This is a genomic window from Clostridium sp. MSTE9 (assembly GCF_000277625.1).
GTDB classification, from domain to species: Bacteria; Bacillota; Clostridia; order Oscillospirales; family Acutalibacteraceae; genus Faecalispora; species Faecalispora jeddahensis.
This window is the reverse complement of the sequence record NZ_AKFU01000042.1, coordinates 1-57,003: the sequence shown is the minus strand read 5'-3', so window position 1 is coordinate 57,003 and position 57,003 is coordinate 1. Positions and strand designations below refer to the sequence as shown.

Here is a 57,003-nt window from a genome sequence, read left to right as displayed (position 1 = left end):
TGTGCTCGGCATTTCGGTAGGTCGGGTTCTTCTGAAGCGCCTCAAAGAACAGCCGCACCTGCTCCTGCGCGATGGAATCGACGCGGTCGTCATCATTGCCGTAGGCCGGGTACTCCCCAACGGTTTCAAACTCCCTGATCAGCCCGCTCTCGTCGCGGATACATCTGACCTTCGCGTGCTTGATAGCGGAAAGCGAGTCTGTCAAAACGGAAAGCCCGGCGATCCCGAACGCCATAAAGCGGTGTACATTGGTGTCGTGCAATGCCATCTGCGTTTTTTCATAGGCGTATTTGTCGTGCATGTAATGGATGATATTCATCGCGCTGACATAGGTTTTCGCCAGCCAGTCGCGGTAAAAGGCCATGCTCTGCACAACCGTTTCGTAATCAAGGTATTCCCCTTCATACGGTGCTCTGGCCGGTGCGATTTGATTCCCGCTCTTCTCGTCGCGTCCTCCGTTCAGGCTCATAAGCAGCAGCTTTGCCAGATTTGCCCGCGCGCCGAAGAACTGCATGTCCTTCCCCAGCCGCATTGCCGATACACAGCAGGCAATGCCATAGTCGTCGCCAAACTTCGGGCGCATAATGTCGTCGTTCTCATATTGGATAGCATCTGTTTCGCAGGAAACCTTTGCGGCAAAGCGCTTGAACGCTTCCGGCAGACGGTCGGACCACAAAACGGTCAGGTTCGGTTCGGCCGACGAGCCGAGATTATACAGCGTGTGGAGGATGCGGAACGAGCTTTTGGTCACCAGCGTGCGGCCGTCCTCCCCCATGCCGCCGACCGACTCCGTGATCCACATTGGGTCGCCCGCAAACAGCTCGTTGTAATCCGGTGTACGCAGATGGCGCGCCATGCGCAGCTTCATCACAAAATCATCAAAGATTTCCTGCACCTGCTGCTCCGTGAGAAGGCCATTTGCGAGGTCGCGTTCAAAATAAATATCGAGAAACGTGCTGACGCGCCCAAGGCTCATCGCCGCACCATTCTGCTCTTTGATAGAGCCGAGATAACCGAAATACAGCCACTGAACCGCTTCTCTGGCGTTTTCGGCTGGCCTTGAAAGATCGAAGCCGTACAGGGCCGCCATGTCTTTTAAGTACCCCAGGAACGTGATCTGCTGGTACAGCTCCTCGAGCTGGCGGATATGGTCGGCGTCCATCACACCCTCGCCGATTTTGGCTTTGTCCTTTTTCTTCTCCTCGATGAGCCGATCGACACCGTAGAGCGCGACTCTGCGGTAATCGCCGATGATGCGCCCTCTTCCATACGCGTCGGGCAAGCCGGTAATGATGCCGCAGTGCCGGGCCGCGCGAATCTCATCGGTGTAGGCGCGAAAAACGCCCTCGTTATGAGTGGTTCTGTACTGAAATTCCTTTTCCACCTCCGGAGAAAGCTGGTACCCGTAGGCCTCGCACGCCTTGCGCGTCATGTTCAGGCCGCCGAAGGGATTGACGCCCCGCCGCAGCGGGCGGTCGGTTTGCAGACCCACGATGATCTCCTGCTCCTTGTCCAGATAGCCGGGCTTGTAGCTGGTGAGCGAGGTAACGGTTCGCGTATCGATGTCGAGAACGCCGCCGAATTCCCGCTCCATCTCCAGCAGGTGATCCAGCTTTTTCATCAGTGCGTTTGTGCGGTCTGTGGCCGGAGCCAGGAATTCCGCTCCGCCCTCATAAGGCGTATAGTTCGTTTGAATAAAGTTCCGGACATCGATCTCCCTTTCCCAGTTTCCGCCGTGAAACCCCTGCCATGCCTGTTTCTTCATAAGCTCTCCTTTTGTTTCAAGGCATCCCGGCTTTTCCCCCGCCATTTTCAAAACAAAAAAGGGCGGCATTTGGTAAAAACCAAAATGCTGCCCAGACGGTCGGCTGAAGATACAGCTTTTATTCCCCTGTGGTGTCATCTCCACATTACCCGTCAGTCATAAAAGCCTGTTCAATTGTGATTTTATTATAAAAGACTCAGACTGCATCTGTCAACAGAAAGAAAATATTTTGCGGGATGCACAAAGGATTTCAAAAAAGCACTCTCTGCTTTTTCTGTTTTTTACAGGGGAATGAAATTGAGAAGACGGACAAAAGGCAGAATCGACCTCGCTTTTGGCCGCCCATAAATCTTACCTATAGGATTACCCTATATCTACAAATAAATTAAATGAGTTACCCTATGTACGCTTTTTGATGGTACTATAATAACAACACAAAAGAAAGGCGTGTAATCATATATGAAAACATCGGTTATTGGTTACCCCAGGGTCGGAACTTTAAGGGAACTCAAATTTGCAACCGAAAAATACTTTAAGCAGGCAATAGCGGCAGAAGATTTATTTGCGGCAGCGGCAGAGCTGCGCAAAGCACATTGGCAAAAGCAATTCGAAAACGCGATAGATTATATTTCCAGCAATGACTTTTCATTTTATGACACGATGCTGGATACGGCTGTGCTCCTGAATGCCGTTCCCGAGCGCTACCGTGCCCTAGGGCTTTCGCCCCTCGACGAGTATTTCGCAATGGCCAGAGGCTACCAGGGGAAAAACGGGGACGTGAAAGCGCTCGCGATGAAAAAATGGTTCAACACAAACTATCATTATCTGGTTCCGGAAATAGACGAGGATACCGAGATCAAGCTCGCCGGAACAAAACCGTTCGACGAGTATGCCGAGGCCAAAAAAGCAGGGGTAGAAACGAAGCCCGCCATCATCGGGGCGTTCACTTTCCTGAAACTCGCGCGCTGCACAGGCACAAAGAAGCCCGAGGATTACCTTGACAGCATTGCGGGCGCTTACGGCAAAATACTGAACCGTTTCAACTCACTTGGAACCGCCTGGGTACAATTTGACGAGCCGTATCTGGTGACGGACCTGTCCGCCGAGGATCGGGCGCTGTTCCTCTCGCTGTACCGCAGAATCCTCTCCGCCAAGGGCCAAGTCAAGGTGCTTTTGCAGACTTATTTCGGCGATATCAGAGACTGCTACGGTGACGCTGCCTCTCTTGCATTTGACGGAATCGGTCTGGATTTGATCGAAGGAAAAAAGTCTTTGGAGCTGGTGGAGACAAACGGGTTCCCGAAAGACAAAATCCTCTTTGCCGGCATTGTCAACGGCAAGAACATCTGGAAAAACAACTATGCGCAAACGTACGAGATCATCGGCAAACTGCAAAAACACTGCGGGGAAATCGTGCTGTCCACCTCCTGCTCTTTGCTGCATGTTCCCTATACGCTGCGGAATGAAACGAAGCTGTCGGAAGAGCATCGAAATTACTTTGCATTTGCGGAAGAAAAGCTGGCCGAACTGCGCGGGCTGAAAGCGATCCTTTCCGATAAGGCTCCCGAAACCCACGCCGAATACCTGGAAAACAAAAGCCTGTTTGCTGGGGACAGGACGGCCGCCAACCCGACCGTTCAGAATAAAGTTCACGCACTGTCCGAACAGGATTTTATCAGAGAGCCTTCTTTTTACGAGCGTGAAAAAATCCAAAAAAAAGAATTTGGACTCCCGCTGCTCCCGACGACCACCATTGGCTCTTTTCCGCAGACGGCGGAAGTAAAGGCCAACCGAACCAACCTGAAAAGCGGTAAAATTTCGCTGGAGCAGTACCGGACCTTCAACCGGGAGAAAATCGCCGAATGCGTCGCCCTGCAGGAGAAAATCGGGCTGGATGTTCTGGTTCACGGCGAATTTGAGCGCAACGATATGGTTGAGTATTTCGGCGAATGCCTGGACGGCTTTCTCTTCACAGAAAAGGCTTGGGTACAATCTTACGGCACACGGTGCGTCAAGCCGCCGATCATCTGGGGGGATGTTTCCCGCGGAAAGCCGATCACGGTGGAATGGTCGGTCTATGCTCAGTCACTGACCGCAAAGCCGATGAAGGGCATGCTGACAGGCCCCGTAACCATTTTGAACTGGTCGTTCCCGCGCGAGGATATCTCACTCAAGGAATGCGCCTATCAGATTGGCCTCGCGATCCGCGAAGAGGTGCTTGATCTGGAAGCAAACCACATCCGTGTAATTCAGGTAGACGAAGCGGCGCTGCGCGAGAAGCTGCCCTTGCGGAAATCCGACTGGCGGGCGGATTATCTCGACTGGGCGATCCCCGCATTCCGGCTTGTCCACAGCGGCGTAAAGCCGGAAACTCAAATCCACACGCACATGTGCTACAGCGAATTTGCGGATATCATTCGAGACATTGATGCCATGGACGCCGACGCAATCACCTTTGAGGCCTCGCGTTCCGACCTGACCATCCTGAACGTTCTGAAAGAAAACGGCTTTCGCACGGAAGTCGGCCCCGGCGTGTACGATATCCATTCTCCGAGAGTTCCGTCCGTGGACGAAATCAAGGCCGCTCTCCGCAAAATGCTTGGCAGCATCCCCAAAGAGAAGCTGTGGGTAAACCCCGACTGCGGGCTGAAAACGAGAAGCAATACCGAAACCATACCGAGTCTTGAGCATCTGGTTCAGGCAGCAAAGGAAGTACGCGATGAGAACAGCTGATTTATTTAAAAAGAAGCAGGTGTTGTCTTTGGAGGTGTTCCCCCCAAAGCGCACCTCTTCCGAAGATACGATATTCAATACGCTGGAAGAGCTGAAATGGCTGCACCCGGACTTTATCAGCGTCACCTACGGCGCGGGCGGAAGCGCTAACAACAGCAAAACACTTGAGATCGCTTCTTTCATCAAGACGAATTATGCTGTCGAAAGCGTCGCCCACCTGCCGTGCATCAATTTTTCAAAAGAAGAGCTCTTGCTTCTGCTGGATCTCCTGAAAGAACAGGGAATCGAGAATATTCTGGCACTCCGGGGCGACATCAGCCCGGAGCATCCGCCCTGCACGGATTTTTCCCACGCGGACGATCTGATCGCCTTTATCAAGGAACACGCGGATTTTAATATTATCGGCGCCTGCTACCCCGAAGGGCATGTAGAGAGCAAAAGCACGCTGGAGGATATCCATTATTTGAAGCGCAAGGTCGACGCGGGCACCGATCATTTGATCACGCAGCTTTTTCTGGACAACGATTATTTCTATGCGTTCCGTGAACGCACCGCGCTCGCGGGGATCAATGTTCCGATCGAAGCCGGGATCATGCCCGTTGTGAACAAAAAGCAGATTGAGCGAATGGTATCTTTGTGCGGCGTTCAACTGCCGAAAAAATTCGTAAAGATGATGGAACGCTATGAGCATGACCCAATCGCCATGCGGGACGCCGGGATCGCCTACGCGATCAACCAGATTGTGGATTTGCTCGCACAAGGCGTGGACGGCATTCACCTGTACACCATGAACAATCCGTATATTGCGCGTAAAATCTACGAAGCGGTTTTCCGCCTGCTCGCTGCATAAACAAAAAGCTGCACCACAACTGTTGTGGTGCAGCTTTTATTGTACAAGAAAGAAAAGCCACAAACCGGCATCTGCGCTGGATTTGTGGCTTTGTTTATTTTATTCCCACTCTACCCCGTGGGCGTTTATGCTCTGTTTTTCTCCTGTTTTTGGCCGTTTTCATAGGGTTTTCTACCCTGTGTGAGCGGTCAATTTTGTTTTTCCGGATTTTTTAGAATCATTGTAGAATCACCGGGCAGCTCTATCCCCTGCAGCTTGGCAACAACTTCATTCTGCTTGTGCGGCCACAAGTGGGAATAAGTGTTCAGGGTCGTTTCCACCTTCTCATGACCGAGCCGCTCCGCGATCAGCAAGGGAGAGAAGCCCAGTTCAATCAGCAGCGAAGCGTGAGAATGCCGCAGATCATGCAGCCGGATCCGCTTCACACCCGCTACCTTGCAGCCGCGCTTCATTTCATGCTCCAAGAAATACTTGGTGAAGGGAAATATTCTGTTGCCCTCTTGAAGGTCGTACAGCTGCGCCAGATAGGCCCGCAGCTCGTCACAAAGGAAATCCGGTATAGCAATGATCCGGTTGCTTTTCGGCGTCTTGGGCGGCGTTATAATGTCCTCCCCATTCAGTCGGTTATAGGACTTGCTGACCGTCATGGTTCCAGCATCAAGGTCTATATCGGCCTTTGTGAGCGCCATCAGCTCCCCTATTCTCATGCCGGTATAGTAGAGCAGCTGGAACGCCATATAGGAGCGGGGCTTGTCCTTCACGGCTTCACGAAACTGCTTGTATTCTTCCGTTGTCCAGAACTGCATTTCCTCCGCGTTCTTCTTCCCCATGCTGCCGGCCTTATGGCAAGGGTTCTCCCGTAGCCCGTAGTATTTCACCGCGTAATTGAAAAGGGCTGTCAGCTGATTGTTGACCGTCTTTAGGTAGGTAGGAGAATACTTCTTCCCCTCCTGGTGTTCGGCTGACATTAGTTCATTCTGCCATTTGCGCACATCAGGCGGCGTGATCGCATTCATGGGCTTCTCGCCCAGGTACGGCTTTATTTTCAGATTGTAAATGAAGCGCTTGTTGTCGAGCGTAGAAGCCCGGAGCCGGTGGCCCATGTCCTCAAGGTACAAATCCACAAAGGTCGAAAGCTTCATGCTCATGTCGGCCCGCTGGTGCTTGAGAAAATCCCGCTCCCATTCCAAGGCATCCCGCTTCATGGCGAAGCCGCGCTTGTACTTTTTCTTCCGTTCCCCTGTCCAGTCGGTATAGTAGAACTGGCACACCCATTGCCCGGGGGTCTTGGGGTCTTTATTTGCTGGCATGGCTGCACCATCCTTTTTTGGCATCGCAACTTCCTGCAACGGTAAAAATCGCAGTTTCTTGCGAAAATGGATATCTGATTTATTTAAAATTTTCCCAACTTGTTAGGAAAGGCATTGTACCCACTTGTGGGTACGGATGATCGCAAAATATGGGTTTTGCCACTTGTGGCAAAGGTGGGGACAATTGCATTTTTTCGGCAGAATCATCTACAAAGGATTTTGGCCTGCTAACCGAAGATTCTTCGCTTAGCGTTTTTGTGTATTGGTTCACCGCCCCTTTTTTAGTTTCCGGGTACAGCACTTCGTAAATCTCCTTTTTTCTCAAAAGCTGCTCGCCCTCGTCAATGTGGTTCAAGCTGTGGCGGACTAACTTTATTTTGTTCAATAAATGCGAGCAAGTCATATTTGCTTATCCGCCAGAGCTTGCCAACTTTAAAGGCGGGGATCTTCCCTCTTTGAGCCCACTTTTTGAGGCACTCAACGCTTACACCCAACAATACGGCAACATAAGGCAAGTCAATAATAACCGGTACATCTTCCCACCGATATACATATTTTGTTCTCACCATGAGTACCTCCTTAATTTATCTCACATTCCTAACCCATTTCGATACCAAGCATAAAACCTTACGGTAGGTATTTTGTAAGCCTTGTTTACGGCCCCCATCTTATGCCATGTCATGCCGAACGACACGGAATCGTTATCCAAGTAAGCGCGTAGGCCCTCGGGAGAAATTTTCATAAATCTCGCAACTTCTGGCAAAGGAATGATATCCGGGTATCGCTCCGCGAGGCTATTCAGTTCAATAATTTTTTGTCTTAAGCTTTCCGGAATTGGAATTTTCATAGTATAGCCTCCTCAATTTTGAGGATACCCCTCCCTTCCTCTACTCGCTCTCTGGCGGGGTTTTGTCCTTTTGGTAGTCTGGTATCTTGGCTAAGTCTTGAACTTGCTGGATAGCCCTATCCTTGCCCTCAATATTCAGCTTATCGTATGAATCAAGAAGAACTGCTTTCATAGCTTCCTCAAGTTCGCTTAGTTTGGTTTTATGCTCTTTTAATGAAGTGAGCATTTCATTGGCCATCTGCCCAAGCTTATCAACCGCAGCGGTTCCTGTCATTAACCAGTACGGTTCAACCCCTAAAGCCAAACCTATTCTTTCTAACGTTTCATATTTTGGGGTAACTGTTCCTGATTCATATTTTCTAATCGCGGAATCTGCCATGCCGCATCTTTCTGCAATCTCTTTTTGTGTCAGGCCTTTTTGGGTTCGGGTTTCTCGAATTCTCTGTCCTATCTCGTTGCCCATGCACATCACCTCATAATTATTTTACCACAGAGGTATATAAAATAACAGACCAAAATAAATCTTTTTTCACTATTGACAGACCATTTTATATCTGATATTATAGTGATAGACCAATATTGGTCTCGAAAGGAAGTGAACTACTTTGAAAGCAAGCAAGTTGAAACTTGAGCTGGCTATGGCACGAGCATGTATGAATTCAGACGATCTGACCAAAGCTGCGAACCTGCCTCGACCTACTCTGAATAATGTCATAACCGGGCGCAACATTCGACCCGCAACCATTGGCAAGGTTGCCCGCGCCCTTGGTGTAGATGTAGCCGATCTGATTGAAAGCGAGGTGTGAATATGAAACAGTATTATATTGGCGCTCCAGAAGCCGCACGCATCCTTGAGCTATCCGAGGGCAAAACATACGAAATCTTCCGGGAGTTGAACCAAGAGCTGAAAGCACAGGGCTACATAACCGTTTCTGGACGTGTTCCCCGGGCGTTTTTTAACAAGAAGTTCTTTGGCGGTTTGGAAGAAGTGGCGGGGTGACGCCGTGGCAGAGAAAAAGAGTTTTGTTCTTTATACTGATAGCCGCCCACAATGGGAAAAACTGACCGATGAACAGGCTGGCAGGGTAATAAAAGCAGCCTTTACCTATTCTGATATTGGGGAAGCACCTAATTTTGAGGCCTTCCCCATGGAAGATTTAATGTTCTCTGTATTGAAAGCTCAACTAGATCGAGATGCCACAAAGTGGGAGGTTTCCAAAAAAGCCAGATCAGAGGCCGGGAAGAAAGGTGCCGAAGCCCGGTGGAACAAAGACGAATAAATAGCAATGCCATCTTCTGCTATGGCTTAGTATAGCAATGCCATGTTTTGTTATATGGCAGCATGGCAAAAATGGCTGTAAGTGTAAGTGTAAGTGTTAATGTCAGTGTTAGTGTAAATGTTTTTTAAAAGGTAATAAGGGAGTGCGCTTCCAGCGCCCCCTGCTCGTGTCATTGACAGTCAAGGACTTGTCTTTTTCAGCTTGAAAGGAGGTGAAACCTATGCAGTTTAATTTCGATGTATTCAGCGCCTTAGCTACCAAGGCATATCAGGCAGCAGACAGCCCTTCCTATTCTCTGGGGGAAGTTATTTCCGTATTTGAATATTATTTCAGGAAGTATGAAGAAACATTCGGAAAACCCCACCCCCATATCCGACAAGAGCAGATTCAGCGCATGATTGAGGATATGCCCTTTGTTACTGGCGAATATGGAAACCCCATAGACATTGAGCCGGAGGACTACTTCCCCATGATTGACCGGCACTTTCAAACGCAGTACCGCTGTGACTACAATATCAATCACTTTTTCAGCGGAGATATTCGGTTATATCGGTATTATGAAATGATGTAAGGAGGGTTATATGAATCAGTTGGTTTTTGTTCAATCCCAAAGCATGAAAGAAATGCCTTTCACCACCAGCGAAACGATAGCAGAGTATGCAGGAATCAAACATCACGCCATCCAGCAGATGATCGCGAAACATGAAGCAAGTCTGAAATCTTTCGGACTGGTCGCATTTGAAATGCGCGCAGTGAAAAAGAGCCGAGGCGTAAAGTATGAAAAACTTTACCACCTCAACGAACAGCAAGCCACTCTGCTTATTACATTTTTGCAGAACACCGAGCAGGTGATCCGGTTCAAAACCGAATTGGTTCGGCAGTTCTACCAGATGCGTACCCAGCTTCAGGAACGACAAATTGCCAAGGCAGACCGCAAAGCGCCCCACCGCAGCCTGACGGACGCAATTCAAAGCCTCCCCCAGCACAGCAAATGGGACTATAAGATGTATATGGATTTGGTTTATAAGACGGTGCTCGGCAAAACCGCAGCACAGATCCGCAAAGAGCGCGGAGCAGAAAAGAAAACGCCCGCCTCCGATTACATGACAGCGGAGGAAACCCAAGCAATTGCCCGGCTGGAGGATCAAGTAGCGGCGTTGATCGATCTGGGTATGGACTACCAGCAGATCAAAGCCTTGCTGCTCAGCCGGCAGGCGATGAAGAATACTGCTTAACACAAAGGAGGAAAAATCATGTCAAAAGGCAAAAAAAAGAGCGCCCCAACGGCGGCAACCGTTCAGAGCGCAAACCTTATTCAACAGAATCAGAATAACACAACCGAAGAAGAAGCGCAAGAGGTAAAATGTGTCCAGGATAAAATTTGGAATTGTTTTAATGATATTGTTCCAAATATCTACATGGCGGAAAGGCTTCTACAATCTTTTAGAGAACAGTATTTTAGCATGAGTGTAGAAGCTTTTGAAGAAAACGAAACCACTAAAAGAAATTTTGTTTGGTCTTTTGAATACATGCAAGCTCAACTTTGGTCTTTGGGAAATATTCTGTTCGACATACGGCTAAAATGCGAGTTTGTTGACGGAAATAAAGACGAGCGAATAATAGCCGCACACATCCGAAACGAAGATGAAATGCGCAGTTGGCTGCAGCAGAGTTGATAGCACAGCAAAACATTAAAATTCTGGAGGTATTTTATTATGTTGAAATTCGATCAGGTTCTTTCACTCACCTTTGACCCGGACACAGGCAAAACGATTGCTACACACTATGACATCGTGACTGTACGACTTTCTTCTGAAACCTATGATCGATCACCAAATGGATATAATTTGTATGAAATAGATATGAATTCGGTAGACTGCGAACTAGATAAAGAAATTTACGAGATTACAATCGCTGCCGGAAACGCTGGTGATTGGGTGCAGATTCAGAAAGGCCTTAATCCTGAGGCTTCACACGAAACGGAGCCAGGAATCTTCGAATGTGAAATGGAGGACGCACTAATTGAGGGTAACCTCTTAATCGTTACCGACATAAAAAAAGCGGTGAATGTATGAAATTACACATTTCCTATTCACCAAATGAAGAAGAAAGGGCAACAGCCTTATTCCAAGCCGCACAGCAGATTCTACCCCGTGCAAGAGTACACAAAACCGACAACAAGCCCCCATATTTTCATCTGTATTTGACTACTAAAAATCCTGAAAACCCGCATTGTACTGGGCAAATCGATTGACATACTCCCCCTGTATATGGTATAATTATATTATAAATAAGGCACAGAGTACCGCCAATAGGCAGCCATTCAAAGGCATGGGAAAACAGCTTAACCGCTGGTATCCTGTGCCTTTTTCTATTTAGCCCACCCGGGCGTTAAACGGAGGTATTAGTAGTATGACAGAAGAAAATAAACCCATGAACACCGAAGCACAGGCCCAGCAGCAGCCCGACGCGACACCGGCGGCAACAGGTGAACAGGCAGCACAGGGCAAGACATTTTCTCAAGAGGAAGTAAACCGCATTGTATCCGACCGGCTGGCCCGCGAAAGAGCCAAGGCAGAAGCCCCGGCAGCTGATGAACGCGAGGCCGATCTGACCGCCAGAGAGAACAAGTTGAAATGTCAGGAGTTGCTCTCCGCAGACGAGAACTACCCGAAAGAGTTTCTAACTGTTCTGGATACAAGCGACTTTGATAAATTCAAACAGATGGCAGACAAGCTGCTAGAAGCTTTCCCGTCTATCTCCCCCAAGGCTCCGCGCTTCGCCCCGATCTTTTCGGCGCCGATGGGAGGCAAGCCTCTTATTTCCTCTGATGATTCAATTGCAAAGGTGTTCGGATTGAAACGATGAAAGGAACATCTTAAATTATGGCAACAGTAAATTTAGTAACCAAGTTCGCCCCCTATGTTGATGAAATGTTCTCGACCGAGAGTAAGCTTTCCATGCTCACCAACAAAGATTTTGACTGGACAGGCGCACACACAGTGAAAATCTATAAGGTGAACACATCTGGCATGAACGACTACGACCGCCCCGGCACAGGCCCCAATGCAAGCCGCTTCGGCCCCGTTGCTGGACTGGACGCAGTCACCGAGGAAATGCCCCTCAAGAAAGACCGTTCGTTCACCTTTGCCATTGACAAGCTGGATACGGACGAAACAGCCCAGCAGCTGCAAGCCGCTACTGCTCTGGCCCGTCAGCAGCGTGAAGTAGTTGTCCCCGAGGTTGACAGCTATGTATATGGCATCATGAGTGCCAACGCCGGGACAAAGCCCGCAGCTGTAGCTCTGACCGCCGAGAATATCTATACCGAGATTCTCAAAGCTTCTCAGGCTCTGGATGATGCAGAGGCCCCCGAAACCGGGCGCGTGCTGGTTGTGGCTCCCGCCGTGTACGTCCTCATGAAGAAGTGCAAGGATATTGTTATGGAAACCGACATTGGCAATGATCTGCGCCTCAAGGGTGTTCTTGCCACGCTGGACGGTGCGAACGTCGTAAAGGTTCCCGCTGTTCGGCTGCCGGAGGCTTTCGGCTTCTTGCTGGCTCACCCTGTGGCTACCGTGGCCCCTGTCAAGCTGGAAGATTACCGAATCCACCAAGACCCGCCCGGCATTTCCGGTGCGCTGGTGGAAGGCCGTATCTGCTATGATGCCTTTGTATTGGACAACAAGAAGGAAGCCCTGTACTATCAGGCCGTAACGGCTTAATGATGATGCAGCGGTGGGGCGTGTGGGCTTCGGTTCATGCGCCCTTTTCGTTCAAAGGAGGGCAAGCTTATGGCAGATAAGAAACGGTTCAAGATGGGAACACCTGCTGATGTTAAGCGAACCCTGAACCGTGTTTCGAATATGGTATTGAACGGGGAAATGGAATCCAAGGACGCAAACGCAATTATATATGCCTGTAATGTAACGCTGGGCGTTATCCGTGTGGACGAACAGGAAAAACGGCTGTCCGAGCTGGAACAGCTTGTAAATGAAAGGGTGCAACATGAGTAATTACAAAACCCGAATAGTAAAAATTCTGGAACAGCTTCAATCCGTCCCCGGGCAGTTCTACTGGATTTTGGAAGATGGGACCCGCATTCCCGCAACGGGAGCCAATGACCCTATGTCCTTTACGGTATACCCGTTCCCGTGGCATGATGGAGCGCCCACTGTCTGCCCTGTCACCTGGGGATATGACGGCTCCGAAGTTGACCTTGACCCCATTTCTGCATCTCTCTTTGAGGAGGCGCTCAAGATGTCAGGCTTCATAAAGCGGATTGAATCCATGAAGAAAAAGTTAAATTCGCTGGTGTCCGGTGCAACAATCACCTATGCAGACGGGAGCCGTAAAACCTTGCCAGTTGATTCCATGATTCAGGAATTTCTCTGGCACTCTGCAGAGATTGAACGGATTGAATGCGACGAACCCGGCAGCGGCCTGCTGGCTGAATTGCTGCAAGGCCTGAAAGACCAGGCAAGCACTGAACCGCTGGAATTCCCCGAAGAAGAACCGGTCATAGCGACCCCGCCACCTGCACCGGCTGAAACCTATGAGGATAGGCGGGCATACAAAGAAGAAAGGCTTCGAGAGCTGACAGCCCCGAAGCCAAATCCGCCCAGCGATAACCATCACTGCATTTAAGTTAAAGGGGGCCTTTGCATGGAAACAAATGAGGAACTTGCCCTGCGCATCAAGGCGGGCGATAACGAAGCCGTAGTAGCTCTGTGGGAGCAGACGAAGAAGCTTGCCTATCAGTTTGCCAATCGCTTCTATAGCCGCAGCATGGCTTCCTGCGCATCTGCTGGCGTTACGCTGGAAGATGTGACGCAGGAGTGCTTCCTTGTGGTACTGGACGCCGCGAGAGCCTTTGACGAAGCGAAAGGATTCAAGTTTACTTCCTATATCTCTTTCCATGCAAAGAACCGCTTCAATGCGCTTATCGGTATCCGAGGCGGCGCCGGCAAGAAACTGCTGAATTGTGCTGATAGCCTGGACGAGCTGATCCCAGGGGCCGAAGATGTAACCATAGCTGATAGCATACCGGACGAGAGCGCCTCCCAAGCCTTTGAAGATGCAGAACAGGAAATGTACCGGCGGCAGCTTCATGGCGTGATGGAACAGGCACTAGGTACGCTGGACGAGCAGCAGGAAGAAACCATTCGGAGCCGGTACTATCAGGGCATGACGCTTGAGGCAATCGCCCAGCAGGACGGTGTTTCTCGCGAACAGGTTCGGCAGCTTGTGGCCAAAGGGCTTCGGGGCCTGCGCAAGCCGAAGTGTTCCGCGCTGCTTCGCCCGTTCTTTGCGGACTATGACAAGGCGTACCGGGGAACCGGCTTCACCTCATGGAAAGACCGGGGCAGTGTGGAAGAAAGACTGGTCGAGAGAGCGGAGCGGCGAATAATAGAATCATTTTAGAATCACAAGACAAAATAAAAAGCCACAAATCCGCATTCAAGCTGGATTTGTGGCTTTATTTATTTTATTCCCACTCAATTGTGGCCGGGGGCTTGCTGGTGATATCGTACACGATGCGGTTGACGCCGCTCACTTCATTAATGATGCGGTTCGAAACCTTTGCCAGAACATCGTACGGGATTTTGGCCCAGTCTGCCGTCATGAAGTCGGTGGTGGTCACGCCGCGCAGCGCAACGGTAAAATCGTAGGTACGGCCGTCGCCCATCACGCCAACGCTCTGCATACCGGTGAGCACCGCAAAGTACTGGTTGATCTGTCTGTCAAGGCCAGCTGTGGCAATCTCCTCACGGAAAATCGCGTCGGCCTCTCGCAGAAGGTCAAGCTTGTCCTTCGTGATGTCGCCCAGCACACGGATCGCAAGGCCCGGACCCGGGAACGGCTGGCGGAATACAAGGAACTCGGGGATGTCCAGCTCCAGGCCAACGCGGCGAACCTCGTCCTTAAACAGGTCGCGCAGGGGCTCAACAAGGCCGGTAAAGCCGATGTCCTCCGGCAGGCCGCCCACGTTGTGGTGGCTCTTGATGACTGCCGCTTCGCCCACGCCGCTTTCGACCACATCCGGGTAAATCGTACCCTGGCACAGATAATCCATATGGCCGAGTTTCTTGGCTTCTTCCTCAAAAACGCGGATGAACTCTTCACCGATGATCTTGCGCTTCGCTTCCGGCTCGGACACCCCGGCCAAGCGCGACAGGAAACGCTCCTGTGCATTGACGCGGATCAGGTTCATGTCGAACTGCTCGCGGAACACCTGCTCCACCTGATCACCCTCGTCCTTGCGCAGCAGGCCATGATCGACAAAGATGCAGGTCAGATTCTTGCCGATGGCCTTGTGCACCAGCACTGCGGCCACGGAGGAATCCACGCCGCCGGAGAGAGCGCAAAGCACCTTCTTATCGCCGACACGCTCCTTGATCTGACGGATCGTTTCCGCCGCAAAGGCGTCCATCCGCCAGTCGCCGGAGCAGCCGCAGACACGGTACAAAAAGTTTCTCAGGTACTCGTTGCCCTGCACGGTATGCTCCACCTCGGGGTGAAACTGCACGCCGTACAGACGCTTCTCCGCGTTGTCCATTGCCGCCACAGGGCAGGCGCGGCTGTGAGCGCGCGCCGTGAACCCTTCAGGCAGTGCAACGATTTTATCGGTATGGCTCATCCAGCAGACACTGGTTTGCTCCACACCGTGAAACAGCTCGGAGGAAAGATCAAACTCCACCGGTGTTTTTCCGTACTCTTTCACATTAGAAGGCTCTACCTTGCCGCCCAGCTTATAAGCCATCAGCTGTGCGCCGTAGCAAATTCCCAAAATCGGAATCCCGAGCTCGAAAATTTCTTTTTCACAGCCGGGTGCTCCGGGAGCATAGGCACTATTGGGGCCGCCGGTAAAAATAATTCCCTTATAGCCCGCCTTCTGAATCTCCTCAATCGGCGTTTTGTACGATTTGATTTCGCAGTACACCTTCAGGTCGCGCACACGGCGCGCGATCAGCTGGCTGTACTGTCCGCCGAAATCCAAAATTAAAACAGCCTCGTTATGAATCGTCATAAAACTCCCCTATTCCTCAGTTATTCCACAGTCACGGATTTCGCCAGATTGCGCGGCTTATCAATATCGCAGCCCTTCATAGACGCCACATAGTACGCGAACAGCTGCAGCGGGATCACCGCGAGAGACGGCCGCATGATCTCGCAGGCCGTCGGCACCGAGAACAGGAAATCCATGTCCTTGCCGATCTCCTGCGCGTTGTCTTCGGTAGTCAGGCCCAGCACCAGCGCACCGCGGCTTCTCACCTCGATCACGTTGCTCATCATTTTCTCCAGCAGCTGCTGATGGGTGGCGATCGCAACAACCAGCGTTCCCTCCTCCATCAGAGAGATTGTTCCATGCTTCAGCTCGCCGGCGGCGTAAGCTTCGGAATGGATATAAGAAATTTCCTTCAGCTTCAAAGAGCCTTCCAGAGAAATGGCGTAATCCAGATTGCGGCCGATGAAGAAAATATCCTTCGCGCTGAAATGCTTCGACGCAAAATACTGAATATCCTCTTTGTTTTCTAACGTTTTCTCCACCTTATCCGGCAGCTCCTGCAGCTCTTTGACATAGTCTGCGTACTCTTCCGGCGTCAGGCGGCCAAGCAGATCCGCCATATAAATCGCCAGCAGATAGACAACCGCCAGCTGTGTGCTGTATGCCTTTGTCGTCGCTACCGCGATTTCGGGGCCTGCCCAGGTATACAGAACATCGTCGGAATCGTTGGCAATAGAGCTGCCCACCACGTTCACGATCGAAATGACGCGTGCGCCAAGGCGCTTGGCTTCGCGGAGAGCCGCCAGCGTATCCGCTGTTTCGCCGGACTGGCTGATGACAATCACCAGGGAGTTGTTGTCGAGAATCGGGTGGCGGTAACGGAATTCGGAGGCAACATCCACTTCCACAGGGATGCGGGTCAGCTTTTCGATCACATATTTCGCGACCACACCCACATGGTACGCAGAACCGCAGGCCACGATGCTGATGCGGTTGAACTTCTGGAGCTGCTCCGCCGTGAGAGTCACGTTGTCGAGCACGATGCGGCCGTCCTTAATGCGGGGAGAAATCGTGTCGCGCAGCGCTTTCGGCTGCTCCATGATCTCCTTGAACATAAAGTGCTCGTAGCCGCCCTTTTCCGCAACAGAAAGATCCCAGTCAATATGAACCAGTTCTTTTTCAATGGGTTCTTTTTCCAAATTGCAAATCTGCACGCTGTCGCGGGTCAGCTGAACAATCTCGTTGTCCTTCAAGCGATAAAAATCGCGGGTGCGGTTCAGGATGGAAGGAATGTCGGAGGCAACATAATTCTCGTGCTCGCCAAGGCCAACCACCAGCGGGCTGTCTTTGCGAACCGCATACAGCTTATCGGGGTCATCCACACACAACATGCCAAGCGCGTAAGAGCCCTGCAAGCGCGAAATGACACGGATAAACGCATCGAGAATATCACCGTCGTAATAATATTCCAGTAGCTGAGCCACAACCTCGGTATCTGTTTCCGATACGAAGCTGACGCCCTTTTTGAGGAGCTTCTCTTTGATTTCCTGATAATTTTCGATGATGCCGTTATGCACCACCGCGAATTTTCCGGAATTGCTCACCTGCGGATGGGAATTGATATCTGAGGGCTTGCCGTGGGTCGCCCAGCGGGTATGGCCAATGCCAACCGTTCCCTGCAGCGATTTTCCGCCGTCCACCAGATCACTGAGCACCTGCAAACGTCCCTTGCTTTTCACAACGCGCAGCGCATCCCCTGTATATACTGCCATTCCTGCGGAATCATACCCGCGGTATTCCAGCTTTTCCAAACCGTTTAACAAAATGGGCGCCGCCTGATCACCGCCGATGTAACCAACGATTCCACACATGATAAATGCCACCTTTCTTTCCCTGTCATAGTATGAATACAATTTCAAAAGGCTATTGATTTCTTCTCCCGCTTTTGGCGGAGAAAGAAACTGCCGTTTTCACGCAAAATCACTTATAGATGAATGCGCCATAAAGGAATTAAAAATAGGAAGAAGCGCCAACCGTTTTTTCAAGTTGACGCTTTTTTGCGTAATTTCCCTAGCAGAATATGATTGTCGATTACCGATAGATAATATCGCTGCGGGAAGGTCCGTTCGACACGATTTTCACCGGAACACCGATCTGCTCCTCCGCAAACTCAATGTAGCGGCGCGCGTTTTCGGGAAGATCTTCGTAGCGGGTAATGCCGCGCAGATCGCAGCACCAGCCGGGCATCGTCTTCAGCACCGGCTTGCACCGGCGCAGCTGAGAGGCCGGCGGGAAATAATCGATCTGCTTGCCGTCGAGCTCATACGCCACGCAAACGGGAATCTCTTTGAGATAGCCGAGCACGTCGATCACGGTCAGCGCCACGCTGGTAGCACCCTGCACCGCGCAGCCGTAACGGGAGGCCACGAGATCAAGCCAGCCCATTCTGCGGGGACGGCCCGTTGTGGCGCCGTACTCGCCGCCGTCGCCGCCGCGGCGGCGCAGCTCATCGGCTTCTTCGCCGAAGATTTCGCTGACAAACTCTCCCGCACCCACGGCACTGGAATACGCCTTTACCACGGCGATGATCTCTTTGATCTCATACGGCGGAACACCGGCGCCGACAGCGCCATAACCGGCCAGTGTGGAGGAAGAGGTCACCATGGGGTAAATGCCGAAATCCGGGTCCTTCAGTGCGCCAAGCTGGCCTTCGAGCAAAATGGTTTTGCCCTCCTTGACCGCCTGATGCAGGAACGTGAAGGTGTCTGCAACATAGGGCTCGATCATCTGGCGGTATTCCATCAGCTTTTCGTAAACGGCGTCCACTGTCAGCGGCTCTTTGTGGTACAGGTGCTGGTACAGCGAGTTTTTCACATCCAGAACCTGCTGAATCTTTTCTTTGAGCTGAGCCTCGTCGTCATACAGCTCGCTGACCTGGAAGCCGATCTTCGCGTATTTATCCGAATAAAACGGCGCGATGCCGGATTTGGTGGAACCAAAGGACTTGGAGGACAAACGCGCTTCCTCCATCGCATCCATTTCAACATGGTAAGGCATCACGATCTGCACACGGTCAGAAACCATCAGCTTCGGCTCCGGAACTCCGCGCTGCCGCAGGGAATCCATCTCCTTGATGAGGTTTTCCACACTCAGCGCAACGCCATTGCCGATGATGTTGGTCGTGTGATCGTAAAATACGCCCGAGGGGAGTTGGTGCAGCGCGAACTTGCCATATTCGTTGATAATGGTATGGCCCGCATTGCTGCCGCCTTGGTACCGGATCACGATGTCGGACTGCGCCGCCATGACGTCGGTAATTTTCCCTTTTCCTTCATCGCCCCAATTGGCGCCTACTATCGCTTTTACCATTAGTACTGCTCACTCTCCGCCGGTGCCGCACCAGCCAATTTTTTCCACCGCCCGCGGCTTTTCATTTGGCGGCGGATCAATTTGTATTCTTATACCACAGGCGCAAAGCGCCATTACGGCATTTTTTAAAATTGCACATCAAAACGCTCGTCATTATCATACCACAAAACACCCCAAAAGCCTACGATTTTCTTTGGAATGCCCGCGGATTTTACGTTTTGTTTACAAATTAATTTCCGCTTTTTTAATTTCTATGGAATCATATTCCTTCAAAACGGAATTTACCACTCCGCTCACAAATTCCTGGGTTTGTACCGCAGCACAGCCCGTATACTGCGACGGGTCTACCAGGCCGGACAGCTCCTCGCGCGTGACGCCGAACACCGGGTCCGCCGCGATGCGGTCCAGCAGGTCGTTTTCGCCGCCCTGCTCCTTGATGACCTTGGCCGCTTCCATGGAATGCACGCGAATTTGCTCGTGAAGCTGCTGGCGGTCCGCCCCGCGCTTAACCGCGTCCATCATGATGTTCTCGGTGGCCATAAAGGGCAGCTCGCGCAGCAGGTGCTGCTCGATCACCTTGGGGTACACCACAAGGCCATCTGCCACATTGCTGTACAGGTCCAGAATCCCGTCGACCGCCAGAAACGCTTCAGGAACACTCAGGCGCTTGTTCGCGGAATCGTCGAGCGTGCGCTCGAACCACTGGGTGGCGGTTGTGATGGCGGGGTTCAGGCTGTCGACGATCACATAGCGCGCCAGAGACGCAATGCGCTCGCTGCGCATCGGGTTGCGCTTGTACGCCATGGCGGAGGAACCGATCTGCCCCTTCTCAAAGGGCTCCTCGATCTCCTTCATATGCTGCAGAAGGCGGATGTCGTTCGAGAACTTGGTCGCGCTCTGCGCGATCCCGCTCAGAATAGACAGAATCTGGCTGTCGAGCTTTCTGGAATACGTCTGGCCGGAAACGGCAAAGCAGGAGGAATACCCCATCTTCTCCGCAATCTTGCGGTCGAGCGCCTTTACGCGCTCATAATCGCCGTCAAACAGCTCCAAAAAGCTGGCCTGCGTGCCGGTGGTCCCCTTCGAGCCGAGCAGCTTTGCCTTACCGAGCTGATATTCGACATCCTCTAAATCCATCAGAAGATCCTGAATCCAGAGCGTGGCGCGCTTGCCGACAGTGGTGGGCTGCGCGGGCTGATAATGCGTAAACGCCAGAGTCGGCAGGTCTTTGTACTCCACCGCGAAATGCGACAGAATGCGGATGACGCCGACAAGCTTGTCGCGCAGCAGCCGCAGAGCTTCCGTCATGACGATAATATCGGTATTGTCCCCTACATAGCAGGAGGTTGCCCCCAGATGGATGATCGGGCGCGCCTTCGGGCACTGCTCGCCATACGCATACACATGGGCCATCACGTCGTGGCGCACGATCTTCTCGCGCTCCCCGGCGACATCGTAATTGATGTCGTCGGCAAAACGGCGCATTTCATCGATCTGCTCCTGTGTAATGGGCAGGCCCAGCTCCATTTCCGACTCCGCCAGAGCGATCCAAAGGCGGCGCCAGGTACGGAACTTTTTGTCCGGCGAAAATAAAAACTTCATTTCGGCGCTGGCGTACCGCGCCGAAAGAGGGGATTCGTACGAATTTTTCAATGCTGCAACCTCCAAGCGTATTTCGGGGCATCTTTTCAAATCATTTCACTTTCAAAGGCCATTGGTTTTTCCCGCTTGCGGCGGGAGAAGAAATTGCCGCTTCACATAAAGTCACTTTGAAAGCAAATGGATCATATTACAGGCGCTGAATCGGCATACAGTAGTTTTGCGGCCTGTGCTCAATCATTTCCTGCGGGATTTCAGTCGGGTAATTCCCGGAGAAGCACGCGTCACAGTAGCCGGAACACTTGCCCTTCAGCATACCGGGCAGGCTGTCCAGTGATAAGAACGCCAGAGAATCCGCAAAATTCATCTCGGCGATCTCTTCCACGGTGTGCTGAACGGCGATCAGCTCATCCTTGGTGGGAATGTCTGTGCCGTAGTAGCAGGGCCACAGAAACGGCGGCGAGCTGATGCGCAGATGAACCTCTTTCGCACCGGCATCTTTCAGCATCGACACAATGCGTCCGCTGGTCGTGCCGCGCACAATGGAATCATCGAGCAGAACAACACGCTTGCCGCGCACCTCGCTCTCCAGCGCGTTGAGCTTGATGCGCACGCTGCGCTCGCGCTCAGACTGAGTGGGCTTGATGAAGGTGCGGCCGATGTAGGAGTTCTTGACAATTCCCTTCTGGTACGGGATGCCGGATTCCTCGCTGTACCCAATGGCGGCGTCAATGCCGGATTCCGGCACGCCGATGACCACGTCGGCCTCCACAGGGCTTTGGCGCGCCAGCAGGCGGCCCGCCTCTTTGCGGGACTCGTACACGCCGAGCCCGTCGATTTTGCTGTCGGTACGGGCAAAGTAAATATATTCGAACACGCACAGCGAGCGCTGGGCCGGAACCTTATTGTACAGGTATTTCAGCCCGCTGGGGCCCGCGGCAATCAGCTCGCCCGGCTCCACGTCGCGCACAAATTCCGCGCCCGCCGCGTCGAGAGCGCAGCTTTCGGACGCAAAGACGATATCCTCGCCAATCTTGCCCATGCAAAGCGGACGGAAGCCGTTGGGGTCGCGCACCGCGATCAGCTTCTGGGGGCTCATGACCAGAAGAGAGAACGAACCCTCGATCTTCTGCATGGCGCGGAACACGGCCTCCTCAATGGAGGCCGCGCCGATCCGCTCCCGGGCAATCATGTAGGCGATTACCTCGGAATCGATCGTGGTTTGAAAAATACAGCCGTTTCGCTCCAGTTCACGGCGCAGCTCGTGGGCGTTGGTCAGGTTGCCGTTATGGGCGATCGCCAGCGTTCCCTTGATATAGCGCATGACGAGCGGCTGGGCGTTTTCACGCACACTGTCGCCCGAGGTGGAGTACCGCACGTGAGAAAGGGCGATTTGCCCGTTCAGCCGATTCAGAATCGAGTCGCTGAACACTTCGGACACCAAGCCCATGTCTTTGGAATAAGAAATCACCCCGCGGTCATTCACCGCGATGCCGCAGCTCTCCTGCCCCCGGTGCTGCAGCGCCAGAAGGCCGTTATAGCACGCGTAGGCCGGCGGAATTTCTTTTCCCTCTTTGCTGTAAATCCCGAATACCCCGCATTCCTCGCGAGGCTTCCAGGAGGACTCTTCAAAATCCGTCAACGAATTCAACTCCTCATCGTCTTGACACAAGTATTGAAAGCCATTACAGGCCAATGCGCTTCATCACTTCGGCATAAGCCTCTTCCACACCGCCAAGGTCGCGGCGGAAACGGTCTTTGTCGAGCTTTTCATGGGTGTGGATATCCCAAAAGCGGCAGGTATCGGGGGAAATCTCGTCAGCCAGAATGATCTTGCCGTCGCAGCGGCCGAACTCGAGCTTGAAGTCGATCAGCTCAATATTCACCGAGCGGAAGAATTCGCACATCAGCTCATTGATGCGCAGCGCCATCTTGCTGATGACATCGATCTCTTCCTTCGTTGCAAAATCAGCGGCAAGAATGTGGTATTCGTTCACCATCGGGTCGCCGAGCTCGTCGTTCTTATAACAGAATTCCAGCACCGGAGTGCGCATGGGGGTGCCTTCCTCCAGGCCAAGGCGCTTCGCCAGACTGCCGGCCGCCTTATTGCGGACGATCACCTCAAGCGGAACAATCTCTACCTTTTTGACCAGTGTTTCGCGGTCGCTCAGCTCTTTGACAAAGTGAGTGGGGATGCCGTCTTTCTCCAGCATTTGGAACATGAAATTGGACATACGGTTATTGACAACGCCCTTGCCCACAATGGTTCCCTTTTTCAGGCCATTGAATGCGGTGGCATCGTCCTTATAATCTACAATGTAGCAAGCAGGATCCTCGGTAGCGTAAACTTTCTTTGCTTTTCCCTCGTACAGTAAATTTCCTTTTTGCATGATTCTTTCCCCCTGTTTTTGTTTCCATCGGCGGGCCTTTCTTCTGCCATAATGCCACTGTAAAAAGCTGTTGATTTCTTCCCCGGCTTTGGCAGGGGAAGAAATCGTCATTTTCATGCAGCTTATTTTTAGTGAATGGACTGTAAAAGGTCCGCACAGATTCGATGCGGCAGATTCGCGGGCAGTCTGCCCGCGGGCAATTTATGAAGAACCTCACGCCGTTATCGGCAGCTTTGCTGCCGATAACGGCTGAGAGAGCCTTGAAACTCGAAGCGGAATAATAACCCGCAGCTTCTGGAAAAAATGCTTTGAATTCTCGTTATAAGAACACGAGGAAGGACGAAACCTTCGTGATATCCACAACAGAAAGGTTCGTATCCTCTACGTGCTGCACGCAGCGCAGGAATGCGTTTGCGGTGTCGAGCGAGGTCAGACACGGAATGCCGGCCTCTACCGTGTTGCGGCGGATCAAAAATCCGTCGCGGCGGTGTTCGGCGCCCTTGGAGGGCGTGTTGATGACAAGATCGATGGTGCCGGAGAGGATCACATCCAGAATATCGGGCGCGTCGCCGCCCACCTTGTTCAGGCGGACATTCGGGATGCCGTTCTCTTTGAGATAGTTGGAGGTTCCCTCGGTGGAATAGATGGTCCAGCCAAGGTCACACAGCCCCTTGGCAATGGGCAGCGCCTCTTCCTTATCCTGATCCTTTACGGTGATGATCACATTACCGTTGGTCAGAAGGTGCATGCCCGCACCCTGGAACGCCTTGATCATGGCTTCCTCAAAGCTTCTGGCGATGCCGAGCACCTCGCCGGTGGATTTCATTTCCGGCCCAAGGTTGACGTCTGCACCGTACAGCTTTTCAAACGAGAACACCGGCATCTTGATGGCGATGAGCGCCTTGTTCGGCTGCAGGCCATACTGGTAGCCCATCTGCGGCAATGTTTCGCCGAAGAAGGTGCGTACTGCAAGGTGAACGATCGGGATGTCCGTAATCTTGCTGATGTACGGCACCGTTCTGGAGGAACGGGGATTCGCCTCGATGATATACACCTGCTCATCCTTGACGATGAACTGGATATTCAAAAGCCCCTTGACTCTCAGTGCAAGCGCAAGCTTTCTGGTGTAGTCCACAATCGTGTCCTCCACCTGCTTTGAAAGGCTCTGCGCCGGGTAGACCGAGATGCTGTCGCCGGAGTGAACGCCCGCGCGCTCTACGTGCTGCATGATGCCGGGGATGAGGGTGTCGACGCCGTCGCAGACCGCGTCGACCTCTACTTCGGTGCCCATCAGGTACTTGTCCACCAGAATGGGATGCTCCTGAGCGATGGTATTGATGATGCCGATCTGCTCGCGAATGTCGTTGTCGTTGTAGGCAATGTCCATGCCCTGGCCGCCCAAAACGTAGGAGGGGCGCACCAGCACCGGGTAGCCCAGCTCGTGAGCCGCGCGCAAAGCCTCATCGCAGGTAAACACCATGCGGCCCGCGGCATGCGGAATCCCGCACTTTGCCAGAATCGCGTCGAAGCGCTCGCGGTCCTCCGCCTCGTCGATGCTGTCAAAGCTGGTGCCGAGCAGCGGAATACCCATTTTCTCAATGGCGCCTGCCAGCTTGATGGCGGTCTGGCCGCCAAACTGTACCACAGCTCCGTCGGGTTTTTCCAGTTCTACAATATGCCAAACGTCCTCCGGAGTCAAGGGTTCGAAGTACAGTTTATCGGCAATATCAAAATCTGTGCTGACAGTTTCGGGGTTATTGTTCACAATAATGGTCTCGAAGCCCAGCTTTTTCAGCGCCCACACACTGTGAACAGAGCAGAAGTCGAACTCGATGCCCTGGCCGATTCGGATGGGGCCGGAGCCGATGACCATGATCTTTTTTCGGCCGCTTTCGTGGCGCGATTCATTCTCGTCGCCGTAGCTCGAATAGTAGTAAGGCGTTTCGGCTTCGAACTCCGCGGCGCAGGTATCGACCATCTTATAAACGGGACGGATGGCCCATTTCTCTTTCAGCCCGCGAATTTCCTCAATGCTGATGCTGGAGAATTTCGCGACGGTTTCATCCAGAAAGCCGAACGACTTGGCTTTCAGCAGCAACTCTTTGCTCATCGGCTCGTTGGCAAGGCGCTTTTCCACCGCGATGATGGACTGAAGCTTCTGCAAAAACCAGCGGTCGATCTTCGTGACGCTGTGGATTTTCTCCATCGCAAAGCCGCGGCGCAGCGCTTCCGCCACCGCGAACAGACGGCGGTCATCCACCGCGTGGATACGCTCGGAAACATCCAGATCTGAAAGGCCGTCGAGCTCCGCGTCGGTCAGATCATACATGTTCTGCTCCAGGCAGCGGATGGATTTCATCAGGGCCGCCTCAAAGGTGGGGGCGATGCCCATGACTTCGCCGGTCGCCTTCATCTGGGTGCCGAGGCTGCGGCGGGCGTGGACGAATTTATCAAACGGCCATTTCGGGATTTTCACGACGCAGTAGTCGAGCGTCGGCTCAAAGCAGGCGTAGGTTTTTTTCGTAATCGCGTTCTGAATCTCGTCGAGCGTATAGCCCAGCGCGATTTTGGAGGCGACCTTCGCGATCGGGTAGCCCGTCGCTTTCGAAGCCAGCGCGGAGGAACGGCTGACGCGGGGGTTTACCTCGATAACGCAGTATTCAAAGCTTTCGGGATTCAGCGCAAACTGTACGTTGCAGCCGCCCTCCACTTTCAGCTCGTTGATGATTGCGATCGACGCGCTGCGCAGCATCTGGATTTCCTTATCCGCCAGCGTCTGGCAGGGCGCGACGACGATGGAGTCACCGGTGTGAACGCCGACGGGGTCGAAGTTTTCCATATTGCAGACGGTGATGCAGTTGCCGTTGCCGTCGCGGATGACCTCGTATTCGATTTCCTTCCAGCCGGAGATGCAGCGCTCGATGAGCACCTGATTCACACGGCTGCGGTGCAGGCCCATGGAAGCGATCGCGTGGAGCTGCTCCTCCGTATAGGCGATGCCGCCGCCGCTGCCGCCGAGCGTATACGCAGGGCGCACCACCACGGGGTAGCCGATGCGCTTTGCGATGAGCAGGCTGTCTTCCACCGTTTCGGCGATCTCGCTTTCCGCGCAGGGCTGCTGGATGCGGGCCATGGCCTCTTTGAACAGCTCGCGGTCCTCCGCCATGCGGATGGTGTCGGCATTCGTGCCGATCATGCGGACGTTATGCTCCATCAGAAAGCCGGATTCCTCCAGCTCCACTGCAAGATTCAGCGCATTCTGGCCGCCGAGGGTCGGCAGGACGCTGTCGGGCCGTTCCTTCAGGATCACCTTTTTCAGCGTGTCGATTGTCAGAGGCTCGATATACACCTTATCGGCGATCTCGCCGTCTGTCATGATCGTCGCCGGGTTGGAGTTGACGAGGATGACCTCGACGCCTTCCTCACGCAGCGCGCGGCAGGCCTGCGTGCCCGCATAGTCGAACTCGGCGGCCTGGCCGATGACGATCGGGCCGGAGCCGATGATCAATACCTTCTGAATGCTGTCAAGCTTGCTCATACGCGGCCCCCTCCCATCAAATCCATAAATCTGTCGAACAAAAAGCCTGTGTCGAGCGGGCCGGAGCAGGCCTCCGGATGGAACTGCACGGAGAACACGCGGCCGTTTTTATAATCGAGGCCCTCTACGCTCTGGTCGTTCATGCTGACATAGCTGACCTCTGCAATAGAAGAGTCGATGGTACCTGCATCCACCACATAGCCGTGGTTCTGCGAGGTAATGTACACACGATTTGTTTTCAGTTCTTTCACCGGGTGATTGATGCCGCGGTGGCCGTACTTGAGCTTGTACGTATTCGCGCCCTGCGAAAGCGCCATCAGCTGGTGCCCCATACAGATGGCGAAGGTGGGGATACCGCTCTGATAAACGCGTTTCAGCTCCGCGACCTCTTTTACGCAGGCCTGCGGGTCCCCGGGGCCGTTCGAGAGCATGACCCCGTCCGGATTCCACGCCTTGATCTCTTCAAACGGCGTGTCGTTCGGGAAGCGGCGCACCGCACAGCCGCGGCGGGTGAGCGAACGAATGATATTCTCTTTGGTACCGTAATCGAGCAGCGCCACCTTAACCGAACCGTTGCCGTAATCGCGCGGCTTGCGGATGCTGACCTGCGAAACGCCGTTCGGCACAACGTGCGCGGCGATTTTGCGCTTCATTTCGTCACGGTCAATCTGATCGCCAAAGCAGAGCATCCCGCGCATCGTGCCGGACTCCCGCAGGCAGCGGGTGAGCGCACGGGTGTCGATCCCGCTGATTCCGGGGATCCGGTTGTTTTTCAGGTATCCGTCCAGGTCGATGTCACAGCGAAAATTGCTGGCAATCCCGGAAACGGAGTGAACGATAAATGCTTCCACCCAGGGGTGATCGGCTTCCGCGTCCTCATAGCAGATTCCGTAGTTTCCGATCATGGGGTAAGTCATCACAACGCCCTGGCCTGCATAGCTGGGGTCTGTAAGCAGTTCGGTGTACCCGCACATGGCGCTGTTGAACACTACCTCGCACAGCACATCGCGGGGCTCGCCAAAGCCCTGACCCTCAAAGGTCATCCCGTTTTCCAATAGTAATAATGCTTTCACGCTATAACCACCATTTCTTCGCGCCGCTGGTTTACGGTCACTGCGGCAGCGCGCGACATGCCGCAGCACGGGGAAAGGTCCCGGCTGATTGTCGGCGGCCAAACCCCGCCGGTAAGCCCTGCTGCCAGAGCCTGCTCTTTGGCTGCCAGGCAGCCAGAAGATCGGGCGGATCCGGCGGCAGGGCCGCTGTTTCGTCAATTGGAAAATTCAGGCTTCATCAGGCTTTGAAAGACTCGATGATTCTTGCCACAGCCTTTTCCGTATTCTCTTTCGTGTTAAAGGAGGTCAGGCGGAAATATCCCTCTCCAGCAAGGCCGAAGCCGGAACCCGGAGTACCGACCACGCCGGTTTTTTGCAGCAGCAGGTCGAAGAATTCCCAAGCGGTGAGTCCGCCCGGCGTCTTGAGCCAGATGTACGGGGAATCCACTCCGCCGTATACCTCGAACCCGGCAGCAGCCAGGCCCTCGCGAATGATCTTCGCGTTGTTCTGGTAATACGTGATATTCTCGCGGATCTGCTTTGCGCCCTCTTCGGAATACACAGCCTCCGCCGCGCGCTGGATCACATAGGGAACGCCGTTCATCTTGGTGGACTGGCGGCGGCTCCACAGGCGGTTGAGGGATACGCCATCGAACTCGAGCTGCTTCGGCACTACGGTAAACGCGCAGCGGGTGCCGGTAAAGCCCGCGGTCTTGGAGAAGCTGCGGAATTCGATCGCGCAGGTCTTTGCGCCCTCGATCTCATAAATGCTGTGCGGCATATCGGGAGTGGTGATGAACGCCTCATACGCGGCGTCGAAGAGGATGAGCGATTTGTTTTCGTTGGCGTAATCCACCCACTTTTTCAGCTCTTCTTTGCTGATGCCCACGCCGGACGGGTTATTCGGGAAGCACAGGTAGATCAGATCCACCGGCTCCTTGGGCAGGTCGGGCAGGAAATTCTTCTCCTTTACGCAGGGCATGTACACGATGCGGCTCCAGCCCTTGCCCTCCACGTATTCACCGGCACGGCCAGCCATGACATTGGTGTCCACATATACGGGGTACACCGGGTCGCACACAGCCACAACGTTGTCCTGACCGAAAATGTCGCCAATGTTGCCGGTGTCGCACTTTGCGCCGTCGCTGACAAAAATCTCGTCGATGTCGATATCGACGCCGCGCTTCTTGAAGTCATTGTCGGCAATCGCCTGGCGCAGGAATTCATAGCCGCATTCCGGGCCGTAGCCGCGGAAGGTTTCCATCTTGCCCATCTCGTCGGAGGCCTTCTTCATGGCGTCCACCACCGCCTGCGGCAGCGGGAGCGTCACGTCGCCGATTCCAAGGCGGATGATCGGGCGGTCGGGATTGTTCTTCACAAACTCATTCACTCTCTTCGCAATATCCACAAAGAGGTAACTGGGGGGAAGTTTGACAAAATTTGAATTAACCTTCAGCATAGTACAATCTCCTTTATTTTATCGATCTATCACAGGGGCAGTCTCAATCGATCTGCCCGTCGAATACAAATTCTGCGGGGCCCTGCATAAAGACCTCGTCGGTCTCCTCATCCCATCGAATGTTCAGATCGCCGCCTTTGAGGTGCACGAGCACCTGCCGGCCGGTTTTGCCGCCCAGAGCGCAGGCAACCGCCACGGCGCAAGCGCCGGTGCCGCAGGCCCAGGTTTCACCGGAGCCGCGCTCCCAAACGCGCATTTTCACCTCGTTCTCGCCGATCATCTGCACGAACTCCGTGTTGACGCGCTGCGGAAACATGTGGTGGAACTCGAACGAAGGGCCGATAGAAGAGAGCGGGATGGCATCCACATCGTCCACAAAGACAACGCAGTGGGGGTTGCCCATCGAAACGCAGGTGACGCGGTATTCCTTGCCCGCGATCTCCACCGGGTGATCAATCACCTGCTCGGTCTCAAACAGCGTGGGGATTTTCGGCGCGGAAAGCTCCGGCTTGCCCATGTTGACCGTGACGCTGGTCACGTGGTCGTTTTCGTCCACCGTTAAAAACAGCGTCTTTACCCCGCTCTGGGTGTCCACCGTAAGGGTCTTTTTCTTCGCGATGCCCCGCTCGTAGGCATACTTGCCCACACAGCGGATGCCGTTGCCGCACATCATGGCGCGGGAACCATCCGCATTGTAAATATCCATAGAGCAGTCCGCTTTATCGCTGGGGCCGATCAGGATGATCCCGTCGGAACCAACCCCAAAATGCCTGTCGCTGAGCCGGATCGACAGCGCGGCCGGGTCCGTTACAGGCTCTTCAAAACAATTGAAATACAAATAGTCATTGCCGATGCCGTGCATCTTTGTAAATTTCAAACCATACTCCTCCTTCAAAAATCCATCTTATCAAACACGGATTCCCGCATAAGGTCTGCGCTAGAACATCTCCAGCACGATGGCCGCGATCTCGATCAGGCGTTTGCCGGTATCCATGCTCTTTTTTTGCAGAAAACGGTGCGCCTGCGCCTCCGTAAAATAATTGCGCTCCATCAAAAGCTGCTTGGCGCGCTGAAGAAGTTCCTTTTGCTCCTCCTCAAAATTCCTGCGGGCCGGAATTCCCGGTTCCGCCAGATTGAGGAACATATTGACCGACGCGGTCAAATCCGGTTTGTTCAGCGGTGTCATCAGACAGGCCGAATCCAGGTCTGCGGCCATCTCTGCCTGGTGGGGCTTTATGATAAACAAAAAATCATAATTGGGGGCCATCTGCGGAAGGTCCCACGCCGTGACGTCCTGCAGGTCCAGAGTACACACCACAACTCCGCCGCGATAGTGGTAGCTGGTCATTTCCAGCAGCTGAGCGCCGGTTGTGCACAGGCCGTACACCAGCACGCCATCGGTTTTCAGCACTGCGCCGATCCGCCGGGCAGAATCCTTATTTGAATTTGCAACGATCACACTGCCCATTCATGGTCACACCCCCGTCGCAGAATCTCAGCCTTTTGCCGGCTCTCAGAATTTTTCGAGATATTCCTCCAGCTCCCATTGGGTTACCGTGCTGTTAAAACGGTTCCATTCCTGTTCCTTGGCCTCGATGTATTTCTGATACACATGGCTGCCCAGAACCTCGCGCAAGAACGGGTCCCGTTTCAGTTCCTGAACAGCTTCCATCAAATTGGAGGGAAGGCTGTCGATTTCTTTTTCCTGCCGCTCGTCGGGCGTCATATCGTAAATATTGGAGCCGACCGACGCGGGCGGCATCAGCTCCTCGCGGATTCCCTCCAGCCCCGCGGCCAGAAGCACCGCCATCTGCAGGTACGGGTTCGCCGCAAGATCGGGATTTCTCAGCTCCACGCGGGTGCCGACGCCCCGTGCACTTGGCACGCGCACCAGCGCGCTGCGGTTGCCGGTCGTCCACGCAATGTAGCGGGGCGCCTCGTAACCCGTCACCAGGCGTTTATACGAATTCACCAGAGGATTGGTGAACGGGCAGATTCCCTTGATATGGCGGATCACACCGGCGATAAAGTGATACGCAAGCCGGCTCAGTCCGGTTTCACTTTCCGGATCGTAAAACACGTTCTCCCCGCCCTTGAACAGCGAGATGTTCGTGTGCAGGCCCGAGCCCGCCTGCCCGGAAAGGGGCTTCGGCATAAACGACGCGCACAGGCCGTGGGCGTTCGCCACGTTCTTGACGACCATCTTGAACGTCATCATCTGATCGGCGGAGCACAGCGCCTCCTGATATTTAAAGTCGATCTCGTGCTGCGCTGTGGCAAGCTCGTGGTGGGCGGCCTCCACCCCGCAGCCCATTTCCTCCATCGTCATGCAGATATCGCGGCGGGCGCTTTCGCCCAAATCCGCGGGGCCAAGATCGAAATACCCGGCGGTGTCGTGCGTTACGGTGGTGGGGTGCCCGAATTCATCCGTATTGAACAGGAAGAACTCGCACTCGAACCCCACATTCAGGGTAAAGCCCATCTCGGCGGCATCCTTCAGCGCCTTTTTCAGAATATAACGGGGGTCCCCTTCAAACGGGGTGCCGTCCGGCTTGTAAACGTCGCAGATCAGCCGGGCGGTTTTGCCGCCGATCTGCCGGCTCCAGGGCAGGATCAGGAAAGTATCCAGATCCGGGTGGAGATACATGTCGGATTCCTCGATGCGGACAAACCCCTCGATAGAGGAACCATCGAACATACACTGGTTATCCAGGGCTTCTTCAATTTTCCCGCTGGTGATGACCACGTTTTTGATCGCGCCGAACATATCGGTGAACTGTAAACGGATAAAACGGACGTTATTCTGCTGGATCAGTTCCAGAATATCCGCTTTGGTATACCTGCTCAAACACCTCTACCTCCTTAAAAATAAAAACAGCAAGGCCGCTCTTTGTCAGAACCTCCTTGCTGTCATAGAATTTATGAATAATATCGTATATATTGTAACTATTTATACGTTGCTTGTCAATCATTTTCCGAGTACTTCTCTGAATTTATGGTAATGCACAAATTTCCCCCGGAACCGGGTTCATTTCCCGACTTTCTCACGGGGCGAAACGAAAACGGTGCATTTTACCAAACACCCCTTTTGGCGGGAAGAATGAACAGACGCCGGGAAATTTCTGCACAAATTGCCGGATATAGGAGGCGTTTTTTGATTATTATGCAGGAATTCAGTGGAAAAAATGCAGGCTGGGGCAGTCGGACGCAGCCGCTTCCCCAAAGCCGCGAAACATATCCGGAGAGACGCCGCCCGGCATGCCTGTGTAAAGAAGGCAGCCACTCACCGCTTTTATAGCGAATTTTGTCTCTTTCCCGCACGGCGGAACAAAAACGGTGAAAAGCGTCCTTTTTGCAGGATTTTCCGCCGCTTTCCGAACGCTTTCGGCGTACGCCCCGGAAAAGATTTCCACCGGAATACAAAGAGAAATCCGGCAAAAACAGATGAATAATTATTCAAAATGGCAATTCCGGATTTTTGAGGAAAGGCTGCCAAAAGCCAGGGGACACCCCAAAAAAGGCGGTGAAAAAGATGCCAAATGACATCTTTTTCACCGCTTTAACAGCTCCGCCGGGTCAGCGGCGGAGGAATGATTTATTTGCAGTCGTAGCAGCCCTTGCCGGGATAACGGGCGGAATTGCCCAAATCCTCTTCAATGCGGAGCAGCTGGTTGTACTTCGCCACGCGCTCACTGCGGCTGGGGGCACCGGTTTTGATCTGGCCGGCATTCATCGCAACCGCCAAATCGGCAATGGTGGTATCCTCCGTCTCGCCGGAACGGTGAGACACAACGGCGGTATAACCCGCGCTGTGGGCCATCTTAATGGCGTTCAGGGTTTCGGTCAACGAACCGATCTGGTTCAGCTTAATCAGGATGGAGTTGCCGCAGCTGTTCTCAATGCCCTTCTGCAGACGCTCGGTGTTCGTTACAAACAGATCGTCGCCGACCAGCTGGAGCTTATCGCCCAGGCGGGCGGTCAGCTTCTTCCAGCCTTCCCAGTCCTCCTCATCGAGCGCATCCTCCAGAGAAGCGATGGGGTACTTGGAAACCAGGTCCTCCCAGAAAGAGATCAGCTCATCGGTGGTGTAATGCTTCTGGCTCTTCGGCAGCAGATAGGTTCCTTTTTCGCTCTTCCACTCGCTGGCAGCAGCGTCGATCGCCAGCATGAAATCGTCATAGGGCTTGTAGCCGGCCGCCTCGATGGCGCGCAGCAGGTACTGAACCGCCTCTTCGTCGCTTCCAAGGTTCGGGGCATAGCCGCCCTCGTCACCGACAGAAGTGGAAAGATTTTCCTTCTTGAGAATGGAAGCCAGAGCGTGGAACACCTCTGCGCACATGCGCAGGCCCTCACGGAAGCTGGAAGCGCCTACGGGCATGATCATGAACTCCTGAATGTCTACGTTATTTGCAGCGTGCGCGCCGCCGTTGAGGACATTCATCATGGGAACCGGCAGTGTATCGGAAGCGGCGCCGCCCAAAAAGCGGTACAGCGGAACGCCCTGTGCCTTGGCTGCCGTCTGAGCGGCTGCAAGAGAAACGGCAAGAATCGCATTCGCGCCGAGGTTGGACTTATCCTTTGTTCCGTCAAGCTCGAGCATAGCGGCATCGATCGCAGCGACATCGGAAACATTCATGCCGATCAGACGATCGCGGATCACGGTATTAATGTTCTCAACAGCCTTCTGAACACCTTTTCCGCCAAAGCGAGCCGGGTCCTTATCTCTCAGCTCCAACGCCTCAAACTGGCCGGTAGATGCACCGCTGGGTACAGCCGCGCGAGCTGTTACACCGTTTTCCAGAAGAATCTCCGCTTCTACCGTGGGGTTTGCGCGGGAATCCAGGATTTCCCTGCCTTTTACATCTTTAATTTGATAAGCCATAAAACCGCTCCTTTATATTTATTGACGGCATCCTTGATGCGCCGGTACAGCAACTATAAACAGGCAGAGACTCTCCATACAAATCGCTCTGCCATTGATTACCACACCCATAATATATCATATGTTTTTATTTTGTCAAGCGAATTATAACCAACCGAACGACAAGCATCCCACTGAAAAACAGCCGTTTCTTCCCCCACCGCAGGCAGGGAAAGAAATCGTCATTGGAAAAGCTGCATGACTGTAAAATACTTTACCCCAAAGCGACGTCCAATATCATCATCAGAACAAATCCGCCCATCACGCCGAGTGTTCCCATATTGGAATGCTCGCCGCGGCTGGCTTCCGGAATCAGCTCTTCCACTACCACATAGATCATTGCGCCGGCCGCAAACGAAAGCAGCCAGGGCATCAGCGAAAGCACATGGCTTGCCAGCAGGATGGTAATGACGGCGAACACCGGCTCCACCGCACCCGACAGCGTACCGCCCAGAAAGGCCCTGCCCACACTGAGACCCTCGTTGCGCAGGGGAAGCGAAATGGCCGCGCCCTCAGGAAAATTCTGAATACCCATGCCGATCGCCAGCACCACGGCTGCCGTCAGCGGGCCCTGCTCTCCGCTTTGCAGCGCGAGCGCAAAAGAAAGCCCCACGGCCATGCCCTCCGGAATATTATGTAGGGTGACTGCCAAAAACAGAAGCGTCGTTCTCTTCCAGGAGGAAGAAACACCCTCAGGCTGACTCTCGCCCAAATGCAGATGCGGCAGTACATTATCCAGCGCCAGAAGAAACAGGCCGCCAAAGATAAAGCCGCCTGCCGCTGGAATCCAGCCCACCTGCCCGCGCTCTTCTGCCTGCTCAATGGCAGGCATCAAAAGCGACCAGATGGAGGCCGCGATCATTACGCCGCTGGCAAATCCCAGCAGCACTCTCTGTACATTTTCATGAATGACTCCGCGAAAGAAAAACACAAGCGCCGCGCCCAGCGTTGTCATTGCGAACGGAAACGCCAGCCCAAACGCCAGCCAAGCAACAGAATTCATAATATCTCCTATATCCTATACTATTTTCTGAAAATACAGCTCGCTCCGTGTTCTGGTGGAAATTCCCTGCCATAAAGCAGAGCCGGACCGCACATAGTAAAACAGGGTGATACTTGGTGAAAGCAGAAAATCTTCAGGATCTGATCCGCAGAAGCAGCAGTACCAGACAATATTTTATGTCGCTTCCGGTTCCGGATCAAATGGAACTGCACCGGTATAACGAGCACGTTAAAACGGCAGACCAGCTGCATCGATATGTGGAATATCTGCAGACCAACGGCCGCTTATAAGAACCTCACGCCGTAAGCGGCAGCAAGCTGCCGACGGCTGCGAGAACCTTGAAACTCGAGACGGAAAAAACTCTTCGCCTCGAGAAGGAAACGTCCTGATACTCGTTATGATTCGCCGGTGAAAAGAAAAAGGGTTTGTCCTGTTGGGCAAACCCTTTTTTCGGCTGTTCCCGGGCGGTAAAAGCTCCCGCGCTGGAAAGCCGCAGCCTCAGGTTACTTTCCCACCGGTGTGCGGGGTTCCCCCGACCGGTTTACAGAACCAGACTGGGCGCCGCGTATACTCTGCCCGCCAGCTCCTGATCCAGCAGGTACAAGCCCTTGGAATCGGAACCGAACAGCTCTATCTTCTTAATAATATTCTCCGCATTGGTCTCCTCTTCGCCCTGCTCCTTTACGAACCAGTCAAGGAACTGCATGGTGCGGAAATCCTTCACGTTGTATGCTTCCTCATAGATCGCGTGGATCGAATTCGTTACATACTGCTCGTGGGCCAGCGCCGCCTTCGCGGGGCCGATCAAATCGCTGAACTTCGTGTCGGGCTTCGCAATGGCCTCCAGCACAATTTTCTCGTTGTTGTTCTGCATGTATTGCAGGATCAGCATCGCGTGGTCGCGTTCCTCCTGCGCCTGAATCTGATACCAGTTGGAGAAACCATCCAGCCCTTCATCCTTATAATAATTGGAGATATCCAAATACAGATAAGCAGAGAAGAACTCTTTATTGATTTGCTCATTGAGCAGCTTTACAACCTTTTCATTTAACACAAATGTCACTCCTTCGGCGTTTGATTTGTTCCGCCTGCCGGTTTTGCCGCTGCGGCCGACCGTAATGCCGGCCCGCCTGACAGAAGCTTACCGCCCGGCAGTAAAAACTGGTAATGATCTTTCTTGCTATTATTATACCATGACCAGGTGGTAAAACAAGTCTGCAGAACGGAAAAAATCGCCGGAATTCAAGCGAACTTCTTGTAATAAATAACAATAATTATTATTAATTTTATTCAGAAGATCGCTTCTGCAGGTCTCGCAGAGACGAAAAGATGGATCATCTGCTCTTTTTCACTTTCAGGTCTTCTTCATAAAAAACAGTGCCCAGAATGGCGTCGATATCCCTTACGATCGATCCGTCGATCAGATTCTGCTTTGCCATGGTATCGAGAATACCGACGGACTCTTCGTGCGAGAGCGCCATCCGGTAGGGGCGATCCTCCGTCAGCGCCTGGTAAATATCCACACAGGCCAACACGCGGGAATTAAAATCCAGCTGATTGGCGGTAAGGCCATAGGGGTATCCCTTGCCGTTGAGTTTTTCGTGGTGATTGGCCGCCCATTCGGTAATATCCTCAAAGCCCTGCACCATCTCCAGCGCCTTGCGGGTATAGTAGGTGTGCGACTGAACCACATCGATCTCTTCCCGGGTCAGGCTTCCCGGCTTATCCAGAATTTCGTTCGGCACCATAATCTTTCCCAGATCATGCAGGTCCGCCGCGATCCGCATCTTCCAATATTCTTCTTCGCCGCAGCCGTAATAGCGGCACAAGATGCCGACTTTTTTGCTGATGCCGCGGGAATGCCCCCCTGTAAACGGGGACTTCGCATCGATGATGTTGCTGTACAGCCGCGAAATACGGCGGATATTCTGATAGCCGAACTCCCGTATTTCCTGCGGGAGCAGACGCTCCAGCTCCGACTCAATAAACATTGGCTGCATATTCAGCCAAAACTCCCCGTGCTGTGAAATATGGAAAAACAGGCGCAGCAGCTCGGGATCAAAAAGGCGGGCATCCTTTTTCAGCATGCCCAGTATGTCGCGCGGGGTATTCCCCTGCGCGTACTCCACCGCAACGCGGTTGGAAAGAGCGATCAAGCGAGAAAAAAACGGAATCTCTTCGCCGCGCTTTCCGAAAAAGCCGCTGCCGTCCTGGCATTCGTGATGATACAAAATCACACCGGGAATCGGGTGGTTGAATGGAAAATAGGATACGTTCTCCTCCCCCACCTCACAATGCCGGATATTTTTCTCGAGCCCGGCCATATCCACCGGATTTCTGTCCAGCAGAGAACGTGTGATCCCGTTATCATGCAAAAGCGCATAAGAAATCAAATCGAAGAACTCCCGCTCGGGCAGGTTCATCAATTTTGCAAGTCTTGCACAAATATAAGCAACATGTCTGGTATGATTGGTAACATCCTTCAGCAAATCTCTTTCCACAAAATCCAACGTAAAGGAAAAAGAAAGCAGCATTTGATTCACATTTAATTTCATGATTCCGCCTCATATCTTCTGTGCACTGCACGTCCTGGAAACGTTTCCAAAAAGAATCGTCTATGTATTTAGTTTATCGGACGATCCCCTTCAAAATGAAGTCATCAGGCGGAAAATTTGAAATCACATACGGTTTTTCGATTTCCAAACGATCAGCTGCCGCAGTATTTCTTCCCGGGATTCTCCCTTTTTCTGCGCCATGTCATCCAGCAAACGATAAAAGCTTGGAAAGCCGGTTCCGAAAGGATCTTTTACCTGCTGAATTCTGCGGTCCATTTTCTTAATCTCTTCCTGCGTCACAATAATCCCTCCATTAATGAGTCCGTGATTCATCGATATTCTGTTTTTTGTACGCACCGCATTATTTTTTGAAAACTATTGATTTTATATAAACGAAATATAGAAATTTCAGATTTTATTTACAAAATTTTCCTGTTAATTTGTTACTATTATAGCATAATGGAGGACATTAATCAAACTGCATTTTGACCAATAGTAACATAAAACGACAATTTTCGCATCTAAAAATCAAAACCGCTATAGGAACGGAAAGCGTGTGCCTCCTGACTGCGGATTTACAGATTCCCGTTTGACCGTCGAAAATGAACAAAAAAGGAAAGGCCGCTTTCGGGCAGCACTTTCCCCAGTGATTCCGCATTCTGACTTAGCCGCACGACAGAAGATCCCTGCGGCGGTTTTGAAAGCTGTGAAATATTTTTGTCCGGCATTTATATCGATTTCCGGTACAGGCTTTTCAGCAGCCGAATTTCCTGCGCATAGCCCGGCAGCTCGTTGGGTGTTTCCAGGTAAAAAGGAAGTTCCCGCAGGGCCGGGTGATTGATGATGCGCTCCATTGTAGCGAGCCCCAGGCTGCCCTGCCCGATTTTCTGGTGGCGGTCCTTGTGGCTGAAAAAGGGATTCATGCTGTCGTTCAGGTGGATTGCCCGCAGCCAGGAAAGACCGATCTCCTGATCAAATTGAGCCAGCACGCCGTCGAGGTCATTGACCAGATCGTACCCCGCATCGTACACATGGCAGGTATCGAGGCAAACGCCCATTTTCTCTGTGAGAGAAACCTGATCCAGTATCCGGCGCAGCTGAGAAAAACTCCCGCCGACCTCGGTTCCCTTCCCGGCCATGGTTTCCAGCAGCACGGTTGTTGTCTGCTCCGGACGCAGAATTCCGTTGAGCAGCTGTGCGATCTGCGAAATTCCCGCATCCTCCCCCTGCCCGGTATGGCTGCCGGGATGAAAATTATAGCAGCTGCCGGGCAGATATTCCATGCGCTGCAGATCATCCTGCATCACAAAAAGGGCAAATTCCCGCACCTTTGGGTCTGCGGAGCAGGCGTTGAGCGTATAGGGCGCGTGGGCCAGGATATTGCTGATCCCTTCGCGCTGTGCAAGCTCCCGCAGCGCGGCGGCGTCTGCGGGGTCGATTTCTTTTGCTTTGCTGCCGCGGGGATTGCGAGTAAAAAACTGGAAGGTGTTCGCCCCAATGGAAACCGCATCCTTCCCCATCGCCAGAAATCCCTTTGCAGAAGACAGATGACATCCGATTTTCAGCACTGTGTTTCTCCTTTATTTATGCGATTGTTGTTTTTTTCCTACTGCCAGTATACCCGTTTTTTCTGCATCTGTCTTGTTTTTTCTTCCAAAAAAGGAAACTGCGGCAAAAGATGCCCCCTGTTGGAATTCGCCAAAGGCAAAAGGAAATTCGCTCTCCATTGACAAAACACTGGAAAAGTGTACTATAATTAACCATGCAGCACCGGAAAACCGTTCGCGGCCATCCGGCCCGAGAGAGGAGTTCTCATGAAATTTCATAACATGCGAAAAATTTTCATCAATGACTGGCGCAGGATTCTGCATAATCCCGTCGCCATTATTATTACCATCGGTATCTGTGTTCTTCCGGCTCTTTACGCCTGGGTCAATATCAAGGCCTGCTGGGACGTATACGAAAACACAGGCAGCATCCCGGTGGCCATCGTCAACAACGATCAGACCGTGGAATTTAAAGGAAAAGAGGTCAACATCGGCAAGGGCGTTGTTGACCAGCTGAAAAACAACAAAAAGATCGATTGGAAATTCGTCAGCCAGAGGCAGGCCGACCTTGGCCTGGCCGATGGCACTTATTTTGCCGCGATCGAGCTGCCGGCGGATTTTTCCGAAAGCTTTACCACCCTGCTTTCGGATACACCCGTCAAACCAAAAATCATTTATAAGGTAGACACCAAGGTAAACCCCGTGGCGGAAAAGATCACAGAGAGTGCAAAAAACACGCTGGTGCAGGAAATCAAATCGAACTTTGTGTCTACGGTAAACCAGTCCATTTTTTCTATGCTCAATCCTGTGGGCGAAGATGCCGACGAAAACCTGCAAAGCGTCATTCAAATGAAAGACGCGATCGTGAACCTGAACCAGAACATGGACGTCATTTCCTACTCTCTGGACAGCCTGCACACGAACTCGATCAACCTGAATCAATTTTTGAGCAGCGTCAACACCGCGTGGCCGCTGGTGGAAAACGGACTTGAAACCGCTGGGAAAACCGCCGCCAGTCAGCAGACGCTTTCGCGCGACGCCCAGAAGCGCCTGAACAACTCGCTGACATATATGGACACCAACCTCTCTTATGTGCAAAACTCCAGCCAGCGCGTACACGCACTGCTGACAGAGCTGAACAGCGCTGCAAAAGAGGGCAGCACAGCTAAAATGGACACCGTCTTTTCCGATCTGGATGCTACCATGTCCGCCATGTCCGGCTCTGTGGACGCAACCGCCTCCTATCTGAAAAAATACCGTGAGATCGACTGGGGCGAGGATGCGGAAAACGCAGAAGAAAAGCTGACCTCTCTGCGCGCTTCGCTGGTAAATCTGCGCGGCCAGCTAGTACAGCTGCGGAAAAACCTGAAGGAGCTCTCCGCGGACTCGGAGGCCTTTTACAACTACCTGGACAAAACAATTTCCGAACTGGAGAAACAGGTGCAGGACATCGACGAGTCGCTCGACACACTGATTCCCGCGCTGGAGGCTTTCAATGAATCCCTGCACTCCACCGTTCTGCAGGCATCGATCGATGCGCTGAAGTCACTGCGCGATTCCGGCATTGGCGACAAGCTGATCACCAATCTGAAAGAAATTCAGGCCACCCATAAAGATACCGCCGCCGCAATCGCTTCGGTTGATCAGGCTGCCGCGAACGGGATTCAAATGATCGACGACGCGATCCCAAAGATCGATAAGACGGTCGAGTTTTTGAAAACAGTCCAGAACAATCAGTCCGATAAAAAGGCGCAGCTGACCAAGATGATCCGCTCCCTCGATTCCATCGGCGTGGAAATCGACAGCATGCGCGGCAAGCTCTCAGACATTCACAAGCAGTCCGACGCCGCCGCACAGCTGGCCGCAGGAAAAGCCGACACCATCAACAACGACCTGTATCAGATGGAAAGCCAGCTGACAAACATTCTAAAAGAATACAACCAGAGCATCCGCGGCGATGTGAGCACCATCGGCCAGCGCCTGGTCACCTCGGCCGACAATGCCGCACAGCTCTCTCAATCCGCTCAAAAGCTGGGTTCTGAAATCGGCACCATGCTGAAAACGGCGCAGTCCGGCACGAAGCTGACCTCTGACCTGACAGGCTCTCTCAGCAGCAAATTAAAGGAATTCAAAGGCACCATTCAGACACTCGGTGGCAAGCTTGAGCTGGTCGACAACAACGACGTTGTGCAGATCATCTCGATTTTGCAGAGCGACCCCGAATTTATGGGGGATTTTATCGCCGAGCCGTTTGAACAAAACGTAGAATACATCAACGCCGTTCCCAATTACGGCTCGAGCATGGCGCCGATCTACACCGCGCTGGCGCTGTGGGTCGGCTGCCTGATTTTAAATTCAATTCTGCGTTCGCGTCCCCCTGAATTTGAAGGAAGCGAACAGCTGACGCTGCGCGAAAAACATTACGGCAAAATGATGACGTTCTGCTCCATGGCGCTGATTCAGGGCATCGTGATTTCGCTGGGCGACATCCTCCTGCTGAAAATCTACGTGGTGAACAGTATGCTGTTCGTCTTTTTCGCCGTGTTTTCCTCTATAGTGTTCTGTATCATCACCTACACGCTGTATTCTACCCTTGGGAATGCCGGAAAGGCACTGGCGATCGTCTATATGATCTTTCAAATCCCCGGCAGCGGGGGAACCTACCCCATTCAGGTAGACCCGCCTATTTTCAGCATTCTGCAGCCGCTGTTCCCGTTCGCCTACACAGTCAGCGGGTTCCGCGAGGCGATTGCAGGCCCTTTGACAAGCCAGGTGCTTCTGGATTTTGCCGTACTCGGCCTGTTTGCCCTGATCTTTCTGATTGCCGGATACTTCATCGTTCAGCGGATGGCGGAGCCTGTGCACCGCTTTGAAGAGATGTTTGAAAGCTCCGGTCTGGGCGAATGAAAGGGGGAACAACATGAAACGAATGAGTAAGCTGGGGGGCATCCCCGCAAAAATAAAATCCGGTCTTCACTCTGTTGTACACGAACGGATTCGTCCTGTGTTCCTGGTTTTTCTGCAGGATTTAAGAACCATCCGGCACAATAAGGCAACGCTGGCCGTTGTGATCGGCCTGTGCATCCTGCCGTCCCTGTACGCTTGGGTCAACATTTACGCCTGCTGGGACCCGTACTCCAATACCGGCAATCTGCCCGTCGCCATTGTAAACAACGACGAAGGCGCCGTCATCAACGGGGAAATCATCAACGTGGGCGACAGCATTGTAGAGGAGCTCAAAGGAAATCAGTCGATGGGGTGGCAGTTCGTCAGCGACTGGCAGGGCAATTACGGCCTGAGTCAGGGAACGTATTACGCCATGATCGAAATCCCGCGCAATTTTTCGGAGCGGCTGGCCAGTCTGGCCACTTCAACACCGCAAAGGCCCGTTCTGACCTACCGGGTTAACGAAAAGCTGAACGCGATCGCCTCAAAAATCACCAATGTGGCCAAGGACCGCCTGATCGACAGCATTGAAAGCAGCTTTGTAAAAACAGTGAATGAAAAAGCAATGGCGATGATCAACGACGGTTCCAAGGAAACCCAGATGAACCCCTCGCGCCTGAAGGAGCTGAAAACCTCTTTGCAGCAGGCCGATCAGGACATCACCCGCGCCAAGGCGCAGATCGACCAGGCCAGCAGCAACTCCAAAAGCTTTCAGAAATACCTGGATGAAGCCGCGGCGCTTTCCCCCACCATTGCCGACCAGATCACCGGTCTGCAGCAGATCTCCTCATCCGGGGCTTCCCTTGCAGAAAAGACCCAGCACACCATTCAGTCGATCGCATCTAACCTGAGCGCCGACCTGAACCGCATGCAGGAGCTGAACCAGCAGAACCAGCAGCTGATCGCCGCGCTGCGGAATGTGAACGGCAACACGCTCGATGAAAACACAAAGCGTATCGCACAGCAGAATATTGTCATCTGCAAGGCGCTGGATGTGCTCCTTGACACCGATGCGAAAGACCTTGCCGAACTGAATAAAGCATATGATCTGAACGCGCTGACGCTTCTGGTCAACTCCCTGAAATATGCCGACCGTCTCGTAAAAGCAGAACAGGATTTACTAATGAAAATGGTCGATGCGCAGAGCAGCACGCCGAAGGAATCGATGGATGAGATGCTCAGCACCCTTTCTAAGCTGAGCGACGAGCAGGCCCAGCTCGCGCAGAACCTTTCTTCCACCTATGCCTCGCAGGGGGCGCCTCTGCTCAGCAGCCTCGGTGACAGCATTGTGCAGTCGCTGTACGACACCAGCAGCCTGATCGGCTCGACGATGTCGATTGTGCCGCAGCTGGACGCGCTCGCCGCCTTTACGAAGGCCTCCAGCGAGCTGACGGTCCAGCAGGGCGCACAGATGACCGACCTGCTCGATACCCTGCAGGAGGATTTGAGCCATATCTTATCCCGGCTGGATACCATCTCTACCGAAGACCTGGAAACACTCGAGGACCTGATCGAGAACCATCCCGATACCATCGCAGATTTCATCGCTTCGCCCCTCAATGTCGAGCAAGTGGAAATCTACAAGGGCGGCACTTTCGGCACCGGATTGACCCCGTTTTACACAGTTCTTGCCATCTGGGTGGGCGCGCTGCTGCTGTGCGCGTTCCTGACGGTTCACTGCAAAGACCCGGAGGGGTACCACCTGAACCTGAAGCAAAAGCACTTTGGCAAGATGACCCTGTTTTTATTCCTGTCGCTGATTCAGTCCACGATCATCACACTGGGGGATGTTTTCCTGCTGGGGGTTGAACCGGAAAACTTCTGGCTGATGATGCTGTTCAGCGTTCTTTGCTCCGTCGCTTTTGTGGTGATCATCTTTACGCTGGTTTCGCTGTTCGGCAACGTGGGCAAGGCCATCGTCGTCATTATGATGGTTTTTCAGATCGCGGGCGCCGGGGGCATCTACCCCATCCAGACCAATCCGCGCGTATTCGGTATCCTGCATCCGCTCTGGCCGTTCACCTACGGAATCAACGGCTTCCGCGAGGCGATCGCAGGCCCGGCCTGGGACAGCGTGTTTACGAATATCTGGGCGCTGATCGGCTTTATCGTGGTATTCCTCCCCCTGGCCGCGCTGAAAAAGCCGCTGCACAAGGCCAATACCCTCTTTGAAAAGATGTTCCAGAAGGCTGCGATCTAACATAACCAGCCCACTGAAAAAGCCAGAAAAAGGATTGACAAACCGGGCGGCTTGTATTACCCTGAAAGCAGAACAATTTGTCGAAAAAAGGAAGCGGTGCTTTGAACACTTTGGATTTTCCAATAGCCGGCGTTGCCGGTGTTACAGGCAATAACGGCAGTCAAAGCCTTTCGGGGAAAGCTGTATCCCAGACAGGCGCTTCATTTTCTGATATTTTCGGCTCTGTGCAGAAAAGCACCAACCTCGACGCGGCGTTTGAAAAGGCCGCGGAGGCCTATGGGGTGCCGGTCAATCTGCTCAAAGCAGTGGCCAAGGCGGAATCCGGCTTTGACCCGGATGTGGTTTCCTCCGCCGGAGCGCAGGGCATCATGCAGCTGATGCCGGGCACGGCCCGCAGCCTTGGAGTCTCTGATCCGTTTGATGCGGAGCAGAACATTATGGGCGGCGCCAAATATTTAAGTCAGCTTCTGCGCCAGTTTAACGGCGACACCACCCTTGCGGTAGCGGCTTATAATGCAGGCCCGGGCAGCGTGACAAAATACGGCGGGGTTCCTCCCTATGCCGAAACGCAGAATTATGTGCAAAAGGTATTGGGTCTGACGGGGTCCGAGCTGACGGCAGGAACCGCTCAAAGCGGCACCGGTGCAGATTCCTCGCAGGAGCTTCTTTCCGCCCTGACCGGCAGCACGGGCGGCTCTTCTTCTCTGGGGGCTTCCACCTCGGAAAGCTACCTTCTGATGAAGCTGTACCAGTTTCAGGCATTGCAGGCTTTATTTTCAGATTCAGAGGAGTCTCAAAGCCCTCTGTCGAGCCTGTTCTCGGATTCTTTGCTTTCCTCACAGGATCAGACAGCCGGTTTGTTTTCAGATTCCAACACAACAGAGGATGCCTTGACCAGCCTTTTTTAAAACACAAATATTTTTATAATAAAGCAGCCGTACCCGGAGCAATGTTCGGGTACGGCCGTTTTTTGATTCAATCGTCGCGGTTGCGCTTCCCGCTGATCTTTTCCACGTGGATTTTGATAATGCTCACGGCCGGCAGCTGCCGGCGGATCACTTCATCCCTTCGCTCCAAAACGCCGGGAGCCAGAGTGTCGCAAAGCTGCAGCAGACGTTTGGTTTTCTCCTCCGGGTCGGTAATGATTTCCGCGCGGCCTTCGACCATTACGCTGTCGTAATGGGTAACAAAACGCTCGGGCATAATGGTTTCGCGGCCAATCACCACAAAAGACACCCGGTCGTTTTCTTTGATAGTATCGATTTTCCGGCCCTTTACAAAGCAGTGGAAAAAGATCGCCTGCTCTTCTGGAAGATAATAATAATTCAGCGGCACACCGTACGGCTCGCCCCGCGAAGTGGCAATCGACAGCACGCCATAGGTTCCCTCGCGCAGCAGCTGCACCGCGCCTTCCTGCGACATTCTTCTGCTTGGTCTCATGAAAGTCCTCCTGTTTTCTTTGCTGGTAATCTCCGGCGGAATCCATCGTTCTTTTTCTCCAGTATATCAGTCAATGGTAATCAGGGCAACCATTGCATTCTGGTGAATGCGCGATATAGGGATTCGGGTTGTTGAAACACTTCGGGCCATGCTATAATAACCTCACAGCGCAAGGTACTCCTTTTGATCAATGAAAGCGACCTTGTGGTTGTTATTATCCTATTATTATCATTTTAAAAACAGGAGAAACTGAATGGTACGAGTTTTATTTGTTTGCCTTGGGAACATCTGCCGCTCGCCCATGGCGGAATTTTTGCTGAAGCACCTCGCTGCAAAGCGCGGCTGTGAGGACGAGTTTGTTATTGCATCCGCCGCCACCAGCGCGGAGGAGATCGGCAACCCGGTTCATCGCGGCACCGTGAAAAAGCTTGCGGAGCACGGGATTTCCTGCACGGGCAAGCACGCCGTACAGCTGACACGGCGCGACTATCAATCTTATGATTACCTGCTGGGAATGGAGCACTCCAACCTTCGGAGCATGGCCCGGATACTGGGCACGGACGATCCGCAGAAAATCCGGCGGCTTCTGGATTTTTCCGCCCGCCCGCGGGATATCGCGGACCCCTGGTTCACCGGGAATTTTGACAGCACCTACGATGATATTCTGGAGGGCTGCAACGCTTTTCTGGATGATCTGGAAGCAAACGGCCTGATTCACCCCAAAAGAAAGGGTAAATGAAAGATCCCATATTCCCATAGGAAAGACGAAGTCTGAAACAACTTACATAAAAGCCCCCGCTCTGATTTTCAGAGCGGGGGCTTTTATCGCAATGCGGCTATTTGCCAAGATAGGAAAATCGGGGAACGCTTACGCCGTTCCGCTCGATGATCTCACTCCACATGCCGGCCGGGCGCACCCAGACGCCGCCTTCCCCGTACAGCGCACGGTACACCACCATTTCTTCCAGAGTTTCAGAATGGCGCGCAACATACAGCAGCTCGTACTCGTTCCCTTTGAAATGGCGGTAGCGCCCGGGCTTTAAAGTTTCTTCCATTGCTCTTTGTTCCCTTCCTAAAAAACGGTCAATCATGGGTTTCAAAGTAGATTGCTTCCTGCCGCTCGAGGCCATCTCAGGATTGCCCATTAAGGGCAATCCTTTCGTCAATCATATGAATTCAGCCAATTTCACAGTGCCTGCTGCTCCCGGATACAGGACTCTACATATGAAAGCGGCACGTCCATCCGACGAGCGGTTTCTTCGCACGACAGACCGGAATGAAGAAAGCGAAAGACCACCTGCTGCATTCTTTCGCCGACCTCTATGATGTGACCGTCGGGGTCATAAAAGCGAACCACGCGCTGACCCCATCGATGCTCCTTCAGCGGGTGAACATATTTCAAATCCGGCCACACAGCAAGGCGCTGCAGAAAGGCATCCAAATCCGCTTCTTCAAAATACAGCTCCGCGGCACGATTTTCAAATGTGATCTGATCTTCCGAAAGCTCTAAAAAATCCCGCCAGCTCTCGGCAGTCTGCAGGGCAACACCGTCGGATAGTGTAACGTTCGCGCCGAAATCAGCGGTAATCTCCATCCCCAGCAGCCCGCAGTAAAACTGTTTTGAGCGTTCCATATCCCGCACGGCGAGCAGCGCACAAACGTACTCCATCACAGCTCTTCCGGGGCGGAAATCGTTTTGCCCACAAGATCGATCACCTTTGCAAAGCCGTCCCGGTCTTTGAGCTTACTGCCCAGAGAGGTGGGAATACACACAATGCGTGCGCGCCCCACCTGATCGATAAAGGTACGCACCGCCGGAGGAAAAGTGCCGGCCCAAATTGGGAACACGAGCGCCACCGTTCCCTCCGGCTCCGGGCTATGGTAAGTAGCCGGCAGGGATTTGCCCGAGGCCGAGAAATATCCGGCCTTCATATAGCCCCCGGCACCGGACCAGTCGACGCCGTCCTCAATCCGTTCTGCCTGTGTCTGAAAATGGCTGGCCAGCTGTTCGGCGATTCCCTTGCTCCTGCCGGAACGGGTAAAATAATACACCTGCATACCTGTCAATCCTCCTTATTTTTAATATAAATCAGATGCGGCATTTCTTTGCCGTTATGGTACTTACTATGCTCGCCGGCCACCGTCATCCCCAGGCGTTCGGCGACTCTGCGCGAAGCGGTGTTTTCCGGGCGGATGTCGGCGATCACCTGCTGTGCGCCCAGATTGCCGAACGCATACCGCAGCCACGCTGCCGCGCCCTCCGCGGCATAGCCCTGTCCCCAAAACCGCCGTGCGACAATATAACCGAGCCCGAAATAGGTTTCCCCGTCGATTTTCTCCGGCAGAATGCCCATCAAACCGATCAGCTCGCCGCTCTCCTTTTGAACGGCGGCGTGGTGGGAATACCCGCAGGTTTGATAGCGCCGGTTCGCGCGCTCAATCCATTCGGCGATCTGCGTATCGGTAAAGCCGTATTCCCAGGCATACATGGTTTGTTCATCCCCGAGAATCGGCCGCAGGGCCGCAGGGTCCTCTGTCCTCAGGCGACGAAAGCCGAGCCGGGGTGTTTCAAGCACCCACAAAGGGCGGCTGAAATACACCATATCTGTCAGCAAAACACCGCACTCATAAATCGGGTGATCATAATGCTCCGTAAAAAAGTCTTTGACCCGGTGTGATTCCGAGAAGCCGCAGCGCCGATAAAAAGGCACCGTAGCAGGGCTGTCGCCGGTGCCGACCATCATCACATGACAGCGGGCGCCCCATTGTGTGCACAGCTCGCTGATGAGCCGCCTGCCAAGGCCCCTCCCCTGACTGTGGGGAGCAACCGCAATATTTTTCAGCTCGCAGACTCCGTCACCCTCGTCGGTAACGACCGCAGCCGCCAGCGGTTCCCCGCCCTCATACAGAACGGTCATTTCTCCTCGCGCCAAATACCGGTCGATCATCGACTCCTGTTCGTCTCCAAGGAGCAAAAGGGAGAGATACTGCTTTTTATTTTCCGTTATTTTGCGGTACTCCATCCGTACTCACCCCCCGCGCCGTTGTTTGGGCCTTGTCAGTTCATAGCTTTGGCGCACCATTTGCTGCAGCTCGTCCCACGGCACCTCGCTGTCCAGCAGCACGGTGTTCCAATGCACTTTATTCATGTGGTAGGCAGGCACAACACCGGAAAAGGCCGAGCGCAGAAAATCCGCGCTCATCGGCTCACATTTCAGGTTGACGCACGGATGCCCGCCGCGCTCGTAGACAAACGCAAAGGACTTTCGGTTTTCTCTGTGGCGCATCACCGCCCATTCCTCATCGAACGGGTAATCCTCATAAGCATCGGGATAGGTCAGGCAGTGCGCGATCATTTCCTGCTTTGTCAAGGCTCATCCCTCCCCGCGCGTACGGAATACTGCTCCGTATAGGTCAACACCCCATTGGGCCACTCCGAGCGCATCAGGCTGACTGTGTCAACGCTTGTATCAAACGGTGAGCCTAAAATCGTGCCGCGATCAACCTCTTGATGCAGGCGAACCCGCCGCGCGAGCGTAATATGCGGTGAAAAACGGCGTTCCTCCAGTCGAAAGCCCTCCGCGATGAGATTGCCGCACAGCTCTTGCTGCAGCCGGAGCAATGCCGGGTTTTCGGCAAGGCCGATCCACCAGATGTCGCCGCCGTCGCGGCGAAAGAAGCCGATTTGATCAAAAGTCAAATTCAGAGACATGGCCCCGGTACGATCCATCGCTCTACAGGCAGCCGCGGCTTTCTGCGCCGGAACCTCGCCGAGAAAAGCCAGCGTCAGGTGCAGGTTTTCGGGCCGGGAAAAATCCCCCTGCGCGGCCTCGCGCAGGCGCTGCTGCACCGCCAGAATACGTTGTTTTGTTGCATCGTCGAAATTGACGGCAAGAAACAGCCACATGGTCATTCCTCCCCCAGCAGACGCGCCAATTTCCCGCAAAACGCCTGATCCTGCTCCGGCAGACGCTTGCGCGGCCCTTTCAGCCGGCCGCCCGCGTTGCGGATCTTCTTTGCAGTATGGCGGGCGAGCAAAAGGGCGTCGATATTCTGCGCCGTATATTCCATGCCGTCCTGATTCAGAATCCGAGCACCGCGCGCCATGCACATCGCTGCAAGGCCGTAATCCTGTGTGACGACGATGTCGCCGGGCCGCAGCAAGTTTACCAGGGCAAAGTCGACACTGTCTGCCCCTTTTGAGACTACCAGCGTGCGAGCGCCCACCTTTTCAAAATGATGCGACGTGTCGCACAGAATCAGGCACTCCACCCCGAAGCGCCCGCATAGGCGCACCGCCTCATCCACCACCGGGCAGCCGTCCGCGTCAATCAGAACCCTGGTCACTTTGTATTTTCCCCCAGTATTTCTCTTTGCAGCTTTTTAGTCAGCTTTTCAAACACCAGCCGGTAAGAGTCGTCGCACAACTGCCGCAGCAGCTCCGGCGGCAGTCCGCCGCCCAGATCGACCGAATTCCAGCAGCGCTTGTCGGAATAAAAGCCGGGCAGAATTTCCGCATGTTCCCGGCGCAGCAGCTCCGCGAGCATCGGGTCGCACTTCAGGTTCAGCAGATCCTTCCCCGCGTACATGGGATTATGCTCTGCTCCCGGGCACATTCTGGCCGCAAACAGCCGGCTGCCCACCTGGTAGCGCAGCCATCCCCATTCCTCTTTGAAATCCTTTGTCACGCCGGGCTTTGCCAGCAAATATTCGTCCAGCCACGGATGCTGTTCACCGTTCATTGATTCTCCCTCTTTTCTCCGGCTGCCCACAGGCGAACACGGATTGCTTGTTCGCCGGATCGGACCATGTTTTAATAATCCAGCATGATTTTATAAATGTTGACCGGCCTGCCCTTCGGAACAATCCTTTTTTGTCCAATGATCTCGGCTTTCCCGTATTTCATCAGATTGGCCAGAAAGCGGTTGGCCGTTCTAGTGGAAATCCCAAGACGATTGATCAGATCGAGAGAAGAGATTTCATCGGAGCCCTCCTCCTTGAGGACATGGATGATTTTCGACACCGTTTCAGGAGAAAGCTTTACCTCTGACGCCACACGGTAAATATAATCGCTCTCCACATCCGAAATCACAAGATCCGCTTCGCTGCCAGGAGTCATGCAGATCATTTTGTTGTCTTCATCGATCAAAAAGCTTCGATGGTTTTCATCGCCGAAGTTCTCCCCGTGGCGCACCGCATCCATGGCATTCATGCGCGCCTGATAGAAATTGCGCCCGATTCCGTAGCCGATCGACCCCGAAAAGTTCAGATTTTTTTGCAGGTACGTATAAAAAGGGCACTCCAGAAAATTGTTTGTCAGCTTTGCAAGGGTGTCGCAGTCCGTGTAAATCTCGAAGCCGTCGCGGCTGTCTTTTACGGTCAGGCTGCCGCTGTAGGGGCTGACGAGCGTCAGGATTTCTTTTTTGTAAGCAAGGAATTTCATCTCTGTATTGCTGTATTTTCGGGTCAGCAGTTCAGAGCAGGTGATCAGAACGTTAGCGGGGTAGCTCCTCCTGGCGCGCATCGCGTCGATCTTCGACACTACCTCTCTCACCGTGTTCGTCAGCGCGTTCTGGCTCGGGTAAATATAGTAGCAGGAATAGCCCATTCCCCGCATCCGCTCCGCCGTGGTGTAGAGATAGGTCAGTGCAAAATCAATTTCTCCGTTCCGGAATTTTTTCTCCACATAATGTGAGAACCGCTTCTCCTCCTCCTCGATGACGAGGTGGCCGTAGTGGCGGAAGGTGTTGTCATACTCCCGCGCGATGGTCGCGAGCGCGTTTTTCTCAATCGCCTCCGGCAGGGTCATTTTGTCCGCCATAAAATCCACCGCAACGCGCGAAAAATCCTGCTGCCTGCGACGGATGCTCTCCCGAAGCAGGATGCGGTAAGTGTTTTCGATGTCGATATCAAGATAACTCAGGCAAGGGGTATCGCCCTGACGAAGTTCCTCCATCACGTGGTTGGGAATGACGCCGCTGGTGATGATCCCCTGAAAATCCGAATGAATTCTTTCATAGATTTCGCAAAGCTGCTCGATGGTCTCATAAACAAAATATGTGATTTCAACGTTTTCAGGAAACTGCAGTTTGTGTTCCTGAAGATATGTGACAAGATGCTGTTTCAGTGGCATTGCTATCCGATAAATCACCCAGGCGCCTCTCCTTTGCATGATGGAATGGGAATCACTTTTCAAAGTGACTTTACGTAAAAATGGCGGTTTCTCCCCTTGCCAAAGGCGTAGGAAGAAACCAACAATTCATAAATGCAATATTACCGTAGCTTTAGAATACGATGATTTCGAGGACTTGTCAATAAAAGGAATTCCGAGGCCTGCCGCCTGATCCCCAGCCTGTGCGAAGGGCGAAGAAAACGCTGAAAAAGCGTCCGGCCCGGACGTAAAATCCCATCATTGATCAAATCATTCTTCAGAAGCATACAATAGCGCAGGAGGTGCTTCTGTGCTTGATTTAAATACGATTCAAAATACCGCGAGAAGAATTCCGGACGCACAGGCTGTCATCAAAGGAAGCTCTGCATACCCGCAGCTGCGCGGAACCATGCGCCTGCATCAGATGGAGGGCGGCGTTCTCGTCACAGCCCTGGTACATGGGCTGCCGCAGGGGGAAGGCTCCTGCCCGGTGAATATATTCGGTTTTCACATTCACGAGGGAAAAGCCTGTACCGGAACCGACCAAGAGCCTTTCGCAAACGCCGACGGACATTTTAATCCGGGGAACTGCCCGCACCCGGCCCACGCAGGAGACATGCCGCCCCTGTTCGGCAACCGGGGCAGCGCATATTTATCCTTTTTTACGGACCGCTTTACTGTTTCACAGGTGATTGGGCATACGGTGATTGTCCATTTGCATCGAGATGATTTTACCACCCAGCCGTCCGGCGACTCCGGGCCAATGATTGCCTGCGGGATCATTGAACGAACTGGCTGGCAGCAGTGGCAGCAACCCCGATGGGGCTGTGTGATGCCAAACTGCTAAACTGAAAAACACCGACAGGAACTTTGCCTGCCGGTGTTTTTTATTCTACAGGCTGTTCAGACTCTTCGGCCTCACCGGCAGTCTCACCGTTCGCGCCATCATCATGCGGTTGTGTCATGGGCACAAACTGCTCCACCGGCATCACCATGACAGGCGTCTGCTCCTTGGACACGTCGTCCGGCTCATTCCAGCTCTGCAGGGCGAAAAACATACCGGCCAGCGCTACAAAGGAGGCCGTTACCCCGCAGGCGATCGACCAGCTGCGGATATCCAGCGGGCCGAGAATCATTGCCCCCAAAGCCAGAATCAGACCAAAAACAAAAAAGAATTTTGCGATTTTTTCATCGGTATCCAGCACAAGAATCACTCCTTCTGCGAGGCCAGGCAGATATACAGCCTGGCAAACTCCTGCATTGTCAACTGCTCGGCACGCACGCGGCGGTCAAGCCCTGCATCGTCGAGCGCCTTGCCCACCGTTTCTTTCGGCAGGGACAGCCCCGCTGAAACGGAATTGAGCATCGTTTTTCTTCTTTGTCCGAACGCCGTGCGCACCAAAGAGAAAAAGCCCGCTTCATTTTCTACCCGGACGGCGGGTTCTTTGCGCAGCGTCAGACGGATGACGGAGGAATCGACATTCGGCGCGGGCAGAAAGCTGCCGCGCGACACCTCAAATAAAATCTCCGGCTCGGCGTAGTAATGCACCGCCACCGTAACCGCCCCGCATTCCCGTGTGCCGGGCTGCGCACAGATACGCCGCGCCGCCTCCTTTTGCACCATCACGGTCAGGGAGGTGATATCGAGCCGCTCCTCGAGCAGCCGCATGATGACAGGCGAGGTGATGTAATACGGCAGATTGGCGCACACCGACACCGGCATCCCGGCAAATTCGCGCTGGAGAAGCTCTTTCAGATCGAGCTTTAAGATATCGCCGTTGACTACCGTGACGTTATCGTAATCCGCCAGCGTCTCTTCCAGCACCGGCAGCAGACGGCGGTCAAGCTCAATCGAGACCACCTTCTGCGCCCGTTCGGCCAGCTCACGCGTGAGCACCCCGATACCGGGGCCGACCTCCAGCACACCGGTTTCCGGCGCTGCTCCTGACTGCTCCGCCATGCGCGGACAGACCGTGGGGTTAATGAGGAAATTCTGCCCCAGCGCTTTGCTGAAATGAAAGCCGTGACGGCCTAAAATCTCTTTGATTGTTGTGATGTTGGATAGATTGTTCATGAAACCTCCGCTTGGTGTGATGCGGCCGTGGCCGGGAATCGGACAATCGGGCAGCTGACTACTCCTGCAGCTTGTCCGGATTGAGAATAAATCGGTTGCGGTGAAAGCGGATAAGCTGCTCCTGCTGCATGCGCCCCAATTCTTTGGAAAGCGCGCTGCGGTTCACGCACAGAAAATCCGCCAGCTCCTCGCGTGAAAAGGGGATCACCGGCTCCATGGTTCCCTGCCGGCGCGCCTGCTCACCGAGGTAGGCCAGCACCTTATCCCGCGTACTCTTCTGTGAGAGGATTTCCATTTTGCGGTTCAAATACACATTCTTTTCCGCAAGCAGATGCATCATGTTGCGCAGAAGCGTGGCATGGTGCCCGCACATAGCCGGACACGGCGACAGCAATTTCTCTGCGGAAAGACGCATCACACGGCAGTCTGTAGAGGCGATGACGGAGACCGGGCTCTGGCGAATCTGCGCGCAGGCCAGCGATTCCCCGAAAATCTCCCCCGCGGAAAACTCCGCGACGATCGATCGGCCGCCAAACAGGTCTTCCCTTACCACCTGTACCCGGCCCGACAGTACAACGCCGATCCACTCGACCGGTTCGCCTGCCAGCAGCACGATCTGATTTTTGGAATACTCCCTGACGCCGCTGTTCAGGCAGTTGATGATCGCTTCGCGATCCTGCTCCTCCACACCATGGAACAAGGCCGTGGACTGTAACATAGCATATTCCGGTTTCACGGTCTTCTCCCCTTTCCCCAGTTACCCCACGCAAAGTGCGGGGATGGATTGTTCCTGTGCAGAGCTTGCCCCTTGTGCCGAGGTGGCCTATTTTACCGATCGAAAATGTCTTATATCATACGTCGTTTTGGTGCGAGTTTTCCCGCGATGTTCGTAAGGACGCAGCCTGTCTGCTGGCGCAGGGCTTGCCCCTCATGCCGGGGCGGGCACTTACTTTCGTGAAAGGACGAAAGTAAGCAAAGGCCTTCCAAAGGACACCTTTGGAATCCGTTTGAGGAACGGTTCCTGACTGTGCAAACGATAGCTATCCGTAAGGCGCTCCAATGAAAATGTCCACTCTCCTAGCTGCTGAAAATCAAAAACTCACTACTTTCATCCGTCGGCGGGCATTTTCAGAGCGCTCTCGTCAGCTCGTAATTTGGAAACGCCAGCTTTCTGCAATGTTCTTTTCCACGTGGAAACAGACAGTTTCCTTTGTGGGCTGCCCAGTCACGTATTTGCGGGTTCAAGCCACCGACCCAAGAGACAGGCCTCGTCTGCACCGCGTCTACGCCTATGAAATTAAGACTATTTTACCACATCGCACCAGAAAACAAAAGGCGAAGTTTTCTCCGGCAGCACCCCTCAAAGAAAAAGGCTTCTGCCAAATGCAGAAGCCTCAGCTTGTAGACAAAGCGCCGTCTGGGTTTAAAACTCAGACGGCGCTTTTAGTGACAAACTTCGAGTTTGGAACAAATAAAGGGAAAAAGAGAAACGAAAAACCCGGCTCCGGCTTGAACCTAGGGTCTCTCGACTTCCAGACCGCCAGCTTCTTGAGATTCATGCAGGCGAAAGTAAGCAAAGCCTGCATCGTCACTTTGGCTTTGCCTCGCAAGGTGGTAAATCTCAACCCGTGTTTTTCTTTTGCATCGGCGAAAACCCGTTCGATGGTTTCCGAACGCTCCCGGTAAATTCCCTTTCCCTGCGGCGTGTAACGGAAGTCTTCCGCGGTATCCAGATAGTCTGCCCATACATGCCGCGTTACGGTTTTCTGATCATTTTTCCTCTGTGTGCACTGTGCCCGCACCGGGCAGCGTTTGCAGATTTCAGGATCACTTTTGTATTCCCGGTATCCCGCGCGGTTCGTGGTCGAGTAATGTAAAACCTGATTGTTCGGACAAAGAACGCAGTCGTAATATTCGTCATACACATATTGGTACGGTTTGAAATATCCTTCTTTACTCATCGGCCTTTTGTACGGAAGGACCGGAATCCGGTGGTCATCCAGAATCTGCTTGCAGATATATGGAATTTTGTAACCAGCGTCGGCTACGACATATTTGATTTCAGGGAAGACAACCTTTACCTTGTCGTAAATACTTTTGAACATCACGCTGTCATGGACATTTGCGGGGGAAAGCTCCATGCCGAGGATGAAATTGTGCCGATCGCAGGCCGTATGCGCGGTGTAGGCAAAGCATTTTTCATGCTCTCCCTTGTGGAATATCCCGCACTCCGGGTCGGTCGTGCTTTTCTTCGTTTCCTTCGTTTTCCCGGTCCCGCCCCCTTTTCCCGGGCCGTCGTCGTCAAACGGCTTTTTCCCATGTGCTTCCCGGTCTTTGTTGATCTCTTCCATCAGTTCCTTGTGGTAGTGCTGCGCTTCCACTTGAACCTGCACCTTCATTTTCTTGTTCCGGTTTGCGCTGGCCTTGATATGCGTGGAATCGATGAATACCGCTTTCGGGTTCACATATTTCAGCTTCACCGCTTCTAGCAGAATACGCGCAAAAATCTGCTCGAAAATGTCGGTGCCCTCAAACCGCCGGGAGTAGTTCTTCCCAAAGGTCGTGAAATGCGGAACCGGGTCGTTCCAGTCATATCCTAAAAACCACCGGTATGCGGCGTTGACCTCGATTTCTTTGATCGTCTGTCTCATGCTGCGGATCCCAAACAAATATTGTATGAATACGATCTTGAACAGCACCACTGGGTCGATACTCGGCCGGCCCGTGTCTCCGCTGTATTTGTCCTTGACCAGATCGTATATGAAACTGAAATCAATCGCTTTCTCGATTTTCCTCAGAATATGGTCTTTCGGGACCAAATCGTCCATGCAGCAAAAGCTGATTTGTTTCCGGTTGTCCTCACTTTTTTCATTCAGCATTCTCCATCACCCGCTTCTATTTTACCACCCCGCAGCCTACATAAAAAGACAAAGTACCTCTTTCCTGATACTTTGTCTTCACGCTG

General features: G+C 53.2%; 59 protein-coding genes and 1 riboswitch (1 of these 60 only partly in view). Of the genes, 21 read left to right on the top strand and 38 right to left on the bottom strand.

Annotated elements, in window-relative coordinates; genetic code table 11:
- On the bottom strand, positions 1–1,765 hold the 5' portion of the coding sequence (pflB, locus tag HMPREF1141_RS12900; RefSeq protein ID WP_035317120.1) for a formate C-acetyltransferase. 467 nt of this gene lie to the left of the window's left edge; the window shows 1,765 of its 2,232 coding nt (coding positions 1–1,765); it begins with the start codon at positions 1,763–1,765; the stop codon falls past the left edge of the window.
- An 82-nt stretch (positions 1,766–1,847) separates the two neighbouring features.
- A riboswitch (ZMP/ZTP riboswitch) is annotated at positions 1,848–1,935 on the bottom strand.
- Between the two features lie 289 nt (positions 1,936–2,224).
- Here pflB and metE point away from each other — a divergent pair.
- Together metE and metF are read left to right on the top strand one after the other, a co-directional pair.
- A complete protein-coding gene (gene metE, locus HMPREF1141_RS12895) occupies positions 2,225–4,498 on the top strand; it encodes a 5-methyltetrahydropteroyltriglutamate--homocysteine S-methyltransferase (RefSeq protein WP_009065006.1) in 2,274 nt (757 codons plus the stop codon).
- Positions 4,485–5,348: a methylenetetrahydrofolate reductase [NAD(P)H] gene (metF, locus tag HMPREF1141_RS12890; protein WP_009064988.1), complete on the top strand. Its 864-nt coding sequence runs from the start codon at positions 4,485–4,487 to the stop codon at positions 5,346–5,348. The genes metE and metF overlap by 14 nt, the downstream gene beginning before the upstream one ends.
- A 188-nt stretch (positions 5,349–5,536) precedes the next feature.
- Here the strand turns inward: metF and HMPREF1141_RS12885 are convergent, their stop codons facing one another.
- From HMPREF1141_RS12885 to HMPREF1141_RS12870, 4 genes are all read right to left on the bottom strand, one after another.
- Positions 5,537–6,658: a site-specific integrase gene (locus HMPREF1141_RS12885; protein WP_035317118.1), complete on the bottom strand. Its 1,122-nt coding sequence runs from the start codon at positions 6,656–6,658 to the stop codon at positions 5,537–5,539.
- Positions 6,659–6,999: 341 nt separating this feature from the next.
- Positions 7,000–7,227, bottom strand: coding sequence for a helix-turn-helix domain-containing protein (locus HMPREF1141_RS12880; RefSeq protein ID WP_035317111.1), 228 nt, complete (start codon positions 7,225–7,227; stop codon positions 7,000–7,002).
- Positions 7,228–7,247: 20 nt separating this feature from the next.
- Positions 7,248–7,505 carry a hypothetical protein gene (locus tag HMPREF1141_RS12875; protein ID WP_035317110.1) on the bottom strand — a complete coding sequence of 86 codons (258 nt, stop codon included), beginning with the start codon at positions 7,503–7,505 and terminating at the stop codon, positions 7,248–7,250.
- A gap of 40 nt (positions 7,506–7,545) precedes the next feature.
- Complete coding sequence (locus HMPREF1141_RS12870) at positions 7,546–7,968, bottom strand: helix-turn-helix transcriptional regulator (RefSeq protein WP_051044313.1); 423 nt, start codon at positions 7,966–7,968, stop codon at positions 7,546–7,548.
- A gap of 142 nt (positions 7,969–8,110) precedes the next feature.
- Between HMPREF1141_RS12870 and HMPREF1141_RS12865 the strand changes: the two genes are divergently transcribed.
- The 12 genes from HMPREF1141_RS12865 (at position 8,111) to HMPREF1141_RS12810 (ending at position 14,209) form a co-directional block, all read left to right on the top strand.
- Entirely contained in the window at positions 8,111–8,311 is a 201-nt protein-coding gene (locus HMPREF1141_RS12865; RefSeq protein WP_035317109.1) for a helix-turn-helix transcriptional regulator, read from the top strand.
- A gap of 2 nt (positions 8,312–8,313) precedes the next feature.
- A complete protein-coding gene (locus HMPREF1141_RS12860) occupies positions 8,314–8,505 on the top strand; it encodes an excisionase (protein WP_009064991.1) in 192 nt (63 codons plus the stop codon).
- Between the two features lie 4 nt (positions 8,506–8,509).
- Entirely contained in the window at positions 8,510–8,785 is a 276-nt protein-coding gene (locus tag HMPREF1141_RS12855) for a DUF6291 domain-containing protein (RefSeq protein ID WP_009064986.1), read from the top strand.
- A 220-nt stretch (positions 8,786–9,005) separates the two neighbouring features.
- Positions 9,006–9,356 carry a hypothetical protein gene (locus HMPREF1141_RS12850; RefSeq protein ID WP_009065013.1) on the top strand — a complete coding sequence of 117 codons (351 nt, stop codon included), beginning with the start codon at positions 9,006–9,008 and terminating at the stop codon, positions 9,354–9,356.
- A 10-nt stretch (positions 9,357–9,366) separates the two neighbouring features.
- The gene (locus HMPREF1141_RS12845) at positions 9,367–10,020 is read left to right on the top strand and encodes a Rha family transcriptional regulator (protein ID WP_009064998.1); all 654 of its coding nucleotides are present in this window, start codon (positions 9,367–9,369) and stop codon (positions 10,018–10,020) included.
- An 18-nt stretch (positions 10,021–10,038) separates the two neighbouring features.
- Positions 10,039–10,461: a hypothetical protein gene (locus HMPREF1141_RS12840; protein ID WP_009065063.1), complete on the top strand. Its 423-nt coding sequence runs from the start codon at positions 10,039–10,041 to the stop codon at positions 10,459–10,461.
- Between the two features lie 39 nt (positions 10,462–10,500).
- Positions 10,501–10,860 carry a hypothetical protein gene (locus HMPREF1141_RS12835; RefSeq protein WP_035317108.1) on the top strand — a complete coding sequence of 120 codons (360 nt, stop codon included), beginning with the start codon at positions 10,501–10,503 and terminating at the stop codon, positions 10,858–10,860.
- Between the two features lie 337 nt (positions 10,861–11,197).
- On the top strand, positions 11,198–11,653 hold the full coding sequence (locus HMPREF1141_RS12830; protein ID WP_009064984.1) for a hypothetical protein: 456 nt from the start codon (positions 11,198–11,200) through the stop codon (positions 11,651–11,653).
- 17 nt (positions 11,654–11,670) lie between these two features.
- Positions 11,671–12,510: a hypothetical protein gene (locus HMPREF1141_RS12825; protein WP_009065093.1), complete on the top strand. Its 840-nt coding sequence runs from the start codon at positions 11,671–11,673 to the stop codon at positions 12,508–12,510.
- Between the two features lie 69 nt (positions 12,511–12,579).
- Positions 12,580–12,801: a hypothetical protein gene (locus HMPREF1141_RS12820; protein WP_009065021.1), complete on the top strand. Its 222-nt coding sequence runs from the start codon at positions 12,580–12,582 to the stop codon at positions 12,799–12,801.
- On the top strand, positions 12,794–13,432 hold the full coding sequence (locus HMPREF1141_RS12815; RefSeq protein WP_009065008.1) for a hypothetical protein: 639 nt from the start codon (positions 12,794–12,796) through the stop codon (positions 13,430–13,432). Before HMPREF1141_RS12820 ends, HMPREF1141_RS12815 begins: the two co-directional genes overlap by 8 nt.
- An 18-nt stretch (positions 13,433–13,450) precedes the next feature.
- The gene (locus tag HMPREF1141_RS12810) at positions 13,451–14,209 is read left to right on the top strand and encodes a sigma-70 family RNA polymerase sigma factor (protein WP_009065087.1); all 759 of its coding nucleotides are present in this window, start codon (positions 13,451–13,453) and stop codon (positions 14,207–14,209) included.
- 64 nt (positions 14,210–14,273) lie between these two features.
- Here HMPREF1141_RS12810 and guaA read toward each other — a convergent pair whose 3' ends face one another.
- The 12 genes from guaA to glnA form a co-directional block, all read right to left on the bottom strand.
- The gene (gene guaA, locus HMPREF1141_RS12805; protein WP_278245200.1) at positions 14,274–15,809 is read right to left on the bottom strand and encodes a glutamine-hydrolyzing GMP synthase; all 1,536 of its coding nucleotides are present in this window, start codon (positions 15,807–15,809) and stop codon (positions 14,274–14,276) included.
- A 26-nt stretch (positions 15,810–15,835) separates the two neighbouring features.
- Positions 15,836–17,665: a glutamine--fructose-6-phosphate transaminase (isomerizing) gene (gene glmS, locus HMPREF1141_RS12800; protein ID WP_009065015.1), complete on the bottom strand. Its 1,830-nt coding sequence runs from the start codon at positions 17,663–17,665 to the stop codon at positions 15,836–15,838.
- A 220-nt stretch (positions 17,666–17,885) separates the two neighbouring features.
- A complete protein-coding gene (locus HMPREF1141_RS12795; protein WP_009065052.1) occupies positions 17,886–19,163 on the bottom strand; it encodes an adenylosuccinate synthase in 1,278 nt (425 codons plus the stop codon).
- A gap of 222 nt (positions 19,164–19,385) precedes the next feature.
- The gene (purB, locus tag HMPREF1141_RS12790; protein WP_009065079.1) at positions 19,386–20,816 is read right to left on the bottom strand and encodes an adenylosuccinate lyase; all 1,431 of its coding nucleotides are present in this window, start codon (positions 20,814–20,816) and stop codon (positions 19,386–19,388) included.
- A gap of 136 nt (positions 20,817–20,952) precedes the next feature.
- Positions 20,953–22,404, bottom strand: coding sequence for an amidophosphoribosyltransferase (purF, locus tag HMPREF1141_RS12785; RefSeq protein ID WP_009065073.1), 1,452 nt, complete (start codon positions 22,402–22,404; stop codon positions 20,953–20,955).
- 43 nt (positions 22,405–22,447) lie between these two features.
- The gene (gene purC, locus HMPREF1141_RS12780; protein WP_035317115.1) at positions 22,448–23,152 is read right to left on the bottom strand and encodes a phosphoribosylaminoimidazolesuccinocarboxamide synthase; all 705 of its coding nucleotides are present in this window, start codon (positions 23,150–23,152) and stop codon (positions 22,448–22,450) included.
- Between the two features lie 319 nt (positions 23,153–23,471).
- On the bottom strand, positions 23,472–26,690 hold the full coding sequence (gene carB / locus HMPREF1141_RS12775; RefSeq protein ID WP_009065050.1) for a carbamoyl-phosphate synthase large subunit: 3,219 nt from the start codon (positions 26,688–26,690) through the stop codon (positions 23,472–23,474).
- The gene (locus tag HMPREF1141_RS12770; RefSeq protein ID WP_009065069.1) at positions 26,687–27,763 is read right to left on the bottom strand and encodes a carbamoyl phosphate synthase small subunit; all 1,077 of its coding nucleotides are present in this window, start codon (positions 27,761–27,763) and stop codon (positions 26,687–26,689) included. The genes carB and HMPREF1141_RS12770 overlap by 4 nt, the downstream gene beginning before the upstream one ends.
- A gap of 217 nt (positions 27,764–27,980) precedes the next feature.
- A complete protein-coding gene (locus HMPREF1141_RS12765; RefSeq protein WP_009064995.1) occupies positions 27,981–29,201 on the bottom strand; it encodes an LL-diaminopimelate aminotransferase in 1,221 nt (406 codons plus the stop codon).
- Positions 29,202–29,244: 43 nt separating this feature from the next.
- On the bottom strand, positions 29,245–30,078 hold the full coding sequence (gene dapF, locus HMPREF1141_RS12760) for a diaminopimelate epimerase (protein ID WP_009065071.1): 834 nt from the start codon (positions 30,076–30,078) through the stop codon (positions 29,245–29,247).
- Positions 30,079–30,138: 60 nt separating this feature from the next.
- Positions 30,139–30,669 (bottom strand): ANTAR domain-containing protein, encoded by a 531-nt coding sequence (locus HMPREF1141_RS12755; RefSeq protein WP_009064996.1) that lies wholly within the window; start codon positions 30,667–30,669, stop codon positions 30,139–30,141.
- A gap of 45 nt (positions 30,670–30,714) precedes the next feature.
- Positions 30,715–32,049, bottom strand: coding sequence for a type I glutamate--ammonia ligase (gene glnA, locus HMPREF1141_RS12750; RefSeq protein WP_009065046.1), 1,335 nt, complete (start codon positions 32,047–32,049; stop codon positions 30,715–30,717).
- 328 nt (positions 32,050–32,377) lie between these two features.
- Between glnA and HMPREF1141_RS12745 the strand changes: the two genes are divergently transcribed.
- Positions 32,378–32,653 (top strand): hypothetical protein, encoded by a 276-nt coding sequence (locus HMPREF1141_RS12745; RefSeq protein ID WP_035317107.1) that lies wholly within the window; start codon positions 32,378–32,380, stop codon positions 32,651–32,653.
- A 143-nt stretch (positions 32,654–32,796) separates the two neighbouring features.
- On the opposite strand, the gene eno is transcribed toward HMPREF1141_RS12745, so the two are convergent.
- The gene (gene eno / locus HMPREF1141_RS12740; protein ID WP_009065004.1) at positions 32,797–34,083 is read right to left on the bottom strand and encodes a phosphopyruvate hydratase; all 1,287 of its coding nucleotides are present in this window, start codon (positions 34,081–34,083) and stop codon (positions 32,797–32,799) included.
- 253 nt (positions 34,084–34,336) lie between these two features.
- The gene (locus HMPREF1141_RS12735) at positions 34,337–35,125 is read right to left on the bottom strand and encodes a ZIP family metal transporter (protein ID WP_009065104.1); all 789 of its coding nucleotides are present in this window, start codon (positions 35,123–35,125) and stop codon (positions 34,337–34,339) included.
- 116 nt (positions 35,126–35,241) lie between these two features.
- Between HMPREF1141_RS12735 and HMPREF1141_RS17600 the strand changes: the two genes are divergently transcribed.
- Entirely contained in the window at positions 35,242–35,415 is a 174-nt protein-coding gene (locus HMPREF1141_RS17600) for a hypothetical protein (protein WP_009065055.1), read from the top strand.
- Positions 35,416–35,666: 251 nt separating this feature from the next.
- Here HMPREF1141_RS17600 and HMPREF1141_RS12730 read toward each other — a convergent pair whose 3' ends face one another.
- From HMPREF1141_RS12730 to HMPREF1141_RS17395, 5 genes are all read right to left on the bottom strand, one after another.
- The gene (locus HMPREF1141_RS12730) at positions 35,667–36,179 is read right to left on the bottom strand and encodes a ferritin (RefSeq protein WP_009065061.1); all 513 of its coding nucleotides are present in this window, start codon (positions 36,177–36,179) and stop codon (positions 35,667–35,669) included.
- Positions 36,180–36,459: 280 nt separating this feature from the next.
- Positions 36,460–37,680 (bottom strand): HD domain-containing phosphohydrolase, encoded by a 1,221-nt coding sequence (locus HMPREF1141_RS12725; protein WP_009065077.1) that lies wholly within the window; start codon positions 37,678–37,680, stop codon positions 36,460–36,462.
- 123 nt (positions 37,681–37,803) lie between these two features.
- A complete protein-coding gene (locus tag HMPREF1141_RS17595; protein ID WP_009065065.1) occupies positions 37,804–37,980 on the bottom strand; it encodes a hypothetical protein in 177 nt (58 codons plus the stop codon).
- Between the two features lie 428 nt (positions 37,981–38,408).
- Positions 38,409–39,248 (bottom strand): deoxyribonuclease IV, encoded by an 840-nt coding sequence (locus HMPREF1141_RS12720; RefSeq protein ID WP_009065098.1) that lies wholly within the window; start codon positions 39,246–39,248, stop codon positions 38,409–38,411.
- Between the two features lie 12 nt (positions 39,249–39,260).
- Positions 39,261–39,506: a hypothetical protein gene (locus tag HMPREF1141_RS17395; protein ID WP_155863639.1), complete on the bottom strand. Its 246-nt coding sequence runs from the start codon at positions 39,504–39,506 to the stop codon at positions 39,261–39,263.
- Here HMPREF1141_RS17395 and HMPREF1141_RS12710 point away from each other — a divergent pair.
- From HMPREF1141_RS12710 to HMPREF1141_RS12700, 3 genes are all read left to right on the top strand, one after another.
- A complete protein-coding gene (locus tag HMPREF1141_RS12710; RefSeq protein WP_009065002.1) occupies positions 39,495–42,134 on the top strand; it encodes a YhgE/Pip domain-containing protein in 2,640 nt (879 codons plus the stop codon). The two genes, HMPREF1141_RS17395 and HMPREF1141_RS12710, sit on opposite strands and share 12 nt — an antisense overlap.
- 13 nt (positions 42,135–42,147) lie before the next feature.
- The gene (locus HMPREF1141_RS12705) at positions 42,148–44,373 is read left to right on the top strand and encodes a YhgE/Pip domain-containing protein (protein ID WP_009065035.1); all 2,226 of its coding nucleotides are present in this window, start codon (positions 42,148–42,150) and stop codon (positions 44,371–44,373) included.
- Between the two features lie 101 nt (positions 44,374–44,474).
- Positions 44,475–45,281: a lytic transglycosylase domain-containing protein gene (locus tag HMPREF1141_RS12700; RefSeq protein WP_155863637.1), complete on the top strand. Its 807-nt coding sequence runs from the start codon at positions 44,475–44,477 to the stop codon at positions 45,279–45,281.
- A 67-nt stretch (positions 45,282–45,348) separates the two neighbouring features.
- Here the strand turns inward: HMPREF1141_RS12700 and HMPREF1141_RS12695 are convergent, their stop codons facing one another.
- Positions 45,349–45,813 (bottom strand): pyridoxamine 5'-phosphate oxidase family protein, encoded by a 465-nt coding sequence (locus HMPREF1141_RS12695; protein ID WP_009064982.1) that lies wholly within the window; start codon positions 45,811–45,813, stop codon positions 45,349–45,351.
- Positions 45,814–46,066: 253 nt separating this feature from the next.
- On the opposite strand from HMPREF1141_RS12695, the gene HMPREF1141_RS12690 reads away from it, so the two are divergent.
- On the top strand, positions 46,067–46,552 hold the full coding sequence (locus HMPREF1141_RS12690) for a low molecular weight protein-tyrosine-phosphatase (RefSeq protein ID WP_009065040.1): 486 nt from the start codon (positions 46,067–46,069) through the stop codon (positions 46,550–46,552).
- Between the two features lie 97 nt (positions 46,553–46,649).
- On the opposite strand, the gene HMPREF1141_RS12685 is transcribed toward HMPREF1141_RS12690, so the two are convergent.
- From HMPREF1141_RS12685 to HMPREF1141_RS12645, 9 genes are all read right to left on the bottom strand, one after another.
- A complete protein-coding gene (locus HMPREF1141_RS12685; protein WP_035317105.1) occupies positions 46,650–46,868 on the bottom strand; it encodes a DUF1653 domain-containing protein in 219 nt (72 codons plus the stop codon).
- A 131-nt stretch (positions 46,869–46,999) separates the two neighbouring features.
- Complete coding sequence (locus HMPREF1141_RS12680; protein WP_009065054.1) at positions 47,000–47,482, bottom strand: VOC family protein; 483 nt, start codon at positions 47,480–47,482, stop codon at positions 47,000–47,002.
- Complete coding sequence (locus HMPREF1141_RS12675) at positions 47,482–47,871, bottom strand: flavodoxin (protein WP_009065089.1); 390 nt, start codon at positions 47,869–47,871, stop codon at positions 47,482–47,484. The genes HMPREF1141_RS12680 and HMPREF1141_RS12675 overlap by 1 nt, the downstream gene beginning before the upstream one ends.
- 5 nt (positions 47,872–47,876) lie before the next feature.
- The gene (locus HMPREF1141_RS12670; RefSeq protein ID WP_009065101.1) at positions 47,877–48,836 is read right to left on the bottom strand and encodes a GNAT family N-acetyltransferase; all 960 of its coding nucleotides are present in this window, start codon (positions 48,834–48,836) and stop codon (positions 47,877–47,879) included.
- A gap of 6 nt (positions 48,837–48,842) precedes the next feature.
- A complete protein-coding gene (locus HMPREF1141_RS12665; protein ID WP_009065059.1) occupies positions 48,843–49,184 on the bottom strand; it encodes an MmcQ/YjbR family DNA-binding protein in 342 nt (113 codons plus the stop codon).
- A complete protein-coding gene (gene thpR, locus HMPREF1141_RS12660; protein WP_009065025.1) occupies positions 49,181–49,720 on the bottom strand; it encodes an RNA 2',3'-cyclic phosphodiesterase in 540 nt (179 codons plus the stop codon). The genes HMPREF1141_RS12665 and thpR overlap by 4 nt, the downstream gene beginning before the upstream one ends.
- Before the next feature lie 2 nt (positions 49,721–49,722).
- Positions 49,723–50,160, bottom strand: a complete 438-nt coding sequence (locus tag HMPREF1141_RS12655; protein WP_009064993.1) for a DUF188 domain-containing protein — start codon at positions 50,158–50,160, stop codon at positions 49,723–49,725.
- Positions 50,157–50,555, bottom strand: coding sequence for an MmcQ/YjbR family DNA-binding protein (locus HMPREF1141_RS12650; RefSeq protein ID WP_009065048.1), 399 nt, complete (start codon positions 50,553–50,555; stop codon positions 50,157–50,159). The genes HMPREF1141_RS12655 and HMPREF1141_RS12650 overlap by 4 nt, the downstream gene beginning before the upstream one ends.
- A 71-nt stretch (positions 50,556–50,626) precedes the next feature.
- Entirely contained in the window at positions 50,627–51,964 is a 1,338-nt protein-coding gene (locus tag HMPREF1141_RS12645) for a hypothetical protein (RefSeq protein WP_009065045.1), read from the bottom strand.
- A gap of 310 nt (positions 51,965–52,274) precedes the next feature.
- On the opposite strand from HMPREF1141_RS12645, the gene HMPREF1141_RS12640 reads away from it, so the two are divergent.
- Entirely contained in the window at positions 52,275–52,811 is a 537-nt protein-coding gene (locus HMPREF1141_RS12640) for a superoxide dismutase family protein (protein ID WP_009065075.1), read from the top strand.
- A gap of 40 nt (positions 52,812–52,851) precedes the next feature.
- Here the strand turns inward: HMPREF1141_RS12640 and HMPREF1141_RS12635 are convergent, their stop codons facing one another.
- From HMPREF1141_RS12635 to HMPREF1141_RS12620, 4 genes are all read right to left on the bottom strand, one after another.
- Positions 52,852–53,169: a hypothetical protein gene (locus HMPREF1141_RS12635; RefSeq protein ID WP_009065096.1), complete on the bottom strand. Its 318-nt coding sequence runs from the start codon at positions 53,167–53,169 to the stop codon at positions 52,852–52,854.
- Between the two features lie 5 nt (positions 53,170–53,174).
- Complete coding sequence (rsmA, locus tag HMPREF1141_RS12630; RefSeq protein WP_009064997.1) at positions 53,175–54,038, bottom strand: 16S rRNA (adenine(1518)-N(6)/adenine(1519)-N(6))-dimethyltransferase RsmA; 864 nt, start codon at positions 54,036–54,038, stop codon at positions 53,175–53,177.
- A gap of 58 nt (positions 54,039–54,096) precedes the next feature.
- Positions 54,097–54,774 (bottom strand): Crp/Fnr family transcriptional regulator, encoded by a 678-nt coding sequence (locus HMPREF1141_RS12625; RefSeq protein WP_009065023.1) that lies wholly within the window; start codon positions 54,772–54,774, stop codon positions 54,097–54,099.
- Positions 54,775–55,468: 694 nt separating this feature from the next.
- Entirely contained in the window at positions 55,469–56,917 is a 1,449-nt protein-coding gene (locus HMPREF1141_RS12620; protein ID WP_009064989.1) for an IS1182 family transposase, read from the bottom strand.
- Positions 56,918–57,003: the final 86 nt, after the last annotated feature.

What these genes read in the sequence shown, in the direction of transcription:
- metE (WP_009065006.1), top strand. Translation starts at nt 2,225, where the DNA reads ATGAAAACATCGGTTATTGGTTACCCCAGGGTCGGAACTTTAAGGGAA.
- metF (WP_009064988.1), top strand. Translation starts at nt 4,485, where the DNA reads ATGAGAACAGCTGATTTATTTAAAAAGAAGCAGGTGTTGTCTTTGGAG.
- HMPREF1141_RS12885 (WP_035317118.1), bottom strand. Translation starts at nt 6,658, where the DNA reads ATGCCAGCAAATAAAGACCCCAAGACCCCCGGGCAATGGGTGTGCCAG.
- HMPREF1141_RS12880 (WP_035317111.1), bottom strand. Translation starts at nt 7,227, where the DNA reads ATGGTGAGAACAAAATATGTATATCGGTGGGAAGATGTACCGGTTATT.
- HMPREF1141_RS12875 (WP_035317110.1), bottom strand. Translation starts at nt 7,505, where the DNA reads ATGAAAATTCCAATTCCGGAAAGCTTAAGACAAAAAATTATTGAACTG.
- HMPREF1141_RS12870 (WP_051044313.1), bottom strand. Translation starts at nt 7,968, where the DNA reads ATGGGCAACGAGATAGGACAGAGAATTCGAGAAACCCGAACCCAAAAA.
- HMPREF1141_RS12860 (WP_009064991.1), top strand. Translation starts at nt 8,314, where the DNA reads ATGAAACAGTATTATATTGGCGCTCCAGAAGCCGCACGCATCCTTGAG.
- HMPREF1141_RS12850 (WP_009065013.1), top strand. Translation starts at nt 9,006, where the DNA reads ATGCAGTTTAATTTCGATGTATTCAGCGCCTTAGCTACCAAGGCATAT.
- HMPREF1141_RS12845 (WP_009064998.1), top strand. Translation starts at nt 9,367, where the DNA reads ATGAATCAGTTGGTTTTTGTTCAATCCCAAAGCATGAAAGAAATGCCT.
- HMPREF1141_RS12840 (WP_009065063.1), top strand. Translation starts at nt 10,039, where the DNA reads ATGTCAAAAGGCAAAAAAAAGAGCGCCCCAACGGCGGCAACCGTTCAG.
- HMPREF1141_RS12835 (WP_035317108.1), top strand. Translation starts at nt 10,501, where the DNA reads ATGTTGAAATTCGATCAGGTTCTTTCACTCACCTTTGACCCGGACACA.
- HMPREF1141_RS12830 (WP_009064984.1), top strand. Translation starts at nt 11,198, where the DNA reads ATGACAGAAGAAAATAAACCCATGAACACCGAAGCACAGGCCCAGCAG.
- HMPREF1141_RS12825 (WP_009065093.1), top strand. Translation starts at nt 11,671, where the DNA reads ATGGCAACAGTAAATTTAGTAACCAAGTTCGCCCCCTATGTTGATGAA.
- HMPREF1141_RS12820 (WP_009065021.1), top strand. Translation starts at nt 12,580, where the DNA reads ATGGCAGATAAGAAACGGTTCAAGATGGGAACACCTGCTGATGTTAAG.
- HMPREF1141_RS12815 (WP_009065008.1), top strand. Translation starts at nt 12,794, where the DNA reads ATGAGTAATTACAAAACCCGAATAGTAAAAATTCTGGAACAGCTTCAA.
- HMPREF1141_RS12810 (WP_009065087.1), top strand. Translation starts at nt 13,451, where the DNA reads ATGGAAACAAATGAGGAACTTGCCCTGCGCATCAAGGCGGGCGATAAC.
- glmS (WP_009065015.1), bottom strand. Translation starts at nt 17,665, where the DNA reads ATGTGTGGAATCGTTGGTTACATCGGCGGTGATCAGGCGGCGCCCATT.
- HMPREF1141_RS12795 (WP_009065052.1), bottom strand. Translation starts at nt 19,163, where the DNA reads ATGGTAAAAGCGATAGTAGGCGCCAATTGGGGCGATGAAGGAAAAGGG.
- purC (WP_035317115.1), bottom strand. Translation starts at nt 23,152, where the DNA reads ATGCAAAAAGGAAATTTACTGTACGAGGGAAAAGCAAAGAAAGTTTAC.
- carB (WP_009065050.1), bottom strand. Translation starts at nt 26,690, where the DNA reads ATGAGCAAGCTTGACAGCATTCAGAAGGTATTGATCATCGGCTCCGGC.
- HMPREF1141_RS12765 (WP_009064995.1), bottom strand. Translation starts at nt 29,201, where the DNA reads ATGCTGAAGGTTAATTCAAATTTTGTCAAACTTCCCCCCAGTTACCTC.
- HMPREF1141_RS12755 (WP_009064996.1), bottom strand. Translation starts at nt 30,669, where the DNA reads ATGGGCAGTGTGATCGTTGCAAATTCAAATAAGGATTCTGCCCGGCGG.
- eno (WP_009065004.1), bottom strand. Translation starts at nt 34,083, where the DNA reads ATGGCTTATCAAATTAAAGATGTAAAAGGCAGGGAAATCCTGGATTCC.
- HMPREF1141_RS12735 (WP_009065104.1), bottom strand. Translation starts at nt 35,125, where the DNA reads ATGAATTCTGTTGCTTGGCTGGCGTTTGGGCTGGCGTTTCCGTTCGCA.
- HMPREF1141_RS12725 (WP_009065077.1), bottom strand. Translation starts at nt 37,680, where the DNA reads ATGAAATTAAATGTGAATCAAATGCTGCTTTCTTTTTCCTTTACGTTG.
- HMPREF1141_RS12710 (WP_009065002.1), top strand. Translation starts at nt 39,495, where the DNA reads ATGAAATTTCATAACATGCGAAAAATTTTCATCAATGACTGGCGCAGG.
- HMPREF1141_RS17395 (WP_155863639.1), bottom strand. Translation starts at nt 39,506, where the DNA reads ATGAAATTTCATGAGAACTCCTCTCTCGGGCCGGATGGCCGCGAACGG.
- HMPREF1141_RS12705 (WP_009065035.1), top strand. Translation starts at nt 42,148, where the DNA reads ATGAAACGAATGAGTAAGCTGGGGGGCATCCCCGCAAAAATAAAATCC.
- HMPREF1141_RS12695 (WP_009064982.1), bottom strand. Translation starts at nt 45,813, where the DNA reads ATGAGACCAAGCAGAAGAATGTCGCAGGAAGGCGCGGTGCAGCTGCTG.
- HMPREF1141_RS12690 (WP_009065040.1), top strand. Translation starts at nt 46,067, where the DNA reads ATGGTACGAGTTTTATTTGTTTGCCTTGGGAACATCTGCCGCTCGCCC.
- HMPREF1141_RS12685 (WP_035317105.1), bottom strand. Translation starts at nt 46,868, where the DNA reads ATGGAAGAAACTTTAAAGCCCGGGCGCTACCGCCATTTCAAAGGGAAC.
- HMPREF1141_RS12680 (WP_009065054.1), bottom strand. Translation starts at nt 47,482, where the DNA reads ATGGAGTACGTTTGTGCGCTGCTCGCCGTGCGGGATATGGAACGCTCA.
- HMPREF1141_RS12675 (WP_009065089.1), bottom strand. Translation starts at nt 47,871, where the DNA reads ATGCAGGTGTATTATTTTACCCGTTCCGGCAGGAGCAAGGGAATCGCC.
- HMPREF1141_RS12670 (WP_009065101.1), bottom strand. Translation starts at nt 48,836, where the DNA reads ATGGAGTACCGCAAAATAACGGAAAATAAAAAGCAGTATCTCTCCCTT.
- thpR (WP_009065025.1), bottom strand. Translation starts at nt 49,720, where the DNA reads ATGTGGCTGTTTCTTGCCGTCAATTTCGACGATGCAACAAAACAACGT.
- HMPREF1141_RS12650 (WP_009065048.1), bottom strand. Translation starts at nt 50,555, where the DNA reads ATGAACGGTGAACAGCATCCGTGGCTGGACGAATATTTGCTGGCAAAG.
- rsmA (WP_009064997.1), bottom strand. Translation starts at nt 54,038, where the DNA reads ATGAACAATCTATCCAACATCACAACAATCAAAGAGATTTTAGGCCGT.
- HMPREF1141_RS12620 (WP_009064989.1), bottom strand. Translation starts at nt 56,917, where the DNA reads ATGCTGAATGAAAAAAGTGAGGACAACCGGAAACAAATCAGCTTTTGC.